53 protein-coding genes and 1 tRNA gene (2 of these 54 running past the window's edge) are annotated in these 56,786 nt (G+C 73.5%); 26 read left to right on the forward strand and 28 right to left on the reverse strand.

Going from position 1 to position 56,786, the window contains the following annotated elements; translation table 11 throughout:
• The 7 genes from FXF65_RS09260 to FXF65_RS09290 all read right to left on the reverse strand — a co-directional run.
• Positions 1 to 106, reverse strand: partial view of an ABC transporter ATP-binding protein gene (locus FXF65_RS09260; protein WP_148349286.1) — the beginning only. 1,001 nt of this gene lie to the left of the window's left edge; the window shows 106 of its 1,107 coding nt (coding positions 1–106); the start codon lies at positions 104 to 106; its stop codon lies beyond the left edge, outside the window.
• 23 nt (positions 107 to 129) lie between these two features.
• Entirely contained in the window at positions 130 to 1,197 is a 1,068-nt protein-coding gene (locus FXF65_RS09265) for an ABC transporter ATP-binding protein (protein WP_148349287.1), read from the reverse strand.
• The gene (locus FXF65_RS09270) at positions 1,197 to 2,210 is read right to left on the reverse strand and encodes an ABC transporter permease (RefSeq protein WP_148349288.1); all 1,014 of its coding nucleotides are present in this window, start codon (positions 2,208 to 2,210) and stop codon (positions 1,197 to 1,199) included. Before FXF65_RS09270 ends, FXF65_RS09265 begins: the two co-directional genes overlap by 1 nt.
• Positions 2,211 to 2,315: 105 nt before the next feature.
• Positions 2,316 to 4,079, reverse strand: coding sequence for an ABC transporter substrate-binding protein (locus FXF65_RS09275; RefSeq protein WP_222868449.1), 1,764 nt, complete (start codon positions 4,077 to 4,079; stop codon positions 2,316 to 2,318).
• A 45-nt stretch (positions 4,080 to 4,124) separates the two neighbouring features.
• Positions 4,125 to 5,117, reverse strand: a complete 993-nt coding sequence (locus FXF65_RS09280) for an ABC transporter permease (RefSeq protein ID WP_148349289.1) — start codon at positions 5,115 to 5,117, stop codon at positions 4,125 to 4,127.
• A 451-nt stretch (positions 5,118 to 5,568) separates the two neighbouring features.
• Positions 5,569 to 5,994: a hypothetical protein gene (locus FXF65_RS09285; protein WP_148349290.1), complete on the reverse strand. Its 426-nt coding sequence runs from the start codon at positions 5,992 to 5,994 to the stop codon at positions 5,569 to 5,571.
• A 273-nt stretch (positions 5,995 to 6,267) separates the two neighbouring features.
• Positions 6,268 to 6,939 (reverse strand): HAD family hydrolase, encoded by a 672-nt coding sequence (locus FXF65_RS09290; RefSeq protein WP_148349291.1) that lies wholly within the window; start codon positions 6,937 to 6,939, stop codon positions 6,268 to 6,270.
• A gap of 177 nt (positions 6,940 to 7,116) precedes the next feature.
• Between FXF65_RS09290 and FXF65_RS09295 the strand changes: the two genes are divergently transcribed.
• The 3 genes from FXF65_RS09295 to FXF65_RS09305 all read left to right on the forward strand — a co-directional run bounded on the left by FXF65_RS09295 (position 7,117) and on the right by FXF65_RS09305 (position 10,232).
• Positions 7,117 to 7,578, forward strand: a complete 462-nt coding sequence (locus FXF65_RS09295) for a universal stress protein (protein WP_148349292.1) — start codon at positions 7,117 to 7,119, stop codon at positions 7,576 to 7,578.
• A 191-nt stretch (positions 7,579 to 7,769) separates the two neighbouring features.
• Positions 7,770 to 8,612, forward strand: coding sequence for a PAC2 family protein (locus FXF65_RS09300; protein WP_067886807.1), 843 nt, complete (start codon positions 7,770 to 7,772; stop codon positions 8,610 to 8,612).
• A gap of 123 nt (positions 8,613 to 8,735) precedes the next feature.
• Positions 8,736 to 10,232, forward strand: coding sequence for a serine/threonine-protein kinase (locus tag FXF65_RS09305; RefSeq protein WP_148349293.1), 1,497 nt, complete (start codon positions 8,736 to 8,738; stop codon positions 10,230 to 10,232).
• Between the two features lie 10 nt (positions 10,233 to 10,242).
• Here the strand turns inward: FXF65_RS09305 and mshC are convergent, their stop codons facing one another.
• From mshC to FXF65_RS09340, 7 genes are all read right to left on the reverse strand, one after another.
• Positions 10,243 to 11,472, reverse strand: a complete 1,230-nt coding sequence (gene mshC, locus FXF65_RS09310; RefSeq protein WP_148349294.1) for a cysteine--1-D-myo-inosityl 2-amino-2-deoxy-alpha-D-glucopyranoside ligase — start codon at positions 11,470 to 11,472, stop codon at positions 10,243 to 10,245.
• Positions 11,473 to 11,552: 80 nt separating this feature from the next.
• The gene (locus FXF65_RS09315) at positions 11,553 to 12,497 is read right to left on the reverse strand and encodes an ABC transporter permease (protein WP_148349295.1); all 945 of its coding nucleotides are present in this window, start codon (positions 12,495 to 12,497) and stop codon (positions 11,553 to 11,555) included.
• 8 nt (positions 12,498 to 12,505) lie between these two features.
• A complete protein-coding gene (locus FXF65_RS09320; protein WP_148349296.1) occupies positions 12,506 to 13,489 on the reverse strand; it encodes an ABC transporter permease in 984 nt (327 codons plus the stop codon).
• 116 nt (positions 13,490 to 13,605) lie between these two features.
• Entirely contained in the window at positions 13,606 to 14,370 is a 765-nt protein-coding gene (locus FXF65_RS09325; protein ID WP_148349297.1) for an NRDE family protein, read from the reverse strand.
• Positions 14,371 to 14,612: 242 nt separating this feature from the next.
• Positions 14,613 to 15,404, reverse strand: a complete 792-nt coding sequence (locus FXF65_RS09330) for an SCO1664 family protein (RefSeq protein ID WP_148349298.1) — start codon at positions 15,402 to 15,404, stop codon at positions 14,613 to 14,615.
• A 53-nt stretch (positions 15,405 to 15,457) separates the two neighbouring features.
• Positions 15,458 to 16,006, reverse strand: coding sequence for a DUF3090 domain-containing protein (locus FXF65_RS09335; RefSeq protein WP_148349299.1), 549 nt, complete (start codon positions 16,004 to 16,006; stop codon positions 15,458 to 15,460).
• A gap of 10 nt (positions 16,007 to 16,016) precedes the next feature.
• Positions 16,017 to 16,730, reverse strand: coding sequence for a histidine phosphatase family protein (locus tag FXF65_RS09340; RefSeq protein WP_148349300.1), 714 nt, complete (start codon positions 16,728 to 16,730; stop codon positions 16,017 to 16,019).
• A 64-nt stretch (positions 16,731 to 16,794) separates the two neighbouring features.
• Here FXF65_RS09340 and corA point away from each other — a divergent pair, with 64 nt between their 5' ends.
• Positions 16,795 to 17,775 carry a magnesium/cobalt transporter CorA gene (gene corA / locus FXF65_RS09345; protein ID WP_187412184.1) on the forward strand — a complete coding sequence of 327 codons (981 nt, stop codon included), beginning with the start codon at positions 16,795 to 16,797 and terminating at the stop codon, positions 17,773 to 17,775.
• On the opposite strand, the gene FXF65_RS09350 is transcribed toward corA, so the two are convergent.
• A complete protein-coding gene (locus FXF65_RS09350; RefSeq protein ID WP_148349302.1) occupies positions 17,772 to 18,404 on the reverse strand; it encodes a hypothetical protein in 633 nt (210 codons plus the stop codon). The genes corA and FXF65_RS09350 overlap by 4 nt on opposite strands.
• A gap of 69 nt (positions 18,405 to 18,473) precedes the next feature.
• On the opposite strand from FXF65_RS09350, the gene FXF65_RS09355 reads away from it, so the two are divergent.
• The 3 genes from FXF65_RS09355 to FXF65_RS09365 all read left to right on the forward strand — a co-directional run bounded on the left by FXF65_RS09355 (position 18,474) and on the right by FXF65_RS09365 (position 22,117).
• The gene (locus tag FXF65_RS09355; protein WP_148349303.1) at positions 18,474 to 19,427 is read left to right on the forward strand and encodes an aldo/keto reductase; all 954 of its coding nucleotides are present in this window, start codon (positions 18,474 to 18,476) and stop codon (positions 19,425 to 19,427) included.
• Complete coding sequence (locus FXF65_RS09360; RefSeq protein WP_246198445.1) at positions 19,424 to 21,325, forward strand: helix-hairpin-helix domain-containing protein; 1,902 nt, start codon at positions 19,424 to 19,426, stop codon at positions 21,323 to 21,325. The genes FXF65_RS09355 and FXF65_RS09360 overlap by 4 nt, the downstream gene beginning before the upstream one ends.
• 159 nt (positions 21,326 to 21,484) lie before the next feature.
• Positions 21,485 to 22,117 (forward strand): hypothetical protein, encoded by a 633-nt coding sequence (locus FXF65_RS09365; protein ID WP_148349304.1) that lies wholly within the window; start codon positions 21,485 to 21,487, stop codon positions 22,115 to 22,117.
• Positions 22,118 to 22,215: 98 nt separating this feature from the next.
• Here the strand turns inward: FXF65_RS09365 and fabI are convergent, their stop codons facing one another.
• On the reverse strand, positions 22,216 to 23,004 hold the full coding sequence (gene fabI / locus FXF65_RS09370; RefSeq protein ID WP_148349305.1) for an enoyl-ACP reductase FabI: 789 nt from the start codon (positions 23,002 to 23,004) through the stop codon (positions 22,216 to 22,218).
• Between the two features lie 23 nt (positions 23,005 to 23,027).
• On the reverse strand, positions 23,028 to 23,732 hold the full coding sequence (locus FXF65_RS09375; RefSeq protein WP_148349306.1) for a beta-ketoacyl-ACP reductase: 705 nt from the start codon (positions 23,730 to 23,732) through the stop codon (positions 23,028 to 23,030).
• A 218-nt stretch (positions 23,733 to 23,950) separates the two neighbouring features.
• Between FXF65_RS09375 and FXF65_RS09380 the strand changes: the two genes are divergently transcribed.
• The gene (locus FXF65_RS09380) at positions 23,951 to 25,450 is read left to right on the forward strand and encodes a TldD/PmbA family protein (RefSeq protein ID WP_222868450.1); all 1,500 of its coding nucleotides are present in this window, start codon (positions 23,951 to 23,953) and stop codon (positions 25,448 to 25,450) included.
• 5 nt (positions 25,451 to 25,455) lie between these two features.
• Positions 25,456 to 26,829, forward strand: coding sequence for a metallopeptidase TldD-related protein (locus tag FXF65_RS09385; protein WP_148349497.1), 1,374 nt, complete (start codon positions 25,456 to 25,458; stop codon positions 26,827 to 26,829).
• A 100-nt stretch (positions 26,830 to 26,929) separates the two neighbouring features.
• Here the strand turns inward: FXF65_RS09385 and FXF65_RS09390 are convergent, their stop codons facing one another.
• Entirely contained in the window at positions 26,930 to 27,142 is a 213-nt protein-coding gene (locus FXF65_RS09390; protein WP_148349308.1) for a dodecin, read from the reverse strand.
• A gap of 68 nt (positions 27,143 to 27,210) precedes the next feature.
• Between FXF65_RS09390 and FXF65_RS09395 the strand changes: the two genes are divergently transcribed.
• The 3 genes from FXF65_RS09395 to FXF65_RS09405 all read left to right on the forward strand — a co-directional run bounded on the left by FXF65_RS09395 (position 27,211) and on the right by FXF65_RS09405 (position 30,733).
• Positions 27,211 to 27,558, forward strand: coding sequence for a DUF3099 domain-containing protein (locus FXF65_RS09395; protein ID WP_246198446.1), 348 nt, complete (start codon positions 27,211 to 27,213; stop codon positions 27,556 to 27,558).
• Positions 27,559 to 28,023: 465 nt separating this feature from the next.
• Positions 28,024 to 29,418 carry a serine/threonine-protein kinase gene (locus FXF65_RS09400; RefSeq protein WP_148349309.1) on the forward strand — a complete coding sequence of 465 codons (1,395 nt, stop codon included), beginning with the start codon at positions 28,024 to 28,026 and terminating at the stop codon, positions 29,416 to 29,418.
• Positions 29,419 to 29,581: 163 nt separating this feature from the next.
• Positions 29,582 to 30,733, forward strand: a complete 1,152-nt coding sequence (locus tag FXF65_RS09405; RefSeq protein WP_148349310.1) for an acyl-CoA dehydrogenase family protein — start codon at positions 29,582 to 29,584, stop codon at positions 30,731 to 30,733.
• A 20-nt stretch (positions 30,734 to 30,753) separates the two neighbouring features.
• Here FXF65_RS09405 and FXF65_RS09410 read toward each other — a convergent pair whose 3' ends face one another.
• Both FXF65_RS09410 and icmF read right to left on the reverse strand, forming a co-directional pair.
• On the reverse strand, positions 30,754 to 31,527 hold the full coding sequence (locus FXF65_RS09410) for a helical backbone metal receptor (RefSeq protein ID WP_148349311.1): 774 nt from the start codon (positions 31,525 to 31,527) through the stop codon (positions 30,754 to 30,756).
• A 49-nt stretch (positions 31,528 to 31,576) separates the two neighbouring features.
• Complete coding sequence (icmF, locus tag FXF65_RS09415; protein ID WP_148349312.1) at positions 31,577 to 34,795, reverse strand: fused isobutyryl-CoA mutase/GTPase IcmF; 3,219 nt, start codon at positions 34,793 to 34,795, stop codon at positions 31,577 to 31,579.
• A gap of 53 nt (positions 34,796 to 34,848) precedes the next feature.
• On the opposite strand from icmF, the gene FXF65_RS09420 reads away from it, so the two are divergent.
• The 3 genes from FXF65_RS09420 to FXF65_RS09430 all read left to right on the forward strand — a co-directional run bounded on the left by FXF65_RS09420 (position 34,849) and on the right by FXF65_RS09430 (position 37,608).
• Positions 34,849 to 35,379 carry a MarR family transcriptional regulator gene (locus tag FXF65_RS09420; RefSeq protein ID WP_246198447.1) on the forward strand — a complete coding sequence of 177 codons (531 nt, stop codon included), beginning with the start codon at positions 34,849 to 34,851 and terminating at the stop codon, positions 35,377 to 35,379.
• A 107-nt stretch (positions 35,380 to 35,486) separates the two neighbouring features.
• On the forward strand, positions 35,487 to 36,287 hold the full coding sequence (locus FXF65_RS09425) for a tryptophan 2,3-dioxygenase (protein ID WP_246198448.1): 801 nt from the start codon (positions 35,487 to 35,489) through the stop codon (positions 36,285 to 36,287).
• Positions 36,277 to 37,608, forward strand: a complete 1,332-nt coding sequence (locus FXF65_RS09430; protein WP_148349313.1) for an FAD-dependent oxidoreductase — start codon at positions 36,277 to 36,279, stop codon at positions 37,606 to 37,608. Before FXF65_RS09425 ends, FXF65_RS09430 begins: the two co-directional genes overlap by 11 nt.
• Before the next feature lie 7 nt (positions 37,609 to 37,615).
• Here the strand turns inward: FXF65_RS09430 and FXF65_RS09435 are convergent, their stop codons facing one another.
• On the reverse strand, positions 37,616 to 39,037 hold the full coding sequence (locus FXF65_RS09435) for an MFS transporter (protein WP_246198449.1): 1,422 nt from the start codon (positions 39,035 to 39,037) through the stop codon (positions 37,616 to 37,618).
• 81 nt (positions 39,038 to 39,118) lie between these two features.
• Here FXF65_RS09435 and FXF65_RS09440 point away from each other — a divergent pair, with 81 nt between their 5' ends.
• Positions 39,119 to 39,376, forward strand: coding sequence for a hypothetical protein (locus tag FXF65_RS09440; RefSeq protein WP_148349315.1), 258 nt, complete (start codon positions 39,119 to 39,121; stop codon positions 39,374 to 39,376).
• A 34-nt stretch (positions 39,377 to 39,410) separates the two neighbouring features.
• On the opposite strand, the gene FXF65_RS44450 is transcribed toward FXF65_RS09440, so the two are convergent.
• The 3 genes from FXF65_RS44450 to moaA are packed head-to-tail and all read right to left on the reverse strand — an operon-like array spanning position 39,411 to position 41,298.
• Positions 39,411 to 39,698, reverse strand: coding sequence for a DUF6457 domain-containing protein (locus tag FXF65_RS44450; protein WP_148349316.1), 288 nt, complete (start codon positions 39,696 to 39,698; stop codon positions 39,411 to 39,413).
• A gap of 49 nt (positions 39,699 to 39,747) precedes the next feature.
• Positions 39,748 to 40,302, reverse strand: a complete 555-nt coding sequence (gene mobA / locus FXF65_RS44455) for a molybdenum cofactor guanylyltransferase (RefSeq protein WP_148349317.1) — start codon at positions 40,300 to 40,302, stop codon at positions 39,748 to 39,750.
• Between the two features lie 6 nt (positions 40,303 to 40,308).
• A complete protein-coding gene (gene moaA / locus FXF65_RS09455) occupies positions 40,309 to 41,298 on the reverse strand; it encodes a GTP 3',8-cyclase MoaA (protein WP_222868451.1) in 990 nt (329 codons plus the stop codon).
• 140 nt (positions 41,299 to 41,438) lie between these two features.
• Here moaA and FXF65_RS09460 point away from each other — a divergent pair, with 140 nt between their 5' ends.
• Positions 41,439 to 42,275 (forward strand): alpha/beta hydrolase, encoded by an 837-nt coding sequence (locus tag FXF65_RS09460; protein ID WP_148349319.1) that lies wholly within the window; start codon positions 41,439 to 41,441, stop codon positions 42,273 to 42,275.
• Positions 42,276 to 42,298: 23 nt separating this feature from the next.
• Here FXF65_RS09460 and FXF65_RS09465 read toward each other — a convergent pair whose 3' ends face one another.
• Positions 42,299 to 43,492, reverse strand: coding sequence for an RtcB family protein (locus FXF65_RS09465; protein ID WP_148349320.1), 1,194 nt, complete (start codon positions 43,490 to 43,492; stop codon positions 42,299 to 42,301).
• 90 nt (positions 43,493 to 43,582) lie between these two features.
• Positions 43,583 to 45,319, reverse strand: a complete 1,737-nt coding sequence (locus FXF65_RS09470) for a GTP-binding protein (protein WP_148349321.1) — start codon at positions 45,317 to 45,319, stop codon at positions 43,583 to 43,585.
• Positions 45,320 to 45,513: 194 nt separating this feature from the next.
• Here FXF65_RS09470 and FXF65_RS09475 point away from each other — a divergent pair, with 194 nt between their 5' ends.
• Both FXF65_RS09475 and FXF65_RS09480 read left to right on the forward strand, forming a co-directional pair.
• Positions 45,514 to 46,956, forward strand: coding sequence for an MFS transporter (locus FXF65_RS09475; protein ID WP_148349322.1), 1,443 nt, complete (start codon positions 45,514 to 45,516; stop codon positions 46,954 to 46,956).
• Positions 46,957 to 47,113: 157 nt separating this feature from the next.
• The gene (locus tag FXF65_RS09480) at positions 47,114 to 48,997 is read left to right on the forward strand and encodes a propionyl-CoA synthetase (RefSeq protein WP_148349323.1); all 1,884 of its coding nucleotides are present in this window, start codon (positions 47,114 to 47,116) and stop codon (positions 48,995 to 48,997) included.
• An 18-nt stretch (positions 48,998 to 49,015) separates the two neighbouring features.
• On the opposite strand, the gene FXF65_RS09485 is transcribed toward FXF65_RS09480, so the two are convergent.
• A complete protein-coding gene (locus FXF65_RS09485) occupies positions 49,016 to 49,327 on the reverse strand; it encodes a GlsB/YeaQ/YmgE family stress response membrane protein (protein WP_187412185.1) in 312 nt (103 codons plus the stop codon).
• 138 nt (positions 49,328 to 49,465) lie between these two features.
• Complete coding sequence (gene selD, locus FXF65_RS09490) at positions 49,466 to 50,473, reverse strand: selenide, water dikinase SelD (RefSeq protein ID WP_148349324.1); 1,008 nt, start codon at positions 50,471 to 50,473, stop codon at positions 49,466 to 49,468.
• 211 nt (positions 50,474 to 50,684) lie between these two features.
• On the opposite strand from selD, the gene FXF65_RS09495 reads away from it, so the two are divergent.
• The 7 genes from FXF65_RS09495 to FXF65_RS09525 form a co-directional block, all read left to right on the forward strand.
• Entirely contained in the window at positions 50,685 to 52,556 is a 1,872-nt protein-coding gene (locus tag FXF65_RS09495) for an AMP-dependent synthetase/ligase (protein ID WP_148349325.1), read from the forward strand.
• Between the two features lie 10 nt (positions 52,557 to 52,566).
• Positions 52,567 to 52,659: transfer RNA gene (locus FXF65_RS09500), tRNA-Sec, on the forward strand.
• A 41-nt stretch (positions 52,660 to 52,700) separates the two neighbouring features.
• Positions 52,701 to 52,937, forward strand: coding sequence for a DUF3099 domain-containing protein (locus tag FXF65_RS09505; RefSeq protein ID WP_148349326.1), 237 nt, complete (start codon positions 52,701 to 52,703; stop codon positions 52,935 to 52,937).
• Entirely contained in the window at positions 52,934 to 53,560 is a 627-nt protein-coding gene (locus FXF65_RS09510) for a trimeric intracellular cation channel family protein (protein ID WP_148349327.1), read from the forward strand. The genes FXF65_RS09505 and FXF65_RS09510 overlap by 4 nt, the downstream gene beginning before the upstream one ends.
• 19 nt (positions 53,561 to 53,579) lie before the next feature.
• The gene (gene fdhD, locus FXF65_RS09515; RefSeq protein WP_148349328.1) at positions 53,580 to 54,392 is read left to right on the forward strand and encodes a formate dehydrogenase accessory sulfurtransferase FdhD; all 813 of its coding nucleotides are present in this window, start codon (positions 53,580 to 53,582) and stop codon (positions 54,390 to 54,392) included.
• A gap of 82 nt (positions 54,393 to 54,474) precedes the next feature.
• Entirely contained in the window at positions 54,475 to 55,320 is an 846-nt protein-coding gene (locus FXF65_RS09520) for a M24 family metallopeptidase (protein WP_246198450.1), read from the forward strand.
• Positions 55,317 to 56,786, forward strand: partial view of an SDR family oxidoreductase gene (locus FXF65_RS09525; protein ID WP_148349329.1) — the 5' portion only. Its footprint extends 39 nt past the window's final position; only the first 1,470 of its 1,509 coding nucleotides appear in the window; the start codon lies at positions 55,317 to 55,319; its stop codon lies beyond the right edge, outside the window. The genes FXF65_RS09520 and FXF65_RS09525 overlap by 4 nt, the downstream gene beginning before the upstream one ends.

Consider the following 56,786-nt stretch of genomic DNA (forward strand, 5'->3'; position numbering starts at 1 on the left):
GCCCCGCGGTGACGGGGAAGTGCTTGCCGAGGTTCTCGACCTCGAGCAGCGGCTCGCCCTCCTGCACCGGACGGGTCTCGTCCGCAGGGGTCTTCGATGTGCTCACACTCACGTTCCCACCCGCGCTCGTCACAGCTTCGGCTTGATCTCGTCGGCCCAGATCTCCCGCCGCTTCTCCAGCGGCAGGTGGCACGCGGCCTTGTGGCCGGGCTCGACCTCGACCAGCTCGGGCCGCTCGGTCTCGCTCTTGCCGTCGTTCAGCTCGGCGTAGGGACAGCGCGGATGGAACGCGCACCCGGACGGCACATTGATCAGGCTCGGCGGCGACCCCTGGATCGGCATGAGCCGCTCCGACCGCTCCCGGTCCAGCCGCGGCATCGAGCCGAGCAGCCCCCACGTGTAGGGGTGCTGCGGACGGTGGAACGCGTCGTCCACCGAGGCGTACTCGACGCAGCGGCCCGCGTACATCACCAGGATGTCGTCGGACAGCTCGGCGACCACCCCGAGGTCGTGGGTGATCATGATGACGGCGGAGTTGAACTCCTGCTGCAGGTCGCGGATGAGGTCGAGGATCTGCGCCTGGACGGTCACGTCCAGCGCCGTCGTCGGCTCGTCGGCGATCAGCAGCTCCGGGTCGCAGGACAGCGCCATCGCGATCATCGCGCGCTGCCGCATGCCGCCGGAGAACTGGTGCGGGTAGTCGTCGACCCGCTTGTCCGGCTTCGGGATCCCGACCCGGCCGAGCATGTCGATGGCGTGCTTGCGCGCCACCTGCTTCGACACGTCGTTGTGGACCCGGTACGCCTCGATGATCTGGTTCCCCACCGTGTAGAAGGGGTGCATCGAGGACAGCGGGTCCTGGAAGATCATCGCCATGTCGCGGCCGCGGAGCCGGCGCACCTCGTTCTGCGAGGCGCCGACGAGCTCCTTGCCGTCCAGCCAGATCTCCCCGGACACGTCGGAGTTGCGCTTGTTGTGCAGGCCGAGGATGCCGAGGCTGGTCACGCTCTTGCCCGACCCCGACTCGCCCACGATGCCGAGGGTGCGGCCGCGCTCCAGCTGGAACGTCAGGCCGTCCACCGACTTCACCAGGCCGTCGTCGGTCGGGAAGTGGATCTTCAGGTCGCGGACGTCGAGGAACGCGCCGGAGGCCTCGCCGGCGCCCGCGGTGTCCGCGACGGGTGCGGTCCCGGCCATCAGCCCAGCCTCACTCTCGGGTCGACGACGGCGTACAGCAGGTCGACGATCAGGTTGATCACCACGATGGAACTGGCGGTGATCAGCGTGACGCCGAGCACCATGGGCAGGTCGCCGGTGTTGATCGAGTCGATCGCGAGCCGGCCGAGGCCCGGGATGCCGAAGGTGCTCTCGGTGAGGACCGCGCCGCCGAGCAGCAGGCCGAGGTCCAGGCCGAACACCGTCATGATCGGCGTCAGCGTGGCGCGCAGCGCGTGCTTGGTGACGACGGTCTTCTCCGGCAGGCCCTTGGCGCGGGCGGTGCGGATGTAGTCCTCGTTCATCGTCTCCAGCATGCCCGCTCTGGTGAGCCGCGCGTACATCGCCGCGTAAAGGAACGCGAGCGTCACCCATGGCAGCACCAGCGACTGGAACCATGTCACCGGATCGGTGGTCAGGGGCAGGTAGCTGCCGCCGCCTGGGAAGATCTTGATGCTGTAGGAGAACAGCGCCAGTGACACCAGGCCGGTGAAGTAGATGGGCAGCGACACACCGCTCAACGCGATGATCATCGCCGCTCTGTCCCAGAGCGTGCCTCTCTTCAGCGCCGAGATGACGCCGACGCTGATCCCGCCGGCCAGCCAGACGACCGCGGCGCCCAGCGCGAGCGACGCCGTCGCCGGGGCGCGGTCGAGCAGCGTCTCCAGGACGGGCTGGCTGCTGCGGAACGAGAACCCCATGCAGGGCGCGGGACAGTGGTCGGTGACCGGGCCGGCCTTGTAGTCCTTGCCGACGACGAGCGCCTTCAGGTACTCGCCGTACTGGACGACGACCGGTTCGTCCAGGCCGAGGCGCTCCTTGGTGTCCTGGATGGCCTCTTTCGTCGGCGCCTTGCCGACGTATCCGGCCGCGATCTGGTCGGTCGTCTGCCCCGCCAGCTTCGGCAGCCAGAAGAAGATGCCGAAGGTCACCAGGCTGACCAGCAGCAACATGAGGACGGCACCGATGAGGCGCCGGACGATGTATGCGAACACATTGCGCGGCCCCACCCGCCGGCCGGGCGGACCTGTGGGTCCTGACCCGGCCGGCGGGCGTCGCCTTCACCTGCCTTCAGAGGGACGCATGGACGAGGCGGAGTGTTACTCCACGCCCATGTTGAGGTAGTCGTACATTCCGCCGTAGGAGTAGGTGATGCCCGCGTTGGTCACGCGCTTCGGCCGGTACATCAGGGCCTTCGCGTAGACCAGCGGGACCTCCATGGCCGTCCCCATGACCAGCTTGTCGACCTCGCCGTAGGCCTTCAGGCGGGCGGCCTCGTCCGGGTTGGCGATGGCGTCGTCCAGGCCCTTGTTGACCTTCGGGTCGTTGAGCTCGGCGAGGTTGTTCCCACCGGACGGCTTGATGGCGCTGCCGTGCACGATCTGCGCGAGGAAGCCGTAACCGGTCGGCCAGTCCGCCGCCCACGCCATGATCATCATGCCGATGCCGTGGTCGTGGACGTACTTCGGCACGCCGACGTACTTGTTGAAGTAGTCACCGGCCGGGAACTGGACGATCTCGGTCTTGATGTTGACCTTCGCGAGGCTCTGCTGGATGGCCTGCGCCATCGCGACTTCCTTCGGCCGGTCGGACCGGGCCGAGATCTTCGTGCTGAAGCCGTTCGGCTGGCCGCACTGCTGCAGCTCCTGCTTGGCCTTGCCGAGCGTGGCCTGGTCGAGCCCGCCGCCCTCGGCCTGCTTCTGCGGGTACAGGTCGAACTTGGTGTAGCCGGCGACCGACGGCGGCAGCACCGTGGTGGCGGTGTCGCCACCGGCCAGCGGGCCTCCGTAGGCGGTCTGCGCGGCGACCTTGTCGGTCGCGTACTGCACGGCGATGCGGCAGTGGATGTTGTTCAGCGGCTTCACGTTCTGGTTCAGCGACATGAACCGCAGGAAGCCCTGGACGGGGTTGTCGACGTACGGCTTCTGGTCGGCGGCCAGCACCTTCGGCTGGGTGCCCGACTGGACGCCGACGCCGGCGATGTCCATGTCCAGCGAGCCCGCGATGAGCCGCTGGTCGATGTCGTCGGCGTTCTGCTTGAGCTGGATCTCGACCTTGTCGGGCAGAGCCTTGCGGATCGGGTCCGTGCTCGGGTTCCAGTTCGGGTTGCGCGACAGCGACATCGACTTGCCGCGCGTGTAGTTGTCGACCTTGTACGGGCCGGACGAGACGATCGCGCTCTCGTACTTCAGGCCGGTGTCCTTGGCCTTCGGCACGGGCATGGTCTGCGACATCGCGACCAGGTAGTCGAACTCCTGGAACGCGGTGTTCAGGTGGAAGATGATCGTCTGGTCGTCGGGGGTCTCGATGGACTTGAGGCCCTCGTCGCTCTTGTCCTTGTACGGACCCTTGTACGCCGGCTTGTTGTCGACCAGGTACTGCTTGAAGTACTTCGGCCCGAGCTGCAGCTCGTCGGAGTAGTTGCTCCGCTCCACCGCGTACTTCACGTCCTTGGACGTGACCGTGGAGCCGTCGTCGTACTTCACGCCGGTGCGCAGCTTGTACGTCCAGGTCTTGCCGCCGTCGCTCGACTGACCGAGGTCGCTGGCGAGGTCCGGGACGACCTTCAGGCTCTCCTCGCCCGCGGACGGGTTGAACGTCGTCAGCCCGCGGCCGTAGATGCGGGCGATGTTCTGGGAGAAGGCGTAGTAGGTGTTGCCCGGGTCCGGCGAGTCGAAGTCGTCAGAGCTGCCGAACTTGAGCGTGCCGCCCTTCTTGTCCGACTTGTTCACAACGGCGTTGACACCGGCGTTGTAGCCGGGGCCGCTCCCCGACGATCCGGAATCCCCGCCGCCGCAGGCGGCGAGCCCCGCGGCCGCGACCACACCGGCCGCGACGACCGCGATCGGTCTCATCTTGTTCATGTGCAGGCGCACCCCTTCAAATAGACGGGTCGGAAGGAACCCGAGTCACCTTGACCGAGGGTCGAGAGCGTCCCGCAACCCGTCACCGAACAGGTTGAAGGCGAGGACCGTGATGAAGATCGCCATACCGGGGATGATCATGTACATCGGGTCCGAGGAGTAGATCGGCACCGCCAGGGTGAGCATCCCGCCCCACGACGGCTTCGGCGGGATGACGCCGACGCCGAGGAACGACAGCGCCGCCTCGAACAGGATGTTGGTCGGGATCAGCAGCGTCGAGTAGACGAGGATCGGCGCGACCAGGTTCGGCAGGATCTCCTTGAACAGCACGTAGGAGTTGCGGGCGCCCATGCTGCGGGCCGCGTCGACGAACTCGCGTTCGCGCAGCGACAGCGTCTGCCCGCGGATGATGCGGCCGATGTAGGGCCAATTGAAGAACCCGATGACCACGACCAGCACCGAGACGCGCAGGCCGTTGCCGCTCAGCCCGAACGCGCCGTCCGCGACGACGCCGACCAGGGCGATCGCGAAGAGCAGCAGCGGGAAGGCGAGGAAGGCGTCCATCGCGCGGCTGATCACGTAGTCGACCCAGCCGCCGAAGTAGCCGGCGGTGATGCCCATGATCGTGCCGATGACGACCGACATCAGCGTGGCGAGGAACGAGACGAGCAGCGAGATCCGGGCGCCGTGGACGATGCGGGCGAGCATGTCGCGCCCGGTGCCGGGCTCCACGCCGAGCGGGTGGTCCGCGCTGATGCCCGAGTGCCAGAAGCCGCCCTTCGGGCGGTTGTAGGTCGGGTCGATCAGGTTCTGGTGGTACGCCAGGGGGTCCTGGACGAAGTAGGGGCCCACGATCGCGATGAGGATCAGCACGAGGACCACGACCGCGCCGGTGAGGGCGACCTTGTCGCGCTTCAACCGCAACCATGCGATCTGGCCTAGGGAGCGCCCCTGGATCTTCTTGCGGTCGACTCCGGCAAGTACCGATTCCGGCTGTGCCTCGGTGTCGGACCCGCTCACCTCAATGGGTGCGGCCACGCTCCATACCTCCTACCGTCCGGCCACTGGTTCGGCCCTGCCGCCGGCGTGTGACCGGCGGCTGCGGAGATCATCCGCTGCCCCCGTGCCCGTTACGCCGCGTTCGCTGAAGGGAAACGTAGTCCTTCGGGCACGACTGTCCATCCGTGAAGCGACCTTCGCCAGTACCCGTATCTGACTTGTGATCTCGTCGTCATCTGGGGAACACGCGCGCCGACTTCGCATCGGACAAATCGCCCGAATAGTACGTACGCCCACGTCGTGCCCAGCAACCGAAAACCGGTCTAGACCGGAAAGCTTTACCGTACCGAGTCCGTTCCGAGACCGTTTCTCCGCAGGTCAGCCGCGTCCGCACAAGAAACGGCGGGCCGGGGCGCCCCGCGTGGGGACGTCCCGGCCCGCCGTGGCCGTTCGGAGACCGGCCCGCCGCCCGGAGGCGGCCGGGCCGCGGTCAGGAGATGCCGCGGTCGCGCAGGATCTTCTCGATCTCCGCCATCTCGGGGTCGCCGCCGCCCCGGGCGGGGCCCTCCACCGCGCCCTTCGGCTTGCCGGACCGCCCGGCGGACTTGCGCCCGCCGTCCTCGGCCGCCCGGTTCCCGCCGCCGCCGCCCGCACGGCGGCTCATCATCGCCCCGGACGCCATGTAGAGGACGACGGCCAGCCCCGCCAGCGCGACGCCCACCCACTTGACCGGGCTGAAGGCGAGGTCGACGAAGAACTCGGTGACCCCGGTCAGCGCCGCCGCGAGCGGCACCAGGGACAGCGCCGCCCCCCGCACGGCCGTGCCCGCGCCCCGGCGGCGGTAGACCCCCCAGCTGATGACCAGCCCCAGCACGGTCACCCCGAGGCTGATCGCGAAAATGGCTGCGTCGCTCATGCCGGCCCCTCAATCGTCACGATGGTGCTCCTCCCATCGTCACACGTCCGAGGCCGGTTCCGATCCTCCCGGCGGACGGTTTGCCCCCATGCGTCCCTCCTCCTCCGGCGGGACCCGTCCCCTGGGGACCACCCCGCCGGTATCAGGGGCCGCTACCGCCTCCGATGCATCTCCCACCCAGGGGACGAGACGGGCGAATAGCGCATACCGGTGAATTTCCCGCAACGGTTGGGCGACGGGAGACCCTCTTCGGCGGCGCTCACCTACGAGGCGTCACGCCCCGGCGGTGAACGCGGGCAGCGACCGCAGCGTCGCGAGGCCCACCTCGCGCAGCGACGCGACCACCGTCCGCCCCGGCGCGGGCGGGATAGGCAGGACGTTCGGCACCGCCACCGTGACGCAGCCCGCCGCCTCCGCCGCGGCGACGCCGTTCGGGGAGTCCTCCAGGACGACGCACTCCCCCGGCGGGACGCCGAGCCGGGCGGCGGCCGTCAGGTACGGCTCGGGGTCGGGCTTGGTGCGGGACACCTCGTCGCCCGCGACGCTGAGCGCGAAGTGCTCGCGGCCGATCGCGTCCAGCACCGGCTCGATGAGCCGCCGGTGGCTGGAGGACACCAGCGCCGCCGGGACCCCGGCCGCGCGGACCTCGGCGAGCAGGTCCTTCGCGCCGGGCATCATCGGGACGCAGGCGCTGAGCCGCTCGACCATGCCGTCCAGCATCCGCCTCCCGATCTCCTCGGGCGGGGCGTCCGAGCCCGTCAGCTCCAGCATGTACTCGACGGCGACGGCGAGCGAGCCGCCGACGAGCCGCTCCTGGTGGGCGGGGCTCCACTCGCCGCCGAGCCAGGCCATCACCTCGGACTCGACCTCCAGCCACACGCTCTCGGAGTCGATGAGCAGCCCGTCCATGTCGAACAGGACCGCCCGCAGGCCACCTCGAGTCACGTCAGCCTTCCTTTCTGGGGGACGACCCCCAGACCCCCGGATGGGAGCGCCATGATCCTCGCTTCGCTGCGGTCACGGCCCTCCCCCTTTTAGACGCGGTGTGCAAAGAGACGGTGACGCGCGGGTCACCGGACCGATACCGTGCCACCAGTAAACTACTACCCGGTAAGGATCGGCATGAGCGCGTACCGCATCATCCTCGTCGGCACCGACGGTTCGGACTCCTCGTTCCGCGCCGTCGACCGGGCCGCCCAGCTCGCCGCCGCGACCGGCGCCACGCTCGTGCTCGCCAGCGCCTACAGCCCGATGCCGGAGCGGGAGCGGGCGAGCGCCGCCGACCGGCTCGGCGACCTGGCGTACAAGGTGCAGGGGTCCACGCCGGCCGACGACGCGCTGCGGGCCGCGCGGGAGCGCGCCGTCGCCGCGGGCGCGGGCGACATCGACCAGGTCGCGGTGGAGGGCGACGCCGTCGACGTCATCAGCAGGCTGGCGAAGGAGCGCGGCGCGGACCTCGTCGTCGTCGGGAACCGGGGACTGAACAGCCTCGCCGGGCGGATCCTCGGGTCCGTCCCGGCGAACCTGTCGCACCGCTCCCCCTGCGACGTGCTGATCGCGCACACCACCCCGCGCGGGCGGTGACCCGGCGGGGCGTCCGCTCCGTGCCGTATTCCGCCGCGGGCGTAGCGCACGGGCGTCTGGCCCGACGGGGGTGGGGTAGGTCACCGTCAGGACGTAGGCTGACAGCCACCGATCATGAGCGGGGCCCCCGCCCCCGGGAATGACGGCCCCCGTCGGTGACGCTGTACCCAGGCGTCGAAAGGAGGCAGCGCGTGGTCGAGATCGAGAACCTGCCGGAACTGGTCGATCCGGTGCTCGTGGCCGCCTTTGAGGGATGGAACGACGCCGGGGAAGCCGCGAGCGGGGTCATTTCGCATCTGGAGGCCGCCTGGGAGGCCGTGCCGGTCGCCGAGCTCGACCCCGACGACTACTACGACTTCCAGGTCACCCGCCCGATCGTGGAGATGACCGACGGCGAGACGCGCGGCATCACCTGGCCCACGACCCGCGTGTCATGGGCGCGGCTGCCCGGCGGCAAGGACGTCGTCCTGCTGCACGGGATCGAGCCGAACATGCGGTGGCGGTCGTTCTGCCGCGAGCTGGTCGGGCTGATGCTGGAGCTGGACGTCCGCAACGTCGTGCTGCTGGGGGCGCTGCTCGCGGACGCGCCGCACACTCGTCCCGTGCCGGTGACCGGCGCGGCGTCCGAGGCGGGGCTGGTCAACACCCTGAACCTGGAGCCCGCCCGCTACGAGGGGCCGACCGGCATCCTCGGCGTCCTGCAGGACGCCTGCGCCAAGGCGGGGCTCGACACCGTGTCGCTGTGGGCGGCCGTGCCGCACTACGTCGCGCAGCCGCCGTCGCCGAAGGCGACGCTCGCGCTGCTGCGCCGCGTCGAGGACCTCCTGGACGTCACCGTCCCGCTGGGCGAGCTGCCCGAGGAGGCGCGGGCCTGGGAGAACGGCGTCAACGAGCTCGCCGAGGAGGACTCCGAGGTCGCCGAGTACGTCCGCACGCTGGAGGAGCAGAAGGACGCGACCGAGCTCCCCGAGGCGAGCGGCGACGCGATCGCCCGCGAGTTCGAGCGGTACCTGCGCCGCCGCGATCCCGGCTGACCCTTCCCCGGCGGCGGGCGTCGTCCCTGGTTGGCCGTGTATAGGGTGGCGGGCCTACCCTGACGGGTCACGCCAGACCAGGACGAGCCACGCCAGCACGACGGGAACGGGGAGGAAGCGCCGGTGCCGGACGCACAGCCGCTGCGTGCGCACGACCCGCCGCGGCTCGGCCGCTACCGGCTGCTCGGGCGGCTCGGCTCGGGCGCGCAGGGCACCGTCTACCTGGGCGAGGACGCGGACGGCGGGCACGTCGCGGTCAAGCTGCTGCGGGTCCAGTTCGACGACGACGCCACCGCGCGGGCCCGGTTCGTCCGGGAGGCGGAGGTCGCGAAGCAGGTCGCCCGGTTCTGCACCGCCCAGTTCCTGGACGCCGAGGTCGCCGGCGACACCCCGTACCTGGTCAGCGAGTACGTCCCGGGCGAAGCGCTGAACCGGGCCGTGGCCAGGGACGGGCCGCTCGTCGGCGGCGCCCTCGACCGGCTCGCCGTCAGCACCGCGAGCGCGCTCACCGCCATCCACCGCGCCGGGGTCGTGCACCGCGACCTGAAGCCGCACAACGTCCTGCTCGGCCCGGACGGCCCCCGTGTGATCGACTTCGGGCTGTCGCGGGTGCTGGACGCGGCGAGCGCCGTCAGCAGCCGCGCCGTCGGCACCCCCGCCTACATGGCGCCCGAGCAGGTGTCGGGGGAGGACGTCGGCGCCGCCGTCGACGTGTTCGCGTGGGGCGCGACGATCACGTTCGCGGCGACGGGCCGCCCGCCGTTCGGGTCCGACTCCATCCCGGCGGTGATGTACCGGGTGCTGCACCACGAGCCCGACCTCGGCGGCCTGGACGGCGAGCTGCGCGAACTGGTCGGCGCGTCCCTCGCCAAGGACCCGGCGGCGCGGCCGACGGCGGCGCAGCTCCTGCTGCGGCTCGTCGGACACGAGGACGCCTTCGACACGACCGCCGCGGCGGCCCCGCCCGCGCCGCAGCCGCCGCCTCCCCCGCTGGAGGACGGCGGCGGCTCGGACACGCTGCCGCCCGCGCCCACCGAGACCTCCCCGGACACCGCGCGCGACGGCTCCGGCGGGGCGCAACGCCGCAAGTGGGGGCGCGCGGTCGTCGCCGCCGTCGCCGCGTTCGCCGCCGCCGCCCTGGCCGGAGCGGCCGGATACATGCTGCTGGACCGTCCGCCCGACGCCCCCGCCGAGGCGGGCGGGCCGCAGGGCGAGGAGCGGGTGACCGTCCCCGGTACCGCCACGACGTCGAGACCCTCGTCGGCGCGGCCGAGTCCCGGCCGGTCCACGACGACCTCGCCGTCACGGCCGAGCCCGAGCGGAGGGACGCGCCCCGGCGGCGGGGGCGAGACCGGGCGGCCGCCGCCGTCGTCCGACCCGCCGCCGAAGCCGGTCGTGCTCGGCTCCCCCGACCCGGACCGCTACTGCGGGGCGCGCGACCGGAACGCCGTCTACCGGGTCGGCAAGTGGTACTGCGTGCCGCGGAACGGCGACATCGGCGTCGACACCCCGATCACGATGACGACGGTGTGCGCGTCGCAGTACGCGCCCGACGCGGAGGCGCGGCTGCGCGGCGACGCCGCCACCCCGTCCGACTGGGACTGCTACGTCCTGAAATGACCCGCCGGGGCTAGAGCGCGACGCCGAGGAGCGCGTCGACGACGGCCCTGACCTGCGACGGCGCCGCCTCGTCGGACCCGACGGCGGCGGCCCAGGCGTCGACGGCGGCGAGCGCGGCCGGGGCGTCCAGGTCGTCGGCGAGCCCGGCGCGGACGGCGTCGGCGACGGGTGCGGCGGACGGCCCGGACGCCCTGCTCACAGCGGAGCGCCACCGGTCGAGCCGCGCGGCCGCCTCGTCGAGTCCCTCGTCCGTCCATTCCCAGTCGGCGCGGTAGTGGTGCGCGAGGAGCGCCAGCCGGATCGCCATCGGGTCGGTGCCGGACTTGCGCAGCTTCGACACGAACACGAGGTTCCCGCGCGACTTGGACATCTTCTCGCCGTCCAGCCCGACCATGCCCGCGTGGACGTAGGCGCGGGCGTGCGGGCGCTCGCCGGTGGCGACCTGGGCGTGGGACGCGCTCATCTCGTGGTGCGGGAACGCCAGGTCGGAGCCGCCGCCCTCCACGTCGAACGCCATCCCGAGGTACTCGATGGAGATCGCCGAGCACTCCACGTGCCAGCCGGGGCGGCCCTCCCCGAACGGCGACTCCCAGCCGGGCTCGCCGGGGCGCCGCGCCATCCACAGCATCGGGTCGAGCGGGTCGCGCTTGCCGTCCCGGTCCGGGTCGCCGCCGCGCTCGGCGGACAGCGGCGCCATCTCGTCCCGGGTGAGGCGGCTGACCTGCCCGAACGACGGGTCGGACGCGACGGGGAAGTACACGTCGCCGGCGACCTCGTAGGCGGCGTCCCGGCCGCGCAGCTTCTCGATCATCTCGACGATCAGCGGGATCGCCTCGACCGCGCCGACGTAGTGGTCCGGCGGCAGGACGCGCAGCGCCGTCATGTCGTCGCGGAAGAGCTGGATCTCCCGGTCGGCGAGGGCGCGCCAGTCCTGCCCGGTGTCGCGGGCACGTTCCAGGAGGGGGTCGTCGACGTCGGTGGCGTTCTGGACGTAGTGAACGCCGTGCCCGAGGTCCCGCCAGAAGCGGTTCACGAGATCGAACGCCAGATAGGTGTTCGCGTGGCCGAGGTGCGTCGCGTCGTAGGGGGTGATCCCGCATACGTACATGCGGGCGGTCGGGCCGGGCGTCGTGGGCCGGGTCGTCCCCGTTCCGGTGTCGTGGAGGCTGAGCGGCCTGGCCGCCGCTGGCAGCCCCGACGCGGGGAGGCTGGGGACTTCGGGTGCCGACCACGATCGCATATCGAAAGCTTAGCCATGCTCTCTCAGCGGGTTCGCGGCGAGATCGCACCAAGCGCCGCATAGTGCCCGGCGTGCCGGGTTCAGCCGGACCGGACGCGCGGGTCGAGGACGGAGTACCCGATGTCCACCAGCAGGTTCGCGGCGATCACGAACAGCGTCACGGTCAGCGTCACCCCGATGATCACCGGGGTGTCGCCCGCCGCGATGGACTGGTAGACGAGCTGGCCGACGCCCTGCAGCCCGAACACCTTCTCGGTGACGACGGTGGACCCGACGAGCGCGCCGAGGTCGACGCCGAACTGGGTGACGACCGGGGTCAGCGCCGCCCGCAGCCCGTGCCGCAGGACGACCCGCCGCTCCGGCAGCCCCTTGGCGCGGGCGGTGCGGACGTAGTCCTCGGCGAGGACGTCCAGCATCGCGCCGCGGGTGAGGCGGGTGTAGGTCGCGAGCATCAGCAGCGCCAGCGCGATCCACGGCAGCGTCATCCGGCGCAGGAAGTGCTCCTGCATCGGCGGCCCCGCCTCGAAAAGGTGGACGCCGGCCTGGTCGAGTCCCGTCGCGAACGCGTAGAGCAGCACGAGCGCCAGCACGAACGGCGGCGTGGACAGCCCGACCAGCACGAACAGGGTGGCGGCCCGGTCCCACAGGGTGCGCGCCCGGGTGGCGCTCAGCACGCCGAGCGCGACGCCGCCCGCGGACCACAGGCACGCCGCGCCGCCGACGAGCCACAGCGTCGTCGGGAGCCGCTCGGCGATCAGCGCGGACACCGGCGTCCCGTTGACGTAGGAGTCGCCGAGGTCGCCGCGCAGCAGCCGCTCGGCGAACCGCCAGTACTGGACGAGGACGGGCCGGTCCAGCCCGAGGCTTCCGCGGATCCGGGCGAGGGTCTCGGCGGTGGCCCGCGGCCCGCCGATCACCCGCTCCACCGGGACGGGCGACACGTGCAGGAACACGAACACCAGGGTGGACACGAGCCACAGCACGGTGACCGAGTACAGCAGGCGGCGGAGGACGTGGCGCGGCACCGCCCCGGTCACCTCCCGCGCCGGGCCCGGCCGCCCGGGCCGAGCGCGTCGCGGATCCCGTCGCCGATCAGGTTGAACGACAGCGTGGTCAGCAGCAGCAGCGTCCCGGGGACGGCGAGCAGCCACCACGCCGTGCGGAACACGTCGCCGCCCTCGCCGAGCATCGACCCGAGGCTCGGCATCGGGGGCCGCACGCCCGCGCCGAGGAACGACAGCGTCGCCTCGAACCCGATCGCCGCCGGGATCTGCAGCGAGGTCAGCACGGTGACCTGCGCGGCCAGGTTCGGCAGGACGTCCGCCAGCATGATCCGCGCGTTGGACGACCCGGCCGCGCGGGCCGCGTCGATGAACTCCCGCCGCCGCAGCGCGAGCACCTGCCCGCGGATCACCCGGCCGAACGCCGCGAACGAGAAGAACGCGATCACCAGGGTCGTCATGACGAGCCCCGCGCCCGCGGAGGACACCTGGAACGTCGTCGCCAGCGTGATCGCAACGAGCAGGTAGGGCAGCGCGAGCGTCATGTCCATCAACCGGGCGAGAAGGGTGTCGGTGAGGCCGCCGGCGAATCCCGCGAGCGTCCCGGCGAGCGTCCCCGCGACCGACGCGAGCAGTGCCGCGCAGACCCCGACGACCAGGGAGATCCGGGTGCCGTAGGCGGCGCGGACGAGGACGTCGCGGCCGAGCTGGTCGGCGCCGAGCGGGAACTCCGCGCCGGGCCCGCGCGGCTGCCCGTCGACGTCGAGCCCGGTGGCCGGGAACGTGGCGTCGTAGGGGTGCCCGGTCAGGTGCGCCCACAGCGGCGCGAGCAGCGCGAACACCCCGACGGCGAACAGGACGGCGAGGGCGGCGACGGCGGCCCGGTCGCGGCGGAACCGCGTCCAGGCGATCTGCACCGGGGTGCGCCCCCGCACCGGCGGCGGCGCGGCGCCCCGTTCCGGCGACCGCGGTAAGACGGGGAGGACGTCGCCCTGCCCCCGTGCCCCACCTGCCATCCGCCGCACTCCCCGTCTGCCGATGACCGGGCGGTCCCCCCGCCCCACGAAGATCGCGATGAGTAGCAAACCTAGCACCGAGCGTCACACGCCCGTGCCCAGTCGGCGGAAAACGGCTACAGCACGCGCGTCCAGGCCCCGGCGTCACCGGGCGCGGCGGAGAAGTCGTACCGCAGGCCGTCCCGCCGAAGAGCCACGAGACTGACGGAGGTGGTCCCCCAAACCCGCCCGTCCCCCAGGTCGAGCAGCGGAAGCAGCGCCCGGTGATCAGCCCGGGGCAGCCCACCCCCGTTCACAAACGGCAGCCACTCCCCCCAAGCCGCTTCCACGCCCTCCTCGAACCCGGGCGAAGGCCGAACGGCCGCAGTCAACCGAGGCCGAAAATGATCAAGCCGCGCGGCCATGTAGGCGTCCTCGGTGGCCCCTTCGAGCTGCCCTTCCCCTTCGAGCCCGCTGTTGACGATCATGTGGAGCCCGGCCCCCAGCTCCCGCTCGCTCACCTCGACCCCGTCCCAACTCCACAACCGAACCCGCCCGGGCTCGGCCACCAAGAGATGGAACGGATCGAACCCCCGAAGATCGAGCTCCCCCAACTTCCCCTCGGAAGCAAGACGCAACGGCAACTCGCCCCGCGAGACCCGAACCGCCTCATCAGCCATTCGCCCCCGCCCATTGAGCACGGTCGCGACCCGAGGCACCCCAGGCTCCACAGCGAGCCACGTCCCCCCGGCCCGCAGATCCCGCCCACCGACAACCGAAGGCCGATCCCCCCAGTAAGCCCCCGGAGCCTCCCAAGACCGAGCAACGAACTCGTCCCGAACCCCCACAACCAGGACAGGAACCACAGACCCCGGATCAACATGAACGATCGCCGTACACATCCCCCAATTCCAACACCAGCGACATTTCCCCAACCGCCCGGGTCCCGCTGAGTTGGACGGAAACCTCAGCCGGGGGTCACGGGGTGGGCGGCCGGAGGCGCCCCAGCGCCGGAGGCCGCCCACCCCGCCGACGCAGGCGACCGCAGCGACGCAAGGATCACCCGCACAGGCACAAAAGACAGAACCAGCGACGTGAGGATCGCCTGCGTCGCCCGGGGGGCGTGGGGGGTCGCCCCCCCACACTAGAGGGGAGGCCAGGGAATGGCCGGCCAGTCCTCGGGCGGGTACGGGTGGATCCGGTGCTTGAGCATCAGCTCGACGCGCCGCCGGGTGGCGTCGACCTCGGCGGGGGTGAGGAGTTCGGAGAGGCGGGCGGCGAGGGGTCCGCCGCGCAGGGCGGCGTGGACGCGGCCGAGCGCGTCGAGTGCCTCGGGGGTGAGCGGCTTGCCGCGCCACTGCCACAGGACGGTTCTGAGCTTGTACTCGACGGAGAAGCACACGCCGTGGTCGCAGCCGTAGACGTGCCCGTCGCCGGGGGGCAGCAGGTGGCCGATCTTGCGGTCGGCGTTGTTGACGACGGCGTCGAAGACGGCCATGCGTCGGATGGCGTCGTCGTCGGAGCGGGACAGGCCGACGAGGTCGATGTCGGGGTCGGGCTCGACCCAGAGCTGGACCATTCCGGGCCCGTAGGGGCCGTCGCGGTGGACGGTCGGCGGGACGGTCCCCCAGCCCATGGTCTTGGACACCTCGTAGGCGGCGACCTCCCGCTCGGCGAGGGTGCCGTCGGGGAAGTCCCAGAGGGGGCGCTCGCCGGCGACGGGCTTGTAGACGCAGGCGGCGGTTCGCCCGTCGTGCTCGATGGAGCAGTACAGGGTGGCGTTGGACGCCTGGACGAGCCGCCCTTCGACGCTGATCCGCCCGGCGGACAGCAGCCCCTCGGCGGCGGCGACGTCCCGGGGGTGGACGGGGCGTTCGGACGCGCCCTGCCCGGCTGCGTCGCCGGCGGGGGCCCGGTCGCGGGAGGACTGCGTCATGGCCTCATTCTCCCGGCCGCGCCGTCCATGATCCAGCACAACGGGTCGTCATCTCAGCCGAGGTATCCGTTCTGCCGGGGGCACACGTGGCCCTCGGCGTCGAGGGGCAGGCCGCAGAGGGGGCAGGGCGGGCGCCCGGCGGCGACGACCTTCAGGGCGCGCTCGGCGAACGCGCGGGCCTGGGCGGCGCTGATCCGGACGCGGAGCACGGCGATGGCGGGGTCGTCCTCGCCGACCTCGGCCTCCTCCTCGGTCTCGGTGACCTCCTGCGCCTCGATGACGACCTGCTCGTCGTCGGGGTCCCAGGCGAGGGCCATGGTGCCGACCCGGAACTCCTCCTCGACGGGCTGGTCGAGCGGGCCGTCGTCGAGCAGCTCGGACGGCGTGACGGCGGGCACCGGGGCGTCGCCGCCGCTGCGCCGCAGCACTTCGTCCAGCAGCTCCTCCAGCCGTTCGGCCAGCAGCGTGACCTGGAACTTCTCCAGTCCGACGCTGGTGACCCGGCGGCCGGAGCGCGCCTGCAGGAAGAAGGCCCGGTCGCCGGGACGCCCGACGGCGCCGGCGACGAACCGCTCCGGCGGGTCGTAGGAGATGACGGGCATGACACCGACCCTACGCGCCGCCGCCGACGGGCGCGTCACCCGGCCCGAGTCCGGCTTTTCCGGCGCCCTCCCCCGGCGGTTCCGGAACGAGGGCGGCGACGTCGCCGCCGGTGTCGTTGACGCGGACGACGAACGGCCGCGTCTCGGTGTACCGGATGACGGTGAGCGACGCGGGGTCGGCCTGGATCCGCTGGAACTGGTCGAGGTGGAGGCCGAGGGCGTCCGCGACGACGGCCTTGATGATGTCGCCGTGGCTGCACACGGCGTAGAGGGCGTCGGGGCCGTGCTCGGCGGCGATCCGCCGGTTCCAGTCGCGGACGGCGGTGACGGCGCGGTGCTGCGCGCCGGCGAGCGACTCCCCGTCCTCGCCGGGGAACCGGACGGCGCTCGGGTGGGCCTGCACGACCCGCCACAGCGGCTCCTCGGCCAGCTCCTTGAGGGGGCGGCCGGTCCAGTCGCCGTAGCGGACCTCGCCGAACCGGTCGTCGGTCTCGACCTTCCCGGCGGGGCCGGTCCGGCCGGCGGCGACGGCCTCGGCGGTCTCGGCGCAGCGGTCGAGGGGGCTCGCGACGACGGCGGCGAGCGGCAGCGGCGCGAGGCGGGCGGCGAGGGCGCCGGCCTGCGCGCGGCCGCGCTCGTCGAGGCGGACGCCGGGCGTCCAGCCGGCCAGCACGGGGCCGGTCATCGCGGTCAGGCCGTGCCGCACCAGGAGAAGGGTGGTCACACCGGCCACTCTAAGAGATCACGGAACGTCCGGCACGGCCCGGGCGCGCCGCGGATGCGGGACAATGCGGGCTGTGATCGTGGACAAGGCCATCTACGCCGACGGGACCCGCCGCGACATCGAGGGCGACATCAGCGACGCGTTCGACCTCGCCCGCGAGGAGGGCGACTGCTTCGTCTGGATCGGGCTGTTCGAGCCCGACGAGGAGGAGTTCGAGCTGGTCAAGGACGAGCTCCAGCTGCATCCGCTGGCCGCCGAGGACGCCGTGTCCGCGCACCAGCGGCCGAAGCTGGAGCGCTACGACGACACGCTGTTCATCGTGCTGAAGACGCTGACCTACATCGACGAGACGTCCGACATCGAGGTCGGCGAGATCATGGTGTTCCTCGGCCCGGACTTCGTCGTCACCGTCCGGCACGGCGCGGGGAACCCGCTCGGGCCCGTCCGCAAGCGGCTGGAGGACTCCCCCGAGATGCTGATGCACGGCGCGACGAGCGTGCTGTACGCGGTGTGCGACGAGGTCGTCGACCGGTACGGCATCGTCGCGCACGAGGTCGAGGTCGACATCATCGGGCTGGAGAAGGCCGTGTTCGACCCGCACGCGCGCGACGTCACCGAGGACGTCTACTCCCTGAAGCGGGAGGTGCTGGAGTTCCGCGCCGCGGAGGACCCGCTGGTCCCGGTGCTGACGGAGATCGTGAAGGGGCGGGTCGCCGAGTGCGGCTCGACCCGGGAGTACTTCCGCGACGTCCTCGACCACCTGCTGCGCGTGGACGAGCAGGTCGACGCGCACAACGAGCTGCTGAACAGCGTCCTGACCGCGCATCTGGCGCTGCTCGGCAAGCGGCAGAACGAGGACATGCGGAAGATCTCCGCGTGGGCGGCGATCATCGCGGTGCCGACCGCGATCGCCGGGATCTACGGCATGAACTTCAACCAGATGCCGGAGCTGCACTGGAGGTACGGATACCCGCTGGTCATCGTGACGATGGCGGTGGCGTGCACGCTGCTGTTCCGCCGCCTCCGCAAGAGCGGCTGGCTCTAGTCCGCGGCGTCGTGCGGGACGTAATCGTGCGGGACGGGTTCGGCGAGCAGGGCGGCCCACAGGTGCGACTCGGCGCCCCGCGACTCCAGCCTGCGGCGCAGCCGCTCGACGCCGCCGCGGGTGGGCAGCGCCAGCCACAGCAGCAGCGGATACCCGAGGACGAACCCGGCGGCGAACACCAGTTCGCTCTTCCCGGCGATCGAGAGCGGCAGGCCGAGCACGATCACGGCCTCGGCGAGCGCGAACCGCGACAGCAACGCCTGCCGGAACAGCGCCAGCGCGGTGGCGGCGGAGCGGCCCTGGTCGTCCTCCGGCGCCATCGGGCGCGGCGTGCGCGGCCCGGCCAGCGCGGCGGCCGCGGCGGCGGCGACCAGCGGGGCGAACGGCCAGAGCGCCGGGTCGTCCGGGCCGCCGGCGACGATCAGCGGCGTGATCGCCAGGACCAGCACCGGCGCGGCGGCGAGGACGAGCATCAGCAGCCGCATCCGGCCGAGCTCGGTGCGGCCGCGCAGGGACGCGAGGTAGCCGGGGTCGTCGCCCGGCCCGGCGCCGAAGACGGGCGCCGCGGCGGGTCCGCCGCCGCCTTCCGGCGCGTCCGGGGAGTACTTCGAAAAGGGAGGTGGCGCCATGGTCGCGCACCCTAGCGCGGCGCCGGGCGGCGGCAACAGCCGTCCCGCGGACCGCTACATTTGCCGCCTATGAAGGAGCGTCACCTCGGGCGGAGCGGGCTGCTGGTGTCCCGGCTGGGCCTCGGCACCATGACCTGGGGCCAGGACACCGAGCCGGACGAGGCCGCGGCGCAGCTCGTCGCGTTCGCCGAGGCGGGGGGCACGCTCGTGGACACCGCCGACGTGTACAACGACGGCGACAGCGAGCGGATCCTCGGGCACCTGCTGCGCGAGCTGGTCGACCGGGACGGCCTCGTCGTCGCCACCAAGGCCGCGATCAGGCCGAACGGGCGCTACGACGGCTCCCGGCGGCACCTGCTCCGCGCCCTCGACGCCTCCCTGGACCGCATGGACCTCGACCACGTCGACCTGTGGCAGCTCCACGTCTACGACCCGGCGACGCCGCTGGAGGAGACGCTGTCCGCGCTGGACGAGGCCGTCTCCTCCGGCCGGACGCGCTACGTCGGCGTGTCGAACTACGCGGGCTGGCAGGTGGCGAAGGCCGCCGCGTGGCAGCGCGCCTGGCCGGGCCGCGCCCCGGTCGTGTCCGCGCAGCAGGAGTACTCGCTGCTGAGCCGCGACATCGAGCGGGAGGTGGTGCCCGCCGCGCTGGACGCCGGGGCCGGGCTGCTGCCGTGGTCGCCGCTCGGGCGGGGCGTCCTCACCGGCAAGTACCGCACCGGCATCCCCGCCGGGTCGCGCGCCGCCGCCGCGCACTACGCCGAGTTCGTCAAGCCGTACCTGGACGAGGAGTGCTCCCGCATCGTCGAGTCGGTGGTGACCGCCGCCGAGGGGCTCGGCCGCTCCCCGCTCGCCGTCGCGCTCGCCTGGGTCCGCGACCGGCCGGGCGTCGCCGCGCCGATCGTCGGGGCGCGCACCGCGGCGCAGCTCGGCGCGATACTGGAGAGCGAGGACCTCACGCTGCCGAACGAGATCCGGGCGGCGCTGGACGACGTCTCCGACACCGCGACGGGAAGCCCGTGACCGACACACCCCACCCCGCCCCTGAAACGGACGGTCCGTCCCATGCCGAGCGGGCGGCGCGCGCCGCCGAGGCGATGCGGGCCGCCGAGGCCGCCGCCGCTGCCGCGCCGGACAGAGCGCCGGAGGCGAAGCCGGAGGAGGGCCGCGCGCACACGCCCCAGAACGGCGCGACGGCGGCGCAGGACGACCTCCCCGCCCTGGCCGAGCTGTTCGCGGCGACGGGCGTGCCCGCGCCGCTCGCCGCCCGCGCCGCCGCCCGGCTCGGAGCGGGCGCCGCCGGACGGCTCCGCGACGACCCGTGGCGGCTGCTGCGCGTCCCCGGCGTCGCACCCCGGCAGGCCGACCACTTCGCCCGCGCCGTGCTCGGCGACGCCGCGCGGCCGGACGACCCGCGGCGCGGCCGCGCGCTCGTCCTGCACCTGCTGACGGAGGCGGCGCGCGGCGGGCACACGGTGACGCCCGTGGCGGACGTCGTGTCCGCGCTGGAGCGCGTGCGGGTCGGCGACCCGCGCCAGGCCGTCGAGGCGGCGCTGGACGAGGCGGACGTCCTCGCGCTCACCGAGGAGCCCGAGTTCGACGAGGAGTCCTTCGCCGAGGACGCCGAGCCGCCCGAGCCGGAGGAGACGCTCGGCCCGGCGCGGTGGGCGCTCGCGGAGGAGGCGGCGGCCGAGGGCTTCCAGCGGCTGACGCTCACCGCCGTCCCGCTGCTGGACGACGCGGCCCTCAAGGAGCTGCGCGACGGCCTGCCCGAGGACCGCTCCCTCGCGCTCACCGCCGCGCTGCGCACCGGGGTGAGCGTCCTGCGCGGCACGCCCGGCGACCTGGAGCGCGCCGTGCTCGGCGTCGCCGCCGCCGCGGCCGGTGAGGGCCTGCGGGTCGCGGTCGCGACGCCCACCGACCGCGCCGCCGCCGACCTCGAACAGGAGGCCGAGGGGGTGGCGGTGGCGAGCCTGCACCGGCTGCTGGAGCCGCGCGACGACCCGTCCGCCGCGCCCGGCGCCGTCGTCTACGGGCGCGGCGAGCGGGAGCCCTTCGACCTCGACCTGATCGTCGTCGCGGACGCGGCGGCGCTCGACGTGGAGCTGTGCGCCGTGCTGGTCGAGGCGTGCCCCGACGGCGCGCACCTGGTGCTCTGCGCGGAGCCCGGCGCGCCGCCGCCTACCGGTCCCGGGCGGCCGCTGGACGACCTTGAGTCGTCCGAGACCGTCCCGGTGGTGACGCTGGACGCGGCGCCGTCCGGCCCGCTGGGCGCGCTGACCGAGGCGGTCCGCGGCGGCGACCTCGTCGCGGTGGACGCCCCCGGACGCGAGGTCGTCATCGTCCCGGCGGAGAGCCCCGGCGAGGCCGTGCACCGGGCCGTGCAGCTCGTCACCGACTCGATCCCCCGGGCGCTCGGCATCCCGGCGGAGGACGTCCAGATCGTGACGCCCGCCGCGGGCGGCGACGCGGGCGCCGCCGCGCTGAACGCGGCGCTCAAGGCCCGGCTGAACCCCGGCCCCGGACGGTTCGCCGGGCTCGACCCTGGCGACCGCGTCGTCGTCGCAGCGCCGCTCCCCTGCGCACCGACCGGCGAGACCGGCGTCGTCACCGGCGGCGGACCGCACGGCCTCGACGTCGAGTTCCCCGGCGGCGCGGCCGTCGTCGCGCCCGCCGACGCGGCGCGGCTCCGGCACGGCTGGGCGGTGCCGGTCGCGCTGGCGCGCGGGACGCGGCGTCCCGGCGTCGTCGCCGTCCTGACGCCGGACGGCCTGTCCCGACCGCTGGTGGCCACGGCGTTCGGGCTGGCGCGGCGGCACCTGTCGATCGTGCAGGCGGCCGGGCCCGCGCTCGCCAGGGCCGTCCGCGAGGAGGACGCGCCCGCACGGCGCACCCGCCTCGCGAGACTCGTCGGGCGGTAACTGGTCGGGCGGTAACCCGTCGTGCGGCAACTCGTCGTGCGTTAGGACGCCCGAGGGTCGCGGCGGAGCAAAGAAACCGCCGTGCCTTGGTTTACTCACCCCCTCTTATGGGACACGATGTCAACAAGGGTGAGGGACGGCATCGGGTGGAGGACCACTATGCCCCAGCGGCTCGTTCGGCTCGGTTCGGCGTCGGCGGCGGTCTCCGCCGGAGCGATCGTCCTGGTCATCTCCGCGGGACCGGCCGACGCGGCCGCCGCGGAGATCTGCAAGAAGGGGACCGACCCGGCGAGCACGATCGAGAACTGGAAGTGCAACCTCGGCAACCTGCGCGAGGCGATCCTCCCGAAGAGCCCGGCGGCGCCGACGCCCGCCCCGACCAAGCCCGCCGGTCCCGCCCCGCAGAAGACCTCGAAGACCACGCCGCACAAGCTGCCCGCGCGGACGCCGCCCCGGCGGGCCGCGCCGCGCGGCGCTCCGGCTCCGTCCACGATGACCGACGCGCGCGGCCTGCGCCCCTACGGGGGCGCGGCGCCGCCGTCCAGATCGCTGGTCCCGCCCGGCGTGCCGCCGGGGGTCCTGCCGTCGCCGGAGGTCGCCGACCCGGACGTCTACCAGACGTCCGGCACGCCGCGGACCCGCCTCATCTCCCCCGTCGCCGCCACCGAGGGCGACACGGCCCGCACGCCGTGGGTCGCCGCGGCGGCCGGGGCCGCGGGAGCCGTCGCCGCGCTGCACCTCAGCGTCGCGGGCCGCACCCTCCGCCGCCGCGCCGTCCCAGGCCGCCGCTGACATCCCGGGAACGGCCGGTACCGGCGCGAAGACGAGAGGCCCCTCCCGCGCGGTGGGAGGGGCCTCTCCTCGCGTTCAGAGGCGCGAAGGACCGGGGGCTACATCGACGGGGCGCCGACCGAGTGCAGGCCGCCGTCCACGTGGACGATCTCGCCCGTCGTCGCCGGGAACCAGTCCGACAGCAGCGCCACGCACGCGCGCGCCGTCGGCTCGCTGTTCTTGAGGTCCCAGCCGAGGGGCGCCGCCTGCGCCCAGATGTCCGTCAGGCCCTCGAACCCGGGGATGCTCTTCGCCGCCATCGTGGCGAGCGGGCCCGCGGCGACGAGGTTCACCCGGATGCCCTGCGGCCCGAGGTACTTGGCGAGGTACCGGGAGCACGACTCGAGCCCGGCCTTCGCCACGCCCATCCAGTCGTACACCGGCCACGCCTTGGAGGCGTCGAAGTCGAGCCCGACGACGGACCCGCCGTCCTTCATCAGCGGCAGGCACGCCATCGTCAGCGACTTCAGCGAGTACGTCGACGCGTGCACGGCGGTCGCGACGTCCTCCCACGGCGTCTCCAGGAACGTGCCGCCGAGCGCGGTCTGCGGCGCGAACGCGATCGCGTGGACGACGCCGTCCAGGTGGTCGAAGCCGTGCTCGCGCAGGTTCCCGGCGAGCGCGCCGAGCTGCTCGGAGTCCGTCACGTCCAGCTCGATCACCGGGGGCGGCGAGTCCGGCCCGGACGGCAGCCGCTTCGCCGTCCGCTGCGTCAGCGTCGGCCGCGGGTAGGCGGTCAGCGCCACCTCCGCGCCCTGCTCCTGCGCGACCCGCGCGATGTGGAAGCCGATCGACGCGTCGGTGAGGACGCCGGTGACCAGGATCCGCTTGCCTTCGAGAATGCCCATGACCGTCAGTGCCCCATTCCCCGTCAGTGACCCATGCCGAGGCCGCCGTCCACCGGGATCACGGCCCCGGTGATGTAGGCGGCGTCCTCGCTCGCCACGAACCGCACCGCCTTCGCGATCTCCTCCGGCCGCGCGATCCGGCCGAGCGGCACCGCCGCGGTGATCGACTTCTGCTGGTCCTCGGTCAGGACCGCCGTCATGTCGGTGTCGACGAACCCGGGCGCGACCACGTTCACCGTGATGCCGCGCGAGCCGAGCTCGCGGGCGAGGGACCGGGCGAAGCCGACCAGGCCCGCCTTCGACGCGGCGTAGTTGGACTGCCCCGGCGAGCCCATCAGCCCCACGACCGAGGAGAGCAGGACGATCCGTCCCGACCGCTTGCGCATCATGCCCTTCACGCCGCGCTTCGCGACCCGGTACGCGCCGGTGAGGTTCGTGTCCAGGACGGACGTGAAGGTGTCCTCGCTCATGATGGCGAGGAGCGTGTCCTTGGTGATCCCGGCGTTGGCGACCAGCACCTCGACCGGGCCCTGCTCCGCCTCGACCTTCGCGAACGCGGCGTCGACGTCCTCGGCGCTGGTGACGTCGCACCGCACGCCGAACAGCCCCTCGGGGGGCTCGCCCGACCGGTAGGTGACGGCGACCGCGTCGCCCGCCGCGGCGAGCTCCCGGGCGATCGCGAGGCCGATGCCCCGGTTCCCCCCGGTCACGAGGACAGAGCGACTCATCACGACCCTCTCGTCTGCTGCACGTCTGTTGCTGCACGTCCGTGCGTTTCACCGACTGTTCCGCTGTGGCTGCGGGTCGACCCTAGCGGCACCGGGCGGCACTGCGGATGTACCGACCCGACAAGATCCGCGCACCCCGTTTGTTCGGCCTGACGCGCGGTCTCACCCGCATGTCCCGCACGGTATCCCGCAGGGGCGCGGCGGGTAGGTTGCCAAGGGTGCATGACATCGATCCAACCTTCCTCTCGCTGCCGCTCCGCGCGCTGGCGGACGCGGCCCTCGCCCGCGCCCGGGAGCTCGGCGCGGAGCACGCCGACTTCCGCCTAGAACGCATCCGCAGCCAGACCCTCAGGCTGCACGACGCCGCCCTGGAGACCGCCCTGGACGCCGACGACGTCGGCCTGTCGGTCCGGGTCGTCAAGGACGGCACATGGGGGTTCGCGGCGGGCATCGACCTCACCACGGACGGCGCGGCCCGCGTCGCCGCGCGGGCCGTGGAGGTCGCCGCCGTCGCGAAGGCCGTCAACCGCGAGCCGATCGAGCTGGCCCCCGAGCCCGTCCACGGCGAGCGGACGTGGGTGTCGGCGTACGAGACCGACCCGTTCACCGTCCCGACCGCCGACAAGGTCGCGCTGCTCGCCGACTGGAGCCGCCGCCTGCTCGGCGACGACCGCGTCGACCACGTCGACGCGACCCTCCTCCAGGTCAAGGAGAACAAGTTCTACGCCGACCTCGCCGGGACGGTCACGACGCAGCAGCGCGTCCGGCTGCACCCGGTGGTGAACGCCGTCGGCATCTCCGGCGGCCTGTTCGACACGATGCGGACGCTCGCGCCGCCCGCCGGGTACGGGTGGGAGTGGCTGTCCGGCGCGCACTGGGACTGGGACGGCGAGCTCGCCCGCATCCCCGAGCTGCTCGCCGAGAAGCTCGCCGCGCCGTCCGTGGAGCCGGGCGTGTACGACGTGGTGGTCGACCCGTCCAACCTGTGGCTGACGATCCACGAGTCGATCGGGCACGCCACCGAGCTGGACCGGGCGCTCGGCTACGAGGCCGCCTACGCGGGGACGTCGTTCGCCACGCCCGACAAGCTCGGGAACCTCCAGTACGGCTCGAAGGTCATGAACGTCACCGGCGACCGCACCGCCGAGCACGGCCTCGCGACGATCGGGTACGACGACGAGGGCGTCCAGGCGCAGGCGTTCGACATCATCGCCGAGGGCCGCTTCACCGGGTACCAGACCGACCGGCGGATCGCCCGCCTCACCGGCGCCGACCGGTCCAACGGGTGCGCGTTCGCGGACTCGGCGTCCAGCATGCCGATCCAGCGGATGGCGAACGTGTCGCTCAAGCCCGCCGAGGGCGGGCCGTCCACCGACGAGCTGATCTCCGGCGTCGAGCGCGGCGTCTACATCCTGGGCGACAAGAGCTGGTCGATCGACATGCAGCGGTACAACTTCCAGTTCACCGGGCAGCGCTTCTACCGGATCGAGAACGGGCGCCTCGCCGGGCAGCTCCGCGACGTCGCCTACCAGGCCACCACCACCGACTTCTGGAACTCGATGGAGGCGGTCGGCGGGCCGCAGACGTACGTGCTCGGCGGCGCGTTCAACTGCGGGAAGGGACAGCCGGGGCAGGTCGCGCCGGTCAGCCACGGGTGCCCGTCCGCGCTGTTCCGCGGCGTCAACATCCTCAACGCCCTGAAGGAGGCCGGACAGTGAGCACGATCAGGCCGCAGGACGCCGTCGAGCGGGCCCTGGCGCTGTCCCGCGCGGACGAGTGCGTCGTCATCGCCGACGAGGCGAGCACCGCGAACCTGCGGTGGGCCGGGAACACGCTCACCACCAACGGCGTCACCCGCTCCAACCGCCTCACCGTCATCGCGCTGCGGCACACCGCGGGCGGCGTCGCCGCGGGCGTCGTGTCCCGGTCGGCGGTCGGCGCCGACGGGATCGAGGACCTCGTCCGCGCCGCCGAGGCCGACGCCGCCGGCAACGAGCCCGCCGAGGACGCCGCCCCGCTCGTCACCGCCGCCGCGTCCGCGAACTGGGACGACGACCCCGCCGAGACCGGCATCGGCGTCTTCGAGGGCGTCGCGCCCGCGCTCGGCGAGGCGTTCGCCGCGGCGAGCGCCGCCGACCGGCGCCTGTACGGGTTCGCCAACCACGAGCTGACCTCGACGTTCGTCGGCAGCTCCGGCGGGCTGCGGCTGCGGCACGACCAGCCGACCGGGCTGCTGGAGCTGAACGCCAAGGGTTCGGGCGGCTCGGCGTGGACGGGCGTCGGCACCGCCGACTTCGCGGACGTGGACGTCCCCGCCCTCGCCGCCGACCTGTCCCGCCGCCTGGACTGGGGCGAGCGGCGCGTCGACCTGCCCGCGGGGCGGTACGAGACGATCCTGCCGCCGTCCGCCGTCGCCGACCTGATGATCTACCTGTACTGGTCGGCCGGCGCGCAGGACGCGCAGGACGGGCGCACCGTGTTCAGCGCGCCCGGCGGCGGCACCCGGGTGGGCGCGAAGCTCGCGGACCTGCCCGTCACGCTGTCCAGCGACCCGGCCGCGCCCGGCCTGGAGTGCGCCCCGTTCGTGATCGCGCACGCGTCCAGCCGCGATTCGTCGGTGTTCGACAACGGCCTCGCGCTCGGCCGCACCGACTGGATCGCGGACGGCACGCTCGCCGCGCTCACCCAGACCCGGCTCTCCGCCGAGCGCACCGGGCTGCCGCTCACCCCCGCCGTCGACAACCTGACGATGACCGGGCCGGACGGCGGCGCGTCGCTGGAGGACATGGTCGCCCGCACGGAGCGCGGGCTGCTGCTGACGTGCCTCTGGTACATCCGCGAGGTCGACTCGCAGAGTCTGCTGCTCACCGGCCTGACCCGCGACGGCGTGTACCTCGTCGAGAACGGCGAGGTCGTCGGCGCGGTGAACAACTTCCGGTTCAACGAGAGCCCGGTCGACCTGCTGTCCCGCCTCACCGAGGTCGGCTCGACTGGCCCGACGCTGCCGCGCGAGTGGTCGGACTACTTCACCCGCGCCGCGATGCCCGCCCTGCGCGTCCCCGACTTCAACATGTCGACGGTGTCACAGGCGTCCTGACGGCGCTCCCGCGGCCCGCCCCTGCCCCGTGGGCGCCGGGGCGGGCCGCGGGGCGCTCAGGCGCTCTCAGCGCCCCGCGCGGGGGTCGGGGGCGGGGCGGTCAGGTGTCCTCGAGGCGGAAGCCGACCTTGAGGGTCACCTGGAAGTGGGCGACCTCGCCGTCCTCGATGTGGCCGCGGACCTCCTTGACCTCGAACCAGTCCAGATGGCGGATCGTCTGCGAGGCCCGCCGGACCCCGTTGCGGATCGCGGTCTCGACGGACTCCGGCGAGGTCCCGACGATCTCCGTCACCCGGTACGTGCGATCGGTCATGACGTTCCTCCCATGTCTTGACCCGTACTCCTGTCGCCAGTCGGACGCCTTGGGCTTACCGTGGAAACGTGAGGGTCAATCACCACCATCACCGCGAGCCGGCGGTCTACACGGTCACCGACGCTCCCCGCCCCATGTCGGAGGACATCGGCCACCGCCAGCGCCGTTACCTGATGTCGATGGGGGTGCGGACCGGCTGCTTCGTCGGCGCGATCCTCGCCGCCGTGGCGGGCGCGCCCGTCTGGCTGGTGATCCTTCTCGTGGTCGGCGCGCTCCTGCTGCCCTACGTCGCGGTGATCGTCGCGAACGGCGGACGCGAGCCGACGGCCTCCGCGACCTTCGGCGAGGGCGCGGGACGGGACGAGGCGCGCGAACAGAAGCCGGTTTCCGGACAGCGACCGGAAATCGGGTCGTGACATTCTCTTGACTAACCGCGGGGGGTTTCGGTGTACGATTTGTACCGGCGCTCTGGTCCCCCGTCGGAGCGCCCGTGCCGGTGTTCCGGGCCCCCGTCGGAACACCGATGATGCGGCGCCGGGTGGATTGCCCCCGTATCCACCCGGCGCCGCTTTTCAATGTCCGGGGCCTTCTCCTGGGTCTTTCGCGAGAAGCCGATGACCCGCGCGTGACCCGCCGCCGACCGCACCCGGCCCCGACCGGCCCGTCCGCGGCGACCCGCCCCCGCACCCCGCGGCCATAAGCACATCCGGGCGGGAAGACAACCCCCGGCGGTGGCCTGGTCCGGCCAGAGGCCGAAACCCGGCGCGAGCGAACTTTTCGTCCTCCGTACTCGTGCGGCGCTCGCGCCGAGCCGAACCGGGCCCCGGCGCGTACTGCAGGACGCGACACACCCCACCGTCCCCACGCCGGGGGAGGTCCCCGTGAAACCAGGATTCCGCCTGGACGACCGCTACCGCATGGACCGCCGTCTCGGGCGGCCCGGCCCGGCGGAGGTGTGGGCCGCGCGCGACGACCTGCTCGCCCGGAGCGTCGCCGTCACCCTCGTCTCCGTCCCACGGGCGCGGCGGGACGTGCGGCGGCGGCTCGGGGACGCCGCCCGCGCCGCCGCCTCCCTCGAACACCCCGCCGTCGTCACCACCTACGACTACGGCGAGGCGGAGGGCGGCGACGGCGACGCGCTCGTCTACACCGTGACGGAGCTCCTGGACGGCGAGTCCCTGGCCGCGCGCCTCGCACGGGGCCGTCCGCCCGCCTGGGAGGCCGTGAGCGTCTGCGCGCAGGTCGCCGACGCACTGACCGCCGTCCACGCCTGCGGGATCGCACACGGCGATCTGAGGGCCGCGCAGGTGTTCCTCACCGCCGACGGGGTGAAGCTCATCGGCCTCGGCCTCTCCGGCGCCGTCGCGGGCACCGCCGACGAGGCCGGACCCGGCCCGGAGACCGATGCCGCGACCGATGCCGCGACCGATGCGGACGGGCCGCCGACGGAGCCGATCGCGCCCGGCCAGGCGGCGGACGTCCGCGCTCTCGGCCTGCTGCTCGCCGAGTGCCTGACCGGCGACCCGGAGTTCGGATCCGGCTCGGCCGCGGCGGCCGGAGTCCCCGCCGAGCTGGTCGAGCTGGCCGAGCGCTGCCGCGCCGCCGAGCTGGACGAGCGCCCGCAGGCCGCCGAGGCGGCCCGCGTCCTGGCCCTGAGCGCGGCGCGGACGGCGCGGCCGGTCCCGGACGCGTCCCGCTCCCCCGCCGCGCGCGGGTCGCGGTGGCGCGGGCTCGGCCGGACGCGCCGCGCGCTGCTCCTCGGCGGCGGCGCGGCGGCGGCGCTGGCGCTGGTCCTCGCCCCGCTCGCGGTGATCGTCTCGTCGCTGCCGGACTCGCAGCGCGCGGTGTCCCTGACGCCGCCGCCGGGCAGCACCGCCGCCGTCCCGCCGTCCGCCCCTTCGTCGGCCCCGCCGTCCGCCGCGCCGTCCGCCGCGCCGTCCGCTCCGGCGACCCGGTCGCCGGTTCCGCCCGCCCCGCCGTCGCCGATGGCCGTCCCGGCGGGGAGGCGCGCGGCGGCGGTGGACGCGCTCGCCCGGCTGCGCCGCGCAATCGACGTGGGCATCGCCGCGGGCGAGGTCGGGGTGCGGTTCGGCGGCGACTTCGCCACCCGGGTCACGACGCTGCTGAACGAGGTGGACGGCGGCGAGCCGGTGAGCCTCGGTCCCCGCGTCGCGGAACTGCGCGCGACCCTCGCCGGACGCGCCCCCGGCGACGTGGCGCCGGACCGCGCCGCACGCTTCACCCGGCTGCTCGCCGAAGTCCCCGCAGGCCCCTGACCCGCCGCGGCACTCGGCGACGGGCTCCGATGAGACGAACATCACAGCCGACGGGACGGCCTGGAATGCGGCCCACCGCGCTCACCTGATCCGTATTTGATTCTAGAATTCTGTTCGGGCTAGGTTGGCGACCCGTCGGGTCAGGCACTGAGAGGGGCACCGCGTGCGCCGCACCCTGTTCAACGAGGACCACGAGGCGTTCCGGGCGATGATCAGGTCGTTCGTCGAGGCCGAGGTCGCGCCCGTGTACGGCGAGTGGGAGGACGCCGGGCACCCGCCGCGCGACTTCTACCGCAAGCTCGGGGAGCTCGGCGTGCTCGGCGTGCAGGTGCCCGAGGAGTACGGCGGCGGGGGCGAGACCAGCTTCAAGTACCAGGCCGTCGTGTCCGAGGAGTGCGCCCGCGCCGGGGTGAGCTTCGGCGGCTACGGGGTGCACGTCAACCTCGTCCTGCCCTACCTGCTCAAGTACGGCTCGCAGGAGCAGCGGAAGCGGTGGCTGCCGCCGTTCGCGTCCGGCGAGATGATGACGGCGATCGCGATGACGGAGCCCGGCACCGGGTCCGACCTCGCCGGGATGAAGACCACCGCGCGGCTCGACGGCGACCACTACGTCCTGAACGGCGCGAAGACGTTCATCACCGGCGGCGTCCTCGCCGACCGGGTGCTCGTCGTCGCGCGCACCTCGCCCGCCGGGCCGGAGAACCGCCGGGCCGGGCTGTCGATCCTCGTGGTCGACACCAAGAGCGAGGGCTACGCCGTCGGGCGCAAGCTGGAGAAGATCGGGCTCCGCAGCTCCGACACCGCCGAGCTGTCGTTCACCGACGTCCGCGTCCCGGTCGAGGACCTCCTCGGCGAGGAGGGGCGCGGTTTCGAGTACCTCACCCACAACCTGGCCGAGGAGCGGCTCGGCATCGCGACCAGCTCGTACGCGTCCGCGGCGGCGGCCGTGGAGTTCGCCCGCAAGTACGTCCAGGAGCGGACGGTCTTCGGCAAGACGGTGTCGTCGTTCCAGAACACCAAGTTCGTCCTCGCCGAATGCGCCACCGAGGTGGAGGCGGCCCGCTCACTCGTGGACCGCTGCATCGAGGCCCTGGACGCCGGGGAGCTCACCCCCGCCGACGCCGCCGTGTGCAAGCTGTTCTGCACGGAGGTGCAGGGACGGGTCGTCGACAAGTGCCTCCAGCTGCACGGCGGCTACGGCTACATGCTGGAGTACCCGATCGCGCGCCTGTACGCGGACGCCCGCGTCACCCGCATCTACGGCGGCACAAGCGAGGTGCTCAAGACCATCATCGCCAAGGACCTCCAGGTCTGACCGGCCCCGGCGGCCGGCGGTCAGTAGCGGCGGGCGGCGGCGAGCTGCCGCGACAGGACGCCCGGCGCGTCCACCAGGGACGGGCCGTACCAGGTCAGGTACCGGCCGTCGACGAGCGCGACGTCGAGGCCGGGGAACGACTCGGGGCCGTCGTCCGCCGTGAAGCGGTAGGGCTCGTCCGGCAGGACGACGAGGTCGGCGCCCGCCGCGTTCAGCTCGTCCAGCGGGACCTTCGGGTAGCGCTCGGCGTGCCCCGCGTACACGTTGGACACCCCCAGCCGCGACAGCACGTCGCCGGTGAACGTGTCGCGCCCGACCACCATCCACGGCCGCCGCCACACCGGGACGACCGCTGCGCGCCGCCCGTCCGGCGCCACGTCCGACCAGGCGCGGGACGCCTCGTCCAGCCAGCCGGGCACCGGCACCCGGCACGCCTCTTCGAGGACGCGGCGCAGCGACGCCAGGGCCTCGTCCACGGTGCGGATCTCGGTCATCCACACCGGGACGCCCGCCGCGCGCAGCGCCGCCACGTCCGCCGGACGGTTCTCCTCGGTGTTGCCGAGCACGACGTCCGGGCGCAGTTCCACGATCCGCTCCACGTCGGGGTTCTTGGTGCCTCTGATTCTCGGCACGTCCAGCCCGGCCGTGTGGGTGCACCAGTCGGTCGCACCCGCCAGGAGACCGGGCGCGGTGACCGCGACCGTCTCGGTCAGCGACGGCACGATCGACACGACCCGCCCCACCCGCTCCGGAACGGGAACCGGAACACCGGTGTCGTCGACACCAGGGTTCATACGTGTCCCCTGTGGAGGGCGACCCCCCACGGCCCCCGGTTCGCTCCGCTCATACGTTGCGGCGGTACTGCCCGCCGACCTCGAAGAAAGCGTCGGTGATCTGCTGGAGGCTGCACACGCGGGCCGCGTCCATCAGGACTCCGAACACGTTCTCGCCCGAGCGGGCCGCGTCCTTCAACCGGGCCAGCGCGTCCTCGGACACCCCGGCGTGCGTCTGCTGGTAGGCGTGCACGCGGTCCAGCTGGGAGCGCTTCTCGTCCTCGGTGGCGCGGGCCAGCTCGATCGTGTCCGGCGTCCCGTCCCCGGCGCCGGGGGCGCGGAACGTGTTGACGCCGACGATCGGCAGGGAGCCGTCGTGCTTGCGCTGCTCGTACAGCATCGACTCGTCCTGGATTCGGCCGCGCTGGTAGCCGGTCTCCATCGCGCCGAGCACGCCGCCGCGCTCGCTGATGCGGTCGAACTCGGCGAGGACGGCCTCCTCAACCAGGTCGGTGAGGTCGTCGATGATGAACGACCCCTGCAGGGGGTTCTCGTTCATCGCGAGGCCCCACTCGCGGTTGATGATGAGCTGGATGGCGAGGGCCCGCCGCACCGACTCGGCCGTCGGGGTCGTGACGGCCTCGTCGTAGGCGTTGGTGTGCAGGCTGTTGCAGTTGTCGTAGATGGCGATGAGGGCCTGGAGCGTCGTGCGGATGTCGTTGAAGTCCATCTCCTGCGCGTGCAGGGAACGGCCGGACGTCTGCACGTGGTATTTGAGCTTCTGGCTGCGCTCGTTGGCGCCGTACCGGTCGCGCATGGCCACTGCCCAGATGCGGCGGGCGACACGTCCGAGGACGCTGTACTCCGGGTCCATCCCGTTGGAGAAGAAGAACGACAGGTTGGGCGCGAAGTCGTCGACGTCCATTCCGCGCGCCAGATACGACTCGACGTAGGTGAACCCGTTGGCCAGGGTGAACGCGAGCTGGCTGATGGGGTTCGCCCCGGCCTCGGCGATGTGGTACCCGGAGATCGACACCGAATAGAAATTGCGGACCTTGTTGGCGATGAACCATTCCTGGATGTCGCCCATCATCCGCAGTGAGAACTCGGTGGAGAAGATGCAGGTGTTCTGGCCCTGGTCCTCTTTGAGGATGTCGGCCTGAACGGTCCCGCGCACGGTCGAAAGCACTCGCGCCCGGACGGCGGCGGCCTCCTCCTCGGTCGGCTCCCGCCCGTTCTCCTCGTAGAAGGCGTCCAGACCCTGGTCGATGGCGGTGTTGAGGAAGAACGCCAGGATCGTGGGCGCGGGGCCGTTGATGGTCATCGACACCGACGTCGTCGGCGAGGAGAGGTCGAACCCGTCGTAGAGGGCCTTCATGTCGTCCAGCGTGGCGATCGACACGCCGGACGTGCCGACCTTGCCGTACACGTCAGGACGCTCGTCCGGGTCGCGCCCGTATAGCGTCACCGAGTCGAACGCGGTGGACAGCCGCGTCGCGGGCTGCCCCTCCGACAGGAGCTTGAAGCGCCGGTTGGTGCGGAACGGGTCGCCCTCGCCCGCGAACATGCGCGCCGGGTCCTCGTTGTCGCGCTTGAAGGGGAACACCCCGGCGGTGAAGGGGAACCGCCCGGGCAGGTTCTCGTTGCGGAGGAACCGCAGCAGCTCGCCGTGGTCGGTGAAGCGCGGCAGCGAGACGCGCGGGATCCGGCTGCCGGACAGCGACTCGCGGGTCAGCTTGGTGTGCAGTTCCTTGTCGCGGATGCGGACGACCTGCTCGTCGCCCGAGTACGCCTCGACGACGGCAGGCCACTCGTCGAGCAGCGCGGCGTTCGCCGGGGCCACGTCGCGGCGGGCCTTCTCCAGCAGCGTCTCGACCTCGGCGCCGTCGGTCAGCTCGGCGCGCACCTCGTCCAGCCGCTGGACCCGCCGCGCCGCCGCCATCTGCGCCTCCGTGTCGGCGTGGTAGCCGCGCACGGTGTCGGAGATGTCGGACAGGTACCGCACCCGGCCGGGCGGGATGACGGTCGCCGCACTGGTCGAGACCTTCGTCGCAACATCCGGCAGGGCGCCGTCCGCCAACCGGAGGCCGTGCTCGCCGAGGAGCCCGCCGAGGTGCTGGTAGAGCGCGGTCACGCCGTCGTCGTTGAACGTCGCGGCGCTGGTCCCGAACACGGGCATGTCGTCGGGCCTCTTCCCGAACGCCTCCCGGTTGCGGACGAGCTGGCGCCCCACGTCGCGCAGCGCGTCGGCCGCGCCGCGCCGCTCGAACTTGTTGATCGCGACCGCGTCGGCGAAGTCGAGCATGTCGATCTTCTCCAGCTGGGACGCGGCGCCGAACTCGGGCGTCATCACGTACAGCGACACGTCCACCAGCGGGACGATCGCCGCGTCCCCCTGCCCGATGCCGGGCGTCTCCAGGATGACGAGGTCGTACCCGGCGGCCTTGCAGGCGTTGACGATGTCCTCGATGTTCGCGGGCAGCTCGCGGGCGCCGCGGGTGGCGAGGGAGCGGAAGAAGACGCGGTCGCCGTCCAGGGAGTTCATCCTGATCCGGTCGCCGAGCAGCGCGCCGCCGCCGCGCCGCCGCGTCGGGTCGACCGCGATGACCGCGACCCGCAGCCCGTCCCGCTGGTCGACGCGCAGCCGCCGCACCAGCTCGTCGGTGAGGGACGACTTGCCGGAGCCGCCCGTCCCGGTGATGCCGAGCACGGGGACGCTCCGCCGCCCGGCCGCCTCCGCGAGCAGCGCGCGGTCGGCGGCGGGGAGCTTGCCGGCCTGGAGGCAGGTGATCGCGCGGGCGAGGGCGCGCCGCTCCCCCGCGACGACCTGGTCCGCCGGGACGGGCTCGGCGGCGAGGTCGACGTCGCACTCCCGCACCAGCTCGTTGATCATGCCGGGCAGGCCGAGCCGCTGGCCGTCCTCGGGCGAGAAGATCCGCACCCCGGCGCCGGACAGCCGCGCGATCTCCTCGTGGACGATCACCCCGCCGCCCCCGCCGAACACCTTCACGTGCTCGGCGCCGGCCTCCTTCAGGCTGCGCGACAGGTACTCGAAGTACTCGACGTGCCCGCCCTGGTAGGAGCTGATCGCGACGCCCTGCGCGTCCTCCTCCAGGACGGCGTCGACCACGTCGCGGACCGCGCGGTCGTGCCCGAGGTGCACGACCTCCGCGCCCTGCGACTGCAGGATGCGCCGCATGATGTTGATCGCCGCGTCATGGCCGTCGAACAGCGCCGCCGCCGTCACGAACCGCACCGGGTGCTCCGGCGCGTGCAGGTCCCCCGTCACCGTCTCCACCTCGACCCTTGGACATCCAATATTTGGAAGTTAAAATAGTTTGCGTGCGCCACCAGGTCAAGACCACATACGGTGGGGCGGTGCCCGACACCCCCGACCCGATCGCCGAAGCCCACCGCCAGTGGAGCGCCCGCTGGCCCGAGCACGCCGACCACATGGCCGCCGTCACCTCGGTGATGCGGGCGCAGCAGCTCCTGCTGAGCCGGATCGAGGCCGTCCTCAAGCCGTACGGGCTGACGTTCGCCGCCTACGAGGCGCTGCGCCTGCTCGCCTTCTCCCGCACCGGAACGCTCCCGATGGGCAAGATGGGCACCCGGCTCATGGTGCATCCCGCGTCCGTCACCAACGTGATCGGACGGCTGGAGCAGCGCGGCCTCGTCGGCCGCCGGTCCTGGCCGGACGACCGCCGGGTCGTGCTCGCCGGCATCACCCCGGCCGGGCGCGAGCTGGCCGAGGAGGCGACGCTCGCGCTGAACGAGGCCGGGTTCGGCATCCCCGACCTGCCCGCCGAGCGGGCCGCCGACATCACCGCCGCGCTCCGCGCCGTCCGCGTCTCCGCGGGCGACCTCGACTAGCGTCCCGCCCCGCGGCCTTCGGGCGTTCATGGACTCCCCCTGCCCGGTCGTCCGGAAACGGATCCCATATCCTGCGGATCACACGACGGCGTGGGCGAGGAGGCGTGGTGGCGGATTCGCGGGCTATGACGTACGGCGGCTATCTGCGGCTCGATGATCTTCTGGACTGCCAGGACCCGCGGACCCCGGCCCATGACGAGATGCTGTTCGTGATCATCCATCAGGTCTACGAGCTGTGGTTCAAGCAGATCCTGCACGAGGCGGCCCTCCTGCAGCGCCGCCTTGAGGACGGCAACAGCGCCGGGTCGCTGCACACCGCGCGCCGCATCGCCAAGATCCTCAAGACGGTGGTCGGGCAGCTCGACGTCCTGGAGACGATGACGCCCCGCCAGTTCGCCGCGTTCCGGGACGTCCTCGGCAGCTCCAGCGGCTTCCAGAGCGAGCAGTTCCGGGAGATCGAGGCCGTCCTCGGGCGGCGCTCCTTCCCCGCCTCCGACCTGCGCGGCGACGAGCGGCTCCAGGCGGCGGTGGCGCGCCCGTCCATGTTCGACTCGCTGCTGCGCTACCTCGTCGTGCACGGGTACGAGGTGCCGCCCGAGGCCGTCGAGCGCGACACGTCCCGGCCGTGGGAGCCGGACGAGTCGGTGCAGAAGGCGCTGCTCGCCGTCTACGCGGACGAGTCCGGCCCCGCCGCCGAGGTGTGCGAGGGCCTCGTCGACGTCGACGAGGGCGTTCAGGAGTGGCGGTACCGGCACCTGAAGATGGTCGAGCGGACGATCGGCGCGAAGATCGGCACCGGCGGCTCGGCGGGCGCCGACTACCTGCGCCGCACCCTGTTCGCGCCCGCGTTCCCGGACCTGTGGGAGGTCCGCTCCCGGACCGAGGAGGCCCCCGTCCATGGCGCGTGACGGTTCCGCCCCGCCTCTCGGCGGCGGCGAGCGGGTCGCGATCGTCGGCGCGGGCCTCGCGGGCTGCCTGCTCGCGGTGCTGCTCGGCCGCCGCGGCGTGCCGGTGACGGTGTACGAGCGGCGTCCCGACCCGCGGATCGCGGGCGCCGAGCGCGGCCGGTCGATCAACCTCGCGATCTCCGCGCGCGGCCTCGCCGCGCTGGAGCAGGTCGGCCTGCGCGACCACGCGCTCAAGCAGGCGCTGCCCATGCACGGGCGGATGGTGCACCCGGCGCGCGGCGCGCAGAACTTCCAGCCCTACAGCGCGGACGGCGAGCGCGCCATCAACTCCATCAGCCGCGGCGAGCTGAACCGGGCCCTGCTGGAGACCGCGGACGGCACGCCCGGCGTGACGCTGCGGTTCTCCCAGCGCGTCGTCGGCGTCGACGCCGTCGCGGGGGCGGTCCTGCTGGAGGGGGCCGACCCCGAGCCCGCGGACGTCGTCCTCGCCGGGGACGGTGCGTACAGCGCCGTCCGCCGCTCCCTCGGCCTGGACGAGGACGCCGACTTCCTGGCGCACGGGTACAAGGAGCTGACGATCCCGCCGCGGGACGGCGGGTTCGCGCTCGACCCGGACGCGCTGCACATCTGGCCGCGCGGCACGTCCATGATGATCGCGCTGCCGAACCTCGACCGGTCGTTCACCTGCACCCTGTTCTGGGACAAGGACGACTTCGCCGCGCTCGACACGCCGGAGAGGGTCACGGCGCGCTTCGAGGACGAGTACCCGGACGTCGCGGGCCTGATCCCGGACCTCGTCGACGACTTCGCGCACAACCCGGTCGGGTCGCTCGTGACCGTCCGGTGCTGGCCGTGGACGCGGTACGGCGACGGCGCGGTCGTGGCGCTGCTCGGGGACGCGGCGCACGCGATCGTCCCGTTCTTCGGGCAGGGCGCCAACTGCGCGTTCGAGGACTGCATCGAGATCGACCGGTGCCTCACCGAGACCGGCGGCGACTGGGCCCGCGCCCTGTCGCTCTACCAGGAGCGGCGCAAGGCCAACACCGACGCGATCGCCGAGATGGCGCTGGACAACTTCGTCGAGATGCGCGACCGCGTCTCGTCCCGGGTGTACCGGGCGAAGCAGGCGGCGACGCACGCGCTGGAGCGGCGGCTCGCGGGCCGGTACGCGTCCCGGTACGAGCTGGTGTCGTTCTCGACCGTCCCGTACGCGGAGATCCCCGCGCGGATCCGGCGGCAGAACCGCGTCCTCGGCCTGGCCGTCGCGGGCGCGGCGGGCGCGCTCGGGCTGGCGGGCCTCCTGCGCCGCCGCAGGGCTTGAGGAGGGGCTAGCGGGCGGCGCGGCGGGTCGCGAGCAGGTCGGCGACGGCCGCCGCCAGCGCCGCCAGCACGAACCCGAGGATCACGATCAGGCCGTGCCGGAACGAGGCGGCCCAGTCGCCGCGCGTCCCGGCGAGGGCGGCGAAGAACACCGACCCGACCGCGGCGATGCCCGTCGCGGTCCCGACCCGCTGCCCGGTCTGCAGCACGCCCGCCGCGCTGCCGCCCTCGGTGTAGTGCACCTCCGACAGCGTGATCGTCTGGTTGGGCGCGATCACGAGGCCGCTGCCGAGCCCCGCGAGGAGCAGCGGGCCCGCCGTCGCCCACGCCACGCCCCGGCCGGGCTCCAGCTCGACCGCGACCCACGCGGCGGCGAGCCCGATCACGACGATGACGAGCCCGGCGGCGACGAGCGGGCGGCCGAACCGCGCGACGACCCGTCCCCCGGCGGCGGACGCGACGCCCGACCCGACCGCGAACGGCGTGATCGCGAGGCCCGCCTCCAGCGCGCTGTAGTGGAGGCCGTTCTGCAGGTAGAGGGTGAAGATGAAGAAGATCGCGGTGAACCCGGCGAAGTACAGCAGCGCGATCGCCGTGCCGAGCGCGTAGGAGCGGAGCCGGAACAGGGCGAGGTCGACCATGGGCGTCGCGGCGCGCCGCTCCCACGCGGTGAACAGGGCGATCAGCACGGCGCCCGCGAGGATCAGCAGCCACTTCAGGTCGCCGTGCCAGCTCTGCTCCTGGACGAGCGGCAGCAGCACGCACACCACGCCCCCGCCGAGCAGCAGCACGCCGAGCGGGTCGAGGCCCTGCCGCTCCCCGTAGACGGGAGCGGGCAGCAGCCGCCACGCCAGCACCAGCGCGATCACGCCGACCGGGACGTTGACGTAGAACACCCAGCGCCAGCCCTCGTGGGAGCCCGCGATGGCGATCAGCCCGCCGCCGAGCAGCGGCCCGACGGCGGTCGCGATGCCGATGACCGCGCCGAGCGCGCCGAACGCCCGGCCCCGCTCCGCGCCCCGGAACAGCTGCTGGATCAGCCCCGCGACCTGCGGGTTCAGGATGCCGCCCGCGACGCCCTGGACGAGCCTCGCCAGCACCAGGAACAGGATCGTCGGCGCGATCCCCGCCGCGGCGCTCGCCAGCGTGAACAGCGCGAGCCCGGACATGAACACGGCGCGGCGGCTGCGCGCGTCGCCGAGCCGCCCGGACGGCACGAGGACGAGGCCGAACGTCAGCGCGTACCCGGACAGGATCCACTGGAGCTGGGCGTCGGAGGCGTCCAGGCCGTCCCGGATCGACGGCAGCGCGACGTTGACGATGCTGACGTCCAGCAGCGTCATGAAGGCGGCCACGAGGCAGACCGACAGCGCCTGCCAGCGCCGCCGCCGCGTCTCGCGCTCGTCGGAGTCGGTCGCCTCGGTCGGCACGGCAGGCTCCTTTCCGGCGATCACGGGACGAAACGCCGGGGCGCGCGGCCGGGCCCGGGCGCACTGTGGAACAGTTGCGCCATGCCCGACTCCGGCCAGGGGGCCGTCCCCGACGAGACGCAGCGCGACGAGATGCAGTGTTCGGCCAAGGGCTGCCGCGCGGACGCCGTGTGGGCGCTGCGCTGGAACAACCCGAAGATCCACACGCCGGACCGGCGGAAGGTGTGGCTCGCCTGCGACGAGCACCGCGAGAGCCTGTCGGCGTTCCTCGGCCGCCGCGACTTCCTGAAGGACGTGGTCCCGGTCGCCGACCTCGACGCGCCCGCCGACGGCCGCTGACCGTCGTCCGGGCAGGGTCGGCCGGGACGGCGGCTCAGGCTTCGCCGAGCACCCGCTCCCCCGCGGGACCGGGGACGTCGGGCGTCCCGGCGGCGTCCGGCCAGCCCTCGGCCATCTCGGTGAGGCGGGCGGCGGCGTCCCGCGCGGGCGCGCCGCGCCCGACCGCGAGGCCGAGCAGGTAGGCGGTCAGCGGCGCGCCCGGGCGGGCGACGCCGTGCGCGACGTCGCGGGCCAGGTCCAGGACGAGGTCGCGGTCGATGTCGCCGCGGTCGAGGCCCAGTTCGAGGCAGGCCGCGTTGATCCAGTCCTCCAGCATCGACATGGGTCCTCCTTGTGGCGTCGTCCGGGCGAATCTGCCCGTTCTCGTCGGATCAAAGCAGGCGGCGGGCGGCGGCGAGGTCGTCCGGGGTGTCGCAGTCGTACCAGGCGGGACGCGGCTCGGCGGGCAGCGCGACATGGGCGGGACCGAGCGGCCCGAGCAGCCCGCGCAGGGACGCGCCGCCGTACGCGCCGAGCGCCTCGCGCAGCGCGGCGGCGTCCCAGCACCCGGCGAGCCACTGCTCACGGCCCGCGCCGTCGACCAGCACGGCCCCGGCGCGCCCGGCGGCCGCGTCGAGCAGGCGGGCGACGTGCCCGGGACGCAGGAACGGCAGGTCGGCCGCCAGCAGCGCCAGCCACGGCGAGCGGACCTCGGCGAGCCCGGCGCGCAACGCGGGCACCGGCCCGGCCCCCGGCGGGTCCTCCCGGACGAGCACGGCCCCCGGCAGGACGTTCCGCGGCGGCCCCACGACGACCAGCCGGGACGCCCCGCCCGCGGCGGCGGCCGCCCACTCGACCAGCGTCCGGCCGCCGACGGACGCGGCGGGCTTGTCGGCGCCGAACCGCCGGGCCCGCCCCCCGGCCAGCACCACGGCGTCGAAGTCCACCGGACGTCAGCCGCCGATCGCGGACATCGGCCGCGCGGGCTGCAGGAACGACGGGTCGTCGATGCCGTGCCCGGCGCGCTTGCGCAGCACCGCCTTCCGCCACCGGTCGGCCAGCTCGGGGTCGTCGGCGCCGCCGCGCAGCGCGTCCCGCAGGTTCGACTCCTCGGTGGCGAACAGGCAGTTGCGGACCTGGCCGTCGGCGGTGAGCCGCACCCGGTCGCACGCGCCGCAGAACGGCCGCGTCACCGACCCGATGACGCCGACCGTCGCCGGGCCGCCGTCGACCGTGAACGTCTCGGCGGGCGCGCTGCCGCGGTCGTGCGCGGCGTCCGGCGCGAGCGCGAACGCCTCGGACAGCCGGTCGAGGATCTCGTCGGCGGTGACCATGCCGGAGCGGGTCCAGCCGTGCTGGGCGTCCAGCGGCATCTGCTCGATGAACCGGAGCCGGTACCCGCGGTCGAGGCAGAACCGCAGCAGCGGGACGGCCTCGTGGTCGTTCACCCCGCGCATCAGCACGGCGTTGACCTTGACCGGCTCCAGCCCGGCCGCCCGCGCCGCCGCGAGCCCCTCGAGGACGTCGTCGAACCTGTCGCGGTGCGCGAGCCGCTTGAAAGTGGCACGGTCCAAGGTGTCGAGCGAGACGTTCACCCGGTCGAGCCCGGCCTCCGCCAGCGGCGCGGCCAGCCGGTCGAGGCCGATGCCGTTGGTCGTCAGCGAGATCTGCGGGCGCGGCTCCAGCTCCGCCGTCCGCCGAACGATGTCCGCCAGCCCGCGGCGCAGCAGCGGCTCCCCGCCGGTGTAGCGGACCTCGGTGACCCCGAGGTCGCGGACGGCGAGCCCCACGAGCCTGACCACCTCGTCGTCGGTCAGCAGCTCCGGCTTCGGCAGCCAGTCGAGGCCCTCGGGCGGCATGCAGTACGAGCAGCGGAGGTTGCAGCGGTCCGTGAGGGAGACCCGCAGGTCCGTCGCGGTACGGCCGAAGGTGTCGACCAGCACGGGGGCCCCTTCCTGCTGACCGGCGCCCGTCCCGCGGGCCGCCGGGGAATGCGGTCGGTCCCCCCAGACTATTGCCGCGGTTGACGATCGGTCGCATCGCGGGAGACCGTGACAGTCCGTAGATCAGCGGAGGGGATCCCGTGACGGCCGTACGCGAGTGGGAGTTCGCCGGGACGCGGGGCGCCGTCTCCGCCCGCATCTGGACGGACGGCGCAGAGCCCCGCTACGCGGGCGAACCCCGGTACGCCGCCGTCCTCGTGCACGGCTACGGCGAGCACCTCGGCCGCTACGACCACGTCGCGGACGCCCTCGTCCGGCACGGCGCCGTCGTCTGCGGCCCCGACCACATGGGGCACGGCCGCTCGGCGGGCGAGCGCGTGCTGGTCGAGGATTACGACGACGTCGTCGCCGACCTGCACACCGTCGTCGAGGCGGCACGCGAAGACCATCCCGACCTGCCCGTCGTGATGGTCGCCCACTCCATGGGCGGACTCATCGGGGCCCGGTACGCCCAGCTGCACGGCGGCGTCCTCGCGGCGCTGGTGCTGTCCGGGCCGGTGCTCGGCCACTGGCACGTCGTCGACGCCCTGCTCCCCCTGGACGAGATGCCCGACGAGCCGATCGACACGTCCCTGCTGTCGCGGGACCCGGCCGTCGGAAAGGCGTACGCCGCCGACCCGCTCGTCTGGCACGGCCCGTTCAAGAAGACGACCGTCAGGGCGCTCGACACCGCGCTGCGCCGGGTCAACGAACAGGGCTCCCTCGGCGATCTGCCGGTGTTCTACGTCCACGGCGCCGCCGACGAGATCGTGCGCCCGCCCGACACCCGCATCGGCATCGAAGCGATCCGAGGCCCCGCCCTGACCGAGCACTTCTACCCGGGCGCCCGCCACGAGGTCTTCAACGAGACGAACCGGGACGCGGTCCTGACCGACGTGACCGCCTTCATAGACCGCGTCCTCGGCCGTCCCCTCTGACCGTCCTTCTCAGCCCCTTACGCTCAGCCCTTCACGCAGATGAGCTGCCGTAGGTGGGCTGCTACCTCCACCAGGTCGGACTGCTCCTCGATGACCGTCTCCAGGTCCTTGTAAGCGCCGGGGATCTCGTCGATGACGCCGGTGTCCTTGCGGCATTCGACGCCGCGGGTCTGCTGGATGAGGTCTTCCACGGTGAAGCTCTTGCGGGCCTTGTTGCGGCTCATCTTGCGGCCCGCGCCGTGCGACGCCGAGTTGTACGCGGTCTCGTTGCCGAGGCCGCGGACGATGTAGGTGCCGGTCGCCATCGACCCCGGGATGATGCCGAGGTCGCCGCGTCCGGCGCGGATCGCGCCCTTGCGGGTGACGAGCAGCTCCACGCCGCCGTACTCCTCCTCCGCCACGTAGTTGTGGTGGCAGGAGATGACCTGCTCCCAGCGGCAGCGCTTCTCGCCGAACCGCTTCGTCACGACGTTCTGCGCGAGCGCGAGCATGACGGCGCGGTTGCGGCGCGCATACTCCTGCGCCCAGAACAGGTCGTGCCGGTAGGCGTCCATCTTCGGGGTGCCGACGACGAACACGGCGAGGTCGTTGTCCGGGAGGTCCTGGTTGTGCGGCAGCTTGCGGGCGGCCTCGATGTGCTGCTCGGCCAGCTCGTTGCCGATGTTGCGCGACCCCGAGTGCAGGACGAGCCAGATCGCGCCGTCGTCGTCCGCGCACAGCTCCAGGAAGTGGTTGCCGCCGCCGAGCGTGCCCATCTGCTGGTGGGCGCGGCCGAGGCGGGACCGGACCGCCGGGTGCAGGTCGTCGAACGCCTTCCAGAAGTCGTACCAGCCGCGTTCCTTCAGGTTCGGCAGCGCGGACGGGTCGACGGCGCTCTTGTGCGAGCCGCGCCCGACCGGGATCGCCTTCTCCAGGCGGCTGCGCAGGCCGGACAGGTCGTCCGGCATGTCCTCGACGGTGAGCGTCGACTTCGCGGCGGTCATCCCGCAGCCGATGTCGACGCCGACGGCCGCCGGGGACACCGCGTCCCGCATCGCGATCACCGAGCCGACGGTGGCGCCCTTGCCGTAGTGGACGTCGGGCATCACCGCGAGGCCCTCCACCCACGGCAGGGCGGAGACGTTGCGGAGCTGGTCGAGGGCGAGGTCCTCGACGGTGGCGGGGTCGGTCCACATCCGGATGGGAACGCGGCCGCCCTTCAGAGTCTGGTACGGCATGCCTTCTCCTTGATCGACGGGAACCGAACCGTGATCTATGACGCCAGAGCGTCCGGCCGCGGTTCAACCGGTTTATTCCCCGCCGAAGGGTCAGGAACGGCGGCGCTCGGTGAGGCCGAGCCCGCCGAGATGGCGCAGCAGCGCGGCGGCGACACGGCGGCTGGTCGACAGTGCCTCCGCGGCCTGACCTGGGGTGAAGGGTTGAGGCAGCGCGGACAGGACGCGCAGCGCCGCCTCCTCCGCGCCCTTCGGCAGGACGATCTCGTCGGCGTCCTTGTCGGCGTCCTTGTCGGCGTCCTCGTCGTCGGAGGCGATCCGCAGGACGGCGCCCGCGCGCACCGCGTCGTCGAGGGTCTCGCCGGTGAGCCCGAGCTCGTCCAGCCGCTCGGCGGACGGGACGGCGAACGGCGCGTCCGCGAGGTCGGCGCGCAACCGCCGTACCGGGGCCTCCCAGGCGGGAGCGGGCGCGGGGGCCGGGGCGGGGCCGTGGACGCGGCCCGCCTCCACGCGCAGCGGCGGCCGGACGAGCGCCTCCACGAGCTGCCGCGCCGGGAGCCCGAGCCGCAGCCGGGCCGTCTCCAGCGGGACGCCAGGGGCGCGCGGGCTCCGCGTCGCGTGCCGGACCGCCTCCTCGGCCAACCGCTCGAACAGCGACCGCCAGTGCGCCGGGTCGGCGAGCCACCCGCCTTCCAGCGCGACGGCGTCGGGCGGCGGGGCGCAGCCCATCAGCGCCAGCTCGGACCGGCGGAGCACGCCGTGCCTGCGCAGCACGAGCGCGCCGTCCGGGCGGTCGGGCCAGGACGCCAGCTCCCGCGCGCGGGCCGCGCCCGCGCCGCGCCCGACGAGGGTCGGCGGCCGGACGTCCAGCACGCTCACCCCGGCGATCGAGCGGCGCTCCGGGTCGCGCAGCGCCCCCGCGTCGCCGAGGTGCAGCGCGAGCCGCGTGTTCAGCGTCAGCCGGGCGGTGTCGGGGCCGAGCGGCAGCAGCCGGACCGGGACGGCCGCGGACCCGACGTGCAGGGTCATCCGACGCGCCAGCCGCCCGGACGCCTCGCCGTTCCGGGTGCGGACGTCGACGCTGGTGGTGTGGGTCCAGGCGCCCGGGGTGACGAGGGCCATCCCGGCGTCGACGCGCCCCGCCTCGCGCAGGGTCAGCACGACCCGGGACACGCCCTCGACCGAGTCGCGGGGCTCGCCCGCGCAGCCGATCGTGCGGACGCGGACGCGCTCCCCGGCGGGCATGAGCAGCAGCTCGTCGCCGACGGCGACCGTCCCGGCGGTGAGGGTGCCGGTGACGACGGTCTGCCGCCCGGCGGTGAACGCGCGGTCGATCCACAGCCGGACCGGGGCGGCGGCGTCCGGGACGGGCAGCCGCCCGGCGAGCCGGTCGAGCGCGGCGGCCAGCTCGTCGATCCCGGCGCCGGTCCCGGCGCTGACGGCGACGGTCTCGACGCCGCGCAGCGCCGTCCCGGCGAGCCGCTCGCGGGCCTGCCGGAGCGCGAGCTTCGGGTCGGCGGCGTCGGACCGGGTGACGGCGAGGACGCCGAACCGGGCGCCGAGCGCGGCGAGCGCGTCCAGGTGCTCCTGCGAGCGCGGCATCCAGCCCTCGTCCGCGGCGACGGCGAACAGCACGGCGGACGCGGGCGCGGCCGCGGCGAGCATCGCCGGGACGGACCGCTCGTCGCCGGGAGCGTCCACGAACGCGACGCGGCGCCCGGACGGCAGCTCCGTCCACGCCTCGGGCTCCTTCGTGTCCCTGCCGGTGAGGGCGCGCACGAGCGCGGACTTGCCGTGCCCACCGTGGCCGGCGGTGGTGACGACCTGCATCAGCGTCCTTTCCGGGGCGGGACGCAGCGGGCCCCGCGAGGGAGGCCGGTACAGGGGTGGCGCAGACGAAGGTCCACGGAGGGCAAGCCTAGGGAGGCGCGACGCCCGCGCAAAACCGGGCCGGGCCCGCGCCGACGCGGCGTCCGGCATATCCGTACAATTTACTTAAGCTAAGTAAATTTATGGAGGTTCGGATGACCGGCGCCCCGACCAAGGCGCGCGTGACCGCGGGGCGTCCGGACCCGGGCCCCGCGCGCACCGGCCGCACGCTCCTGGCGCTCGCGGTGGCGGGGATGGTCGTGTCCGTGCAGCAGACCCTCGTGCTGCCGCTGCTCCCCCAGCTCATGCGCGCGTTCGACGCCCCGATCACGGACGTGACCTGGGTGTTCACCGCGTCGCTGCTGGCCGGGGCGGTCGCCACGCCGCTGCTTTCGCGGTTCGGCGACCTGTACGGCAAGAAGCGGATGATCATGCTGGCGCTGGTCCTGCTGCTCGCCGGGTCGGTGGTGTGCGCGCTGTCCGGGTCGCTCGCCGTGCTGATCGCCGGGCGCGCGATGCAGGGCGTCTCGTCCGCGATGATCCCGCTCGCCATCGGCATGATCAGGGACACCTTCCCGCGGGAGCGGATCACCACCGCGATCGGCATCGTCAGCGCCACGATGGGCGTCGGCGGCAGCGCCGGGATGATCGTGACCGGGCTGATCGCCGCGCGCACCTCCAGCCACCACCCGGTGTTCTGGATCGCCGCCGCGCTGTCGGCCGCCGGGCTGGCGCTCGTCGGGGCGGCGGCGCGCGACGTCGGCGCCCGGCCGGGCGGCCGGCCCGACTTCGCGGGCGCGGCGCTGCTCGCGGGCTGGCTGCTGTGCCTGCTGCTCGGCATCAGCCAGGGCAACGCCTGGGGCTGGACGTCGCGCGGCGTGCTCGGCTTCTTCGCGGCGGCGGCGGCGCTGTGCGCGGCCTGGGTCGCGGTCGAGCGGCGGGTCCGCGCGCCGCTGGTGCGGCTGAGCCTGCTCGCGGGGGCGCGGTCGCTGTCGGCGAACGTCGCGTCCGCGCTGCTCGGCTTCTCGATGTTCGCGGCGTTCACGCTGATCGCGGGGTTCGTGCAGGCGCGTCCGGACGACGTCGGCTACGGCCTGTCCGGCTCCGTCCTCGACGTCGGCCTCTACATGCTGCCGAGCACCGTCACGATGCTGGTGTTCTCCACGATGGCGGGGCCGATCGCCGCCCGGATCGGCCCCGCCTTCACCCTCGCGGTCGGGTCGGCGTTCGCCGGGCTGTGCTACGGGTGGCTCGCCGTGTCGAACTCGCACGGCTACGACATGCTGGCGTTCAGCGCGATCCAGGGCGTCGGGTTCGGGATCGCGTACGCGGCGCTCGGGACGCTCGCCGTCCAGCACGTCCCGATGGACCAGAGCGGCATCGCCTCCGGGGTCAACTCCCTCGTCCGCGTGACCGGCGGCAGCATCGCGGGCGCGGTCACCGCGTCGATCCTCGCCGGGCGGGTCATCGCCGGGACCGAGATGCCCACCCTCGGCGCCTACGAGCTGTGTTTCTGGATCGTCGCGGCGGGCGCCGTGCTGGCCTCCGCGGTCGCGGTGGGGCACGGCCTGCGGCACTCCCGGGCCGTCCCGGCGTAGCGCGCGCCGCGGCCGGGCGGCGGCGCGGGGCCTTGACGAACGGGCCCCGCGGCAGGCCCTATAGGGGATGCGGCCCGAATCGGGAGATCGGGGGCCGCACCGCCGGACGGGCCTAATCGCAGCGCGGGGCCAGGGACCCGCCACCGGGAGGGACGACATGGGCGCCTACGCGGCCGCGTACGAACGGAGCATCGCCGACCCGACCCGCTTCTGGGGGCTGGCCGCGCGGGACGTGCGCTGGCTCGTCCCGCCGGACCGGGTGCTGGACGACGGGGCGCCCCCCTTCTACCGCTGGTTCACCGGCGGCGAGCTCAACACCTGCGACAACGCCCTGGACCGGCACGTCGAGGAGGGCCGCGGCGACCAGGCCGCGCTGATCTACGACAGCCCCGTCACCGGCACCGTGCGGACCTACACGTTCCGGGAGCTGACCCGCCTCGTCGCCCGGTTCGCCGGGGCGCTGCGGGCGCAGGGCGTCGACCGGGGCGACCGGGTCGTGCTGTACCTGCCGATGATCCCCGAGGCGGTCGTGGCGATGCTGGCGTGCGCGCGGCTCGGCGCGGTGCACTCGGTGGTGTTCGGCGGGTTCGCGGCGCGGGAGCTGGCCGTCCGGATCGACGACGCGCGGCCGAAGGCCGTCGTGTCGGCGTCGTGCGGGATCGAGGGCGGCCGGGTCGTGCCGTACAAACCGCTGCTCGACCGGGCCCTGGACCTGGCCAAGCACAAGGTGGAGCGGTGCGTGATCCGGCAGCGCGAGCAGCTGCACGCCGACCTCGTCCGGCCGCGGGACGTGGAGTGGGACGAGGCCGTCGCCGCCGCCGAGCCCGCCGACTGCGTCCCGGTCGCCGCCACCGACCCGCTGTACATCCTCTACACGTCCGGGACGACGGGGCGGCCGAAGGGCGTCGTCCGCGACAACGGCGGGCACGCGGTGGCGCTGCGCTGGTCGATGGAGAACGTGTTCGGCGTCGGGCCCGGCGACGTGTTCTGGGCGGCGTCCGACGTGGGCTGGGTCGTCGGCCACTCCTACATCGTGTACGCGCCGCTGCTCACCGGGTGCACGACCGTCCTGTACGAGGGCAAGCCGGTCGGGACGCCCGACGCGGGCGCGTTCTGGCGGGTCGCCGCGCGGCACCGGGTGAAGGCGCTGTTCACCGCGCCGACCGCGATCCGCGCGGTGAAGAAGGAGGACCCGGAGGGCGCGCTGCTCGCCGGGCACGACCTGTCCGCGCTGGACACGCTGTTCCTCGCCGGGGAGCGGCTCGACCCCGACACCTACCGGTGGGCGGCGCGGGTGCTGGACCGTCCGGTCGTCGACCACTGGTGGCAGACCGAGACGGGCTGGCCGATCGTCGCGAACCTGCGCGGGCTGGAGCCGATGCCGGTCAAGCCCGGGTCGCCCTCGGTGCCGGTGCCGGGCTACGACGTGCGGGTCCTCGGCCCGGACGGGTCCGCCGTCCCGCCCGGCGAGGACGGCGACATCGCGATCCGGCTGCCGCTGCCGCCCGGCACCCTCCCCACCCTCTGGCAGGACGACGAGCGCTTCGTCGAGTCCTACCTCACGAAGTACCCCGGCCACTACCTGACCGGCGACGGCGGCCACCTCGACGAGGACGGCTACGTCTGGGTGATGGGCCGCACCGACGACGTGATCAACGTGGCCGGGCACCGGCTGTCCACCGGGACGATGGAGGAGGTCATGGCCGCCCACCCTGCCGTCGCCGAGTGCGCGGTGATCGGCGTCCGGGACGCGCTCAAGGGGCAGGTGCCGCGCGGGCTGGTCGTGCTCAAGAGCGGGGTCCTCGCCGAGCCGGGCGAGGTGTGCGCGGAGCTGGTGGCGATGGTCCGCGACCAGGTCGGGCCGGTCGCCGCGCTGAAGGAGATCACGGTCGTCGGCGCGCTGCCGAAGACGCGGTCGGGCAAGATCCTGCGCGGGGTGATGCGCGGCATCGCCGACGGGGAGGACGTGAACGTCCCGTCCACGATCGAGGACCCGGACGTCCTGGACGAACTGCGCCCCGTCCTGCGCAAGGCCCCCTAGGAGCCCTTGGAGGACGCCCTAGGGCGCGTGGGGCGGGCGGGGCCGTCTCGGCGGCGGAACGATCCGCTTCGGCCAGCACACCGCCACCAGGAACACGCTCGCCACGGCGATGCCGAGCTGGAGGAGGAACTCCCAGAAGCTCCAGCCGTTCCAGCCGCCGCTTCCCAGGCCGAACACGTGGGCGAGGCCGGTCCCGGCGAACGCGGCGACGACGCCGACCGCGACCGTGCACCAGACCGGCATGGTCTCCCGGCCCGGCGCGACCAACCGTCCCAGCACCCCGACGACCGCGCCAAGCACGACGGCCGCGGCGAGCCCCCCGACGCTCATCTCGTCCCCTCCGCATCCCAGGGCGGCGAACACCCGGTCAAGGGAAGCCCTACCCGGAGTATCGGTCCCGACACGAGCCCGCCGATCAGTCGCGCCCCGGGCAAAGTCCAGGGCGCGCGGACCGAGGGCGGGGCGCGGTCAGCGGACGATGAGCGCGCGGCGCTGCCGGGCGACCAGCTCGCCGATGACGGGCGCGCCCGAGATCTCGCCCGCGATCAGCAGGCCGCCGGAGACCTGCGCGTCGGCGAGCAGCAGCCGCTCCTCCTCGGCGATCCGCCGGAAGTCGGTGTGCGGGGACACCCACGACAGGTTCCGCCGCGTCCCGCCGGGGACGAACCCGTGCCGCACCGCCGAGCGGGCGCCGTCCAGGTACTCGACGGCGGAGGCGTCCACGACGGCCGTGACGCCGCTCGCCCGCGCCAGCTTGTAGAGGTGGCCGAGCAGCCCGAACCCGGTGACGTCGGTGGCGCACGCGACGCCGCGCTCCAGCGCGGCGAGCCCGGCCGCCGCGTTCAGCGCGGTCATCGTGTCCACGGCGTGCGCGAACACCTCCCCGGTCGCCTTGTGCCGGGCGTTGAGGACGCCGACGCCGAGCGGCTTCGTCAGCGTCAGCGGGACGCCGGGACGGCCCGCGTCCAGCCGCAGCAGCCGGTCCGGGTCGGCGACGCCGGTGACGGCGAGGCCGTACTTCGGCTCGGGGTCGTCGACGCTGTGCCCGCCCGCGATCGCGCAGCCGGCGAGCGCGGCGACGTCCCGGCCGCCGCGCAGGACCTCGCGGGCGAGCTCGGCGGGCAGCGCGTCCACGGGCCAGCCGAGCAGGTTGAGCGCCATCAGCGGCTCGCCGCCGATCGCGTACACGTCGGACAGCGCGTTCGCGGCGGCGATGCGGCCCCAGTCGTAGGCGTCGTCGACGACGGGGGTGGAGAAGTCGGCGGTGGACACCACGGCCCGGCCGCCGTCCATCCGCAGCACCGCGGCGTCGTCGCCGTCCTGGCCGCCGGCGAGCAGCTCGCCGTCGCGGTCGGCGGGGCCGCCGCCGGTGAGGCCGGCCACCACGCGCTCCAGCTCCGCCGGGGGGATCTTGCTGGCGCAGCCGCCGCCGTGCGCGTACTGCGTGAGGCGGGCTGCCGGGGCGAGGCGGGTCACCGGAAAATTTAACGCACAACTACCTCAAATGATCAACAACCGGACAGTACGGGTCCGGTCACGACGGGCGAGATCCGCCGCGACCGGCGCGCAACCGGGGTCCGACCTGGGACGGAATCGGGCCGGGGGGTTGTCCGAACCTCGTTCGGCATGATGCGATTCCCCTCTGCAAGTCTTCACTTACATTCGGGAACCGACAGCGAGGGGCGACATGGGCATCCAGGAGCAGCGGCGCGGCCTCGACCCGGCCGACCTCGACCTGACCGGCCGCGACCAGGCCGTCGCGGAGCGGACGGTCTGCACCACGCTCGCCGCGACCGCCGAGCGGCACGGCGGCAGGCCCGCCTACTCCGACCGGATCGGCGCCGAGTGGCGGACGCTGACCTGGGCCGAGACCCGGACGCTGGCGCTGGAGACGGCCGCCGGGTTCGCCGCGCTCGGGCTGGAGCCGGGCGACGCGGTGGCGCTGATGATGCCGAACCGGTCCGAGCACGTCCTCGCCGACCTCGGCGCCGTCCACGCGGGCGGCGTCCCGACGACCGTGTACGGGACGCTCGCGCCCGACCAGATCGCGTTCGTCGCCGGGGACTGCGCGGCCCGGTACGCCGTCCTGGACGGGAAGGCGCAGCTCGACCGCTGGCTGCCGGTGCTCGACCGGCTCCCCGGGCTCCGGACGGTCGTCGTCGTGGACGCCGACGCCTGCCCGCCCGGCGACCGCTTCCTCACCTGGGACGCCCTGACCGCGCTCGGCCGCGAGCGGCTCGCCGCCGACCCGGCCGAGGTCGACCGCCGCTGGCGGGCCGTCGCGCCGGACGACACCGTCACGCTGCTCTACACGTCCGGGACGACCGGCGACCCCAAGGGCGTCCTGATCACGCATTCGATGGTGCTGCACGAGGCGGAGATGGTGCGGCGGACGTCGGTGCTGCCCGACCACCCGTCCGGGGTGTCCTACCTTCCGTTCGCGCACATCGCCGACCGGGTGCTGAGCTACTACCTGCCCGTCGGGCTCGCCTCGCACGTCCACTTCTGCCCGGACCCGGCCCAGCTCACGACGGTCCTCGCCGAGGTCAGGCCGCACTCGTTCTTCGGCGTCCCGCGCGTCTGGGAGAAGATCATGGCGGGGATCCAGGCCGTGCTGGCGGCCGAGCCGGACGAGGCGCGCAAGCGGGCCGTCGCCGCCGCGCTCGACGCGGGCCGCGCGCACGTCGCGGCCCAGGAGTACGGCAACGCCCCCACGCCGGAGGTCACCGCCGCGTTCGAGGCCGCGGACACGGCCGTCCTGACCCCGATGCGCGCCCTGCTCGGGCTGGACCGGGTGCGGCAGGCGTCCAGCGCCGCCGCGCCGCTGCCCGTCGAGGTCGCCCGGTTCTTCGCCGGGCTCGGCATGAAGATCTTCGACGCCTACGGAATGACGGAGACGACCGGCGCGATCACCGCGAACCTGTCCGACTCGTTCAAGCTCGGCACGGTCGGGCGCCCGTTCGACGGCGTCGAGCTGCGGCTCGCCGCGGACGGGGAGATCCTCGTCCGAGGCGCGACCTGCTCGCCCGGCTACCTGAACCGCCCGGCGGCGACCGCCGACCTCATCGACCCGGACGGCTGGATCCGGACCGGCGACGTCGGCCGCCTCGACGCGGACGGCTTCCTCACCGTCGTGGACCGCAAGAAGGAGCTGATCATCACGGCGGGCGGGGAGAACGTCGCGCCGTCCCTGGTCGAGAACCACCTGAAGGAGCACCCGCTGATCGGCCAGGCCCTCGCGTTCGGCGACCGCCGCCCCTACGTCGTCGCGCTGATCACCCTGGACGGCGAGGTCGCCCCCGTCTGGGCCGCCGCCCACGGGGTCGACACCGCCGACCTGGCGGCGCTCGCCGAGCACCCGATCGTCCTGGCGGAGGTGGGGAAGGCCGTCGAGGACGCGAACGCGCGGCTCGCCCGCGTCCAGCAGGTCAAGCGGTGGCGGCTGCTGCCCGCCGAGTGGACGGCCGAGAGCGAGGAGCTCACGCCGACGCTCAAGCTGCGGCGGCGGGTCGTGCACGCCAAGTACGCGGCCGCCCTCGACGGCCTGTACGACCGCTAAGATCACCGGCGGAGGCGTGTGAGCGCCTGGTGGCCTCCCCGGCCTTCAAAGCCGACGGTCCCGAGGATCTCGGGACGGCGGGTTCGATTCCCGTACGCCTCCGCTCCCCCGTGCCGCGCCGGACGCGCGACGTAACGTGAGGGTATGAGGCGGCGCAAGGTGGCGTACGGGATCATGATGGGGATCTGCCTCACCCTGCTCGTCCTGGCATGGGCGGTGGTCCGGCGGTACTCGCACGAGGCCGCGTTCGCGATGTCCATGGCGGCGCTCGTGATCCCGCCGTTCGCGGTCATCGTGGCGAACTGGAACATCGACCGCACTGACGACTCGGACCGCGCCGACGACTCGAACCGTTCCGACCGCATGGACCGCCGCGGGTGAGCGGGCCGGCCGTCGCGTCGGCGCTGGACCTCGCCGGGATCTTCGTGTTCGCGGTGTCCGGCGCGCTAGCCGCCGTCCGGCAGCGGCTGGACGTCGTTGGGATGGTGGTGCTCGCCGGGATCACCGCGCTCGGCGGCGGGATCGTCCGCGACCTGATGATCGGGGCGGTGCCGCCCGCGGCGTTCACCGACCTCGGCTACGTGCTGGTGCCGCTCGCCGCGTCCGCGCTGGTGTTCTTCTGGCATCCGCAGGTGACGCGGCTGTTCCCGGCGGTGCTGCTGTTCGACGCGGCCGGGCTCGGCCTGTTCTGCACGACCGGGACGCTCAAGGCGCTCGACCACGGCCTGTCGCCGGTGCACGCCGTGCTGCTCGGCGTCGTGACGGCGGTGGGCGGCGGCGTCCTGCGCGACGTGCTGGCCGGGCACATCCCGAGCGTCCTGTACGACCGGCAGCTGTACGCGCTGCCCGCGCTGCTCGGCGCCGCCGCCGTCGCCGCCGCGGACGCGGCCGACCTGCACGGCGGCGCCGTCACCGCGGGCGCGGCCGTCATGGCGTTCGCGATGCGGGTGCTCGCCATGCGGTACGGCTGGCGGGCGCCCCTGCCGCGCGGCGTTCCGGACTGAACCGGGTACCGTAGCCGGCATGGGGCGGATCACCGTGCGCAGGCCCGTGCTGAAGCTGACCACCTCCGGCGCGCGGGGACGGCGTCCCGACACGCTCGCCGTCGAGGAGCCGCTGGAGATCCGCGTCGCGGGCAAGCCCCTCACGATCACGATGCGCACCCCCGGGCACGACTTCGACCTCGTGGCCGGGTTCCTCGCCGCCGAGGGCGTGATCGGCTCCGCCGCCGACCTCGCGACCATGCGCTACTGCGCCGACACCGACGAGCAGAACACCCTGGACGTGGCGCTCGGGCCCGGCGTCCCGCCCCCGGACGAGTCGATGACCAGGGCGTTCACGACGACCAGCGCGTGCGGGGTGTGCGGCAAGTCGAGCATCGAGGCGCTGCGCGACGACCGCCCGTACGACGTGGCGAGCGATCCCGTCAGGCTGACGCCGGACGTGCTGGCCGCGCTCCCGGGCCGACTGCGCAAGGCGCAGCGGGTCTTCGACCGGACGGGCGGCCTGCACGCCGCCGGGCTGTTCGACGCCGACGGCGAGCTGCTCGCGCTGCGCGAGGACGTCGGCCGCCACAACGCGGTCGACAAGGTCGTCGGCTGGGCGCTGCGGCAGGGGCGGCTGCCGCTGACTGGAACGGTCCTCATGGTGAGCGGGCGGGCGTCGTTCGAGCTGACGCAGAAGGCGATGACGGCGGGCGTCCCGGTGCTGGCGGCGGTGTCGGCGCCGTCGTCGCTGGCCGTCGACCTCGCCGAGGACGCGGGCATGACGCTCGTCGGCTTCCTGCGCGGCGAGACGATGAACGTCTACACCGGCGCCGAGCGCATCGCCCTCTGACCGCCCCGGCGGCCCCTTCGTGTCGCGTCTCACGTCCGCGCGCCCCTTGACCGGGACCCCGCTCCGGGGATTTATTAACTCTGTGTCCAATAATGTGGCGCTCGCCCGCGTGCACGACGAGGCGGAGCTCGAGCGATTCCGGGACGTCCAGCGCCTCTGCTACCGGTGCGCGGCCGAGGTCGCGGCCACGCTGAAGCCGGGCGTGACCGAGCGCGAGACGTGCCGCCGCATGCGCCGCTGGCTGCGCGCGCACGGCGTCGACGACTGGCTGCACACCCCGTTCGCCTGGTTCGGCGACCGGACCGCTTTCCGCGGCTTCAAGTTCCCCACCCAGTTCCTCCCGAGCGGGGCGCGCCTTGAGGAGGGCATGCCCTACATCCTCGACATGGCGCCGGTGCGGGACGGCTACGCCGCCGACATCGGGTACGGCGGCGTCCTCGGCGAGAACCGGATCTGGGACCGGGTCGACGCCGACCTCGCCGCCTACCGGACGCTGATCCTCGACCTGGTCCGGGAGCGGCGGACGTTCGCCGACGTCTACGCCGAGGTGGACGCCCTCATCGAACGGCAGGGCCACCAGAACCGGCACCGCAAGTATCCGGGGCGCGTCATCGGCCACCAGGTCGGCGTCATCGGCGGGATCCTCCCGAAGCGCGTCGGATTCCCGTTCGGTGTACGGTTCCTGCAGACCATCGGCCGCGAGCTGGTCAAGGAGCGCCTCGAAGGGCGCTCCCCGCTCTGGAGCGGGGCCGCCCGGTCGCAGCACCCCCCGACGCCCGGCCTGTGGGCGGTCGAGCCGCACATCGCGTTCCGCGGCGTCGGCGTGAAGTTCGAGGAGATCCTCGTCGTTACCGAGGACGACGCCTACTGGCTCGACGACGACCTCCCCCACGTCCACCGCTGGGCCAGCTTGGAGGCCGCCAGATGACATCACCCGTTGCGCGCCGGAGGGTTCGTGGTGACGGGGTCGATCTGGCCGTCTACGAGCAGGGCGACCCGGCGCGGCCGACCGTCCTGCTGGTGCACGGGTACCCCGACACCCACGCGGTCTGGGACGAGGTCGCCGCCCTCCTCGCCGAGCGCTTCCACGTCGTCCGGTACGACGTGCGCGGCGCGGGCGCGTCGTCACGTCCGTTCGGGCGGCGGCGCTATTCGTTCGAGTACCTGATGGCCGATCTGTGCGCCGTCCTGGACGCCGCTGCGCCCGACCGCAAGGTGCATCTCGTCGGGCACGACTGGGGCTCGATCCAGTCGTGGGAGGCGGTCTGCACGATGCCCGACCGGTTCGCGTCGTTCACGTCCATCTCCGGGCCGTGCCTGGACCACGCCGGGCACTGGATGCGGCGCAACCTCTCCCGCCCGACGCCGGGGAACCTGAGGCGGGCGGCGGGGCAGATGGCCCGGTCCTGGTACATCTACTTCTTCCAGACGCCGCTGCTGCCCGAGCTGCTGTGGCGGGGCGGCATGTCGAAGCCGTTCATGCGCGCGCTGGAGCTGGGCGAGGGCGTCGCGGCCCGTCCCGGCCATCCCGCCCGGACGATGGGGCGCGACGCCGCCGCCGGGGTCGGCCTCTACCGCGCCAACATGCTGCGGCGGCTGCGCGCCCCCCTCGACCGGCGGACGGACGTCCCGACGCAGGTCATCGTCCCGGCCAAGGACCTGTTCGTGTCGCCGCACCTGGTGGGCGGGCTCGCCGGGCGCGTCCCGAACCTGTCGCTGCGGCCGATCGCCGCCGGGCACTGGGTGCCGCGCAGCCATCCCGGGCCCGTCGCCCGCTGGATCACCGAGCATGTCACGGGCGTGCTGGGCGGCCCGCTGAGCGCCGCCGAGGCGCGCTCGCTGCGGCGCGCCCGCGTCCGTCCCGGACGGCTTCCGTTCGACGGCTCGCTCGTCGTCGTCACCGGCGCGGGCAGCGGGGTCGGCCGCGCCACCGCGCTCGCCTTCGCCGAACGCGGCGCGGAGGTCGTCGCCGCCGACCTCGACCCGGAGTCCGCGCGGCGCACCGCCGAGCTGGCGGGCCTGCTCGGGCCGGAGGGCCACTCCTACCAGGTGGACATGTCCGACCCCGCCGCGATGGAGCACTTCGCCAAGTCCGTCGTGCACGAGCACGGGGTGCCGGACGTCGTCGTCAACAACGCGGGCACCGGCATGGCCGGGGCGTTCCTCGACCACACCGCCGCGGACTCGGAATGCGTCCTGGAGATCGACCTCTGGGACGTCGTCGACGGGTCGCGGCGGATGGCCGAGCGGGGCGAGGGCGGCCGGGTCGCGCGGCGCGGCCACGACCCGGAGCGCGTCGCCGAGCAGGTCGTGGCGGCCGCGCTGCGCGACAGAGCGCCGGCGACCGGCACGCCGGAGGGGCGGCTCGCGTCCGCGGCGTCGCGGCTCTCCCTT

Source organism: Actinomadura syzygii, from assembly GCF_008085905.1.
In the GTDB taxonomy this organism is placed as follows: Bacteria; Actinomycetota; Actinomycetes; order Streptosporangiales; family Streptosporangiaceae; genus Spirillospora; species Spirillospora syzygii.

Coding starts and splice junctions, on each gene's coding strand:
- FXF65_RS09265 (WP_148349287.1), bottom strand. CDS start 1,197: ATGGCCGGGACCGCACCCGTCGCGGACACCGCGGGCGCCGGCGAGGCC.
- FXF65_RS09275 (WP_222868449.1), bottom strand. CDS start 4,079: ATGAACAAGATGAGACCGATCGCGGTCGTCGCGGCCGGTGTGGTCGCG.
- FXF65_RS09285 (WP_148349290.1), bottom strand. CDS start 5,994: ATGAGCGACGCAGCCATTTTCGCGATCAGCCTCGGGGTGACCGTGCTG.
- FXF65_RS09295 (WP_148349292.1), top strand. CDS start 7,117: ATGAGCGCGTACCGCATCATCCTCGTCGGCACCGACGGTTCGGACTCC.
- mshC (WP_148349294.1), bottom strand. CDS start 11,472: ATGCGATCGTGGTCGGCACCCGAAGTCCCCAGCCTCCCCGCGTCGGGG.
- FXF65_RS09320 (WP_148349296.1), bottom strand. CDS start 13,489: ATGGCAGGTGGGGCACGGGGGCAGGGCGACGTCCTCCCCGTCTTACCG.
- FXF65_RS09325 (WP_148349297.1), bottom strand. CDS start 14,370: ATGTGTACGGCGATCGTTCATGTTGATCCGGGGTCTGTGGTTCCTGTC.
- FXF65_RS09330 (WP_148349298.1), bottom strand. CDS start 15,404: ATGACGCAGTCCTCCCGCGACCGGGCCCCCGCCGGCGACGCAGCCGGG.
- FXF65_RS09335 (WP_148349299.1), bottom strand. CDS start 16,006: ATGCCCGTCATCTCCTACGACCCGCCGGAGCGGTTCGTCGCCGGCGCC.
- corA (WP_187412184.1), top strand. CDS start 16,795: ATGCGGGCTGTGATCGTGGACAAGGCCATCTACGCCGACGGGACCCGC.
- FXF65_RS09350 (WP_148349302.1), bottom strand. CDS start 18,404: ATGGCGCCACCTCCCTTTTCGAAGTACTCCCCGGACGCGCCGGAAGGC.
- FXF65_RS09355 (WP_148349303.1), top strand. CDS start 18,474: ATGAAGGAGCGTCACCTCGGGCGGAGCGGGCTGCTGGTGTCCCGGCTG.
- FXF65_RS09365 (WP_148349304.1), top strand. CDS start 21,485: ATGCCCCAGCGGCTCGTTCGGCTCGGTTCGGCGTCGGCGGCGGTCTCC.
- fabI (WP_148349305.1), bottom strand. CDS start 23,004: ATGGGCATTCTCGAAGGCAAGCGGATCCTGGTCACCGGCGTCCTCACC.
- FXF65_RS09375 (WP_148349306.1), bottom strand. CDS start 23,732: ATGAGTCGCTCTGTCCTCGTGACCGGGGGGAACCGGGGCATCGGCCTC.
- FXF65_RS09390 (WP_148349308.1), bottom strand. CDS start 27,142: ATGACCGATCGCACGTACCGGGTGACGGAGATCGTCGGGACCTCGCCG.
- FXF65_RS09410 (WP_148349311.1), bottom strand. CDS start 31,527: ATGAACCCTGGTGTCGACGACACCGGTGTTCCGGTTCCCGTTCCGGAG.
- FXF65_RS09430 (WP_148349313.1), top strand. CDS start 36,277: ATGGCGCGTGACGGTTCCGCCCCGCCTCTCGGCGGCGGCGAGCGGGTC.
- FXF65_RS09440 (WP_148349315.1), top strand. CDS start 39,119: ATGCCCGACTCCGGCCAGGGGGCCGTCCCCGACGAGACGCAGCGCGAC.
- FXF65_RS44450 (WP_148349316.1), bottom strand. CDS start 39,698: ATGTCGATGCTGGAGGACTGGATCAACGCGGCCTGCCTCGAACTGGGC.
- FXF65_RS09465 (WP_148349320.1), bottom strand. CDS start 43,492: ATGCCGTACCAGACTCTGAAGGGCGGCCGCGTTCCCATCCGGATGTGG.
- FXF65_RS09470 (WP_148349321.1), bottom strand. CDS start 45,319: ATGCAGGTCGTCACCACCGCCGGCCACGGTGGGCACGGCAAGTCCGCG.
- FXF65_RS09475 (WP_148349322.1), top strand. CDS start 45,514: ATGACCGGCGCCCCGACCAAGGCGCGCGTGACCGCGGGGCGTCCGGAC.
- FXF65_RS09480 (WP_148349323.1), top strand. CDS start 47,114: ATGGGCGCCTACGCGGCCGCGTACGAACGGAGCATCGCCGACCCGACC.
- FXF65_RS09485 (WP_187412185.1), bottom strand. CDS start 49,327: ATGAGCGTCGGGGGGCTCGCCGCGGCCGTCGTGCTTGGCGCGGTCGTC.
- FXF65_RS09495 (WP_148349325.1), top strand. CDS start 50,685: ATGGGCATCCAGGAGCAGCGGCGCGGCCTCGACCCGGCCGACCTCGAC.
- FXF65_RS09505 (WP_148349326.1), top strand. CDS start 52,701: ATGAGGCGGCGCAAGGTGGCGTACGGGATCATGATGGGGATCTGCCTC.
- fdhD (WP_148349328.1), top strand. CDS start 53,580: ATGGGGCGGATCACCGTGCGCAGGCCCGTGCTGAAGCTGACCACCTCC.